Annotated in this window: 56 protein-coding genes (1 of these 56 cut by a window edge); 31 read left to right on the top strand and 25 right to left on the bottom strand. The window is 61.4% G+C overall.

From position 1 onward, the window contains the following. From ACYUCQ_RS10130 to ACYUCQ_RS10090, 9 genes are all read left to right on the top strand, one after another. Positions 1–798: the 3' portion of an LptA/OstA family protein gene (locus tag ACYUCQ_RS10130; protein WP_460254408.1), read on the top strand. 243 nt of this gene lie to the left of the window's left edge; the window shows 798 of its 1,041 coding nt (coding positions 244–1,041); the start codon falls outside the window, past its left edge; it ends in the stop codon at positions 796–798. After that, a complete protein-coding gene (lptB, locus tag ACYUCQ_RS10125; protein ID WP_460254407.1) occupies positions 795–1,568 on the top strand; it encodes an LPS export ABC transporter ATP-binding protein in 774 nt (257 codons plus the stop codon). The genes ACYUCQ_RS10130 and lptB overlap by 4 nt, the downstream gene beginning before the upstream one ends. Before the next feature lie 57 nt (positions 1,569–1,625). Further along, entirely contained in the window at positions 1,626–2,474 is an 849-nt protein-coding gene (locus tag ACYUCQ_RS10120) for a sulfite exporter TauE/SafE family protein (RefSeq protein WP_460254406.1), read from the top strand. Between the two features lie 67 nt (positions 2,475–2,541). Then, a complete protein-coding gene (locus ACYUCQ_RS10115) occupies positions 2,542–3,447 on the top strand; it encodes a LysR family transcriptional regulator (RefSeq protein ID WP_460254405.1) in 906 nt (301 codons plus the stop codon). A gap of 53 nt (positions 3,448–3,500) precedes the next feature. Continuing rightward, complete coding sequence (locus ACYUCQ_RS10110) at positions 3,501–4,421, top strand: hypothetical protein (protein WP_460254404.1); 921 nt, start codon at positions 3,501–3,503, stop codon at positions 4,419–4,421. A 34-nt stretch (positions 4,422–4,455) separates the two neighbouring features. Next, positions 4,456–5,283, top strand: a complete 828-nt coding sequence (locus ACYUCQ_RS10105) for an ABC transporter substrate-binding protein (RefSeq protein ID WP_460254403.1) — start codon at positions 4,456–4,458, stop codon at positions 5,281–5,283. Between the two features lie 23 nt (positions 5,284–5,306). Beyond that, on the top strand, positions 5,307–6,038 hold the full coding sequence (locus ACYUCQ_RS10100; RefSeq protein ID WP_460254402.1) for an amino acid ABC transporter permease: 732 nt from the start codon (positions 5,307–5,309) through the stop codon (positions 6,036–6,038). 2 nt (positions 6,039–6,040) lie between these two features. Continuing rightward, on the top strand, positions 6,041–6,790 hold the full coding sequence (locus ACYUCQ_RS10095) for an amino acid ABC transporter ATP-binding protein (RefSeq protein ID WP_460254401.1): 750 nt from the start codon (positions 6,041–6,043) through the stop codon (positions 6,788–6,790). A 17-nt stretch (positions 6,791–6,807) separates the two neighbouring features. Continuing rightward, positions 6,808–8,190, top strand: coding sequence for a class-II fumarase/aspartase family protein (locus tag ACYUCQ_RS10090; protein WP_460254400.1), 1,383 nt, complete (start codon positions 6,808–6,810; stop codon positions 8,188–8,190). On the opposite strand, the gene ACYUCQ_RS10085 is transcribed toward ACYUCQ_RS10090, so the two are convergent. The 3 genes from ACYUCQ_RS10085 to ACYUCQ_RS10075 all read right to left on the bottom strand — a co-directional run bounded on the left by ACYUCQ_RS10085 (position 8,187) and on the right by ACYUCQ_RS10075 (position 13,172). Further along, positions 8,187–9,374 (bottom strand): SEL1-like repeat protein, encoded by a 1,188-nt coding sequence (locus ACYUCQ_RS10085; RefSeq protein WP_460254399.1) that lies wholly within the window; start codon positions 9,372–9,374, stop codon positions 8,187–8,189. The genes ACYUCQ_RS10090 and ACYUCQ_RS10085 overlap by 4 nt on opposite strands. Before the next feature lie 246 nt (positions 9,375–9,620). Next, positions 9,621–11,702 (bottom strand): elongation factor G, encoded by a 2,082-nt coding sequence (gene fusA, locus ACYUCQ_RS10080; RefSeq protein WP_460254398.1) that lies wholly within the window; start codon positions 11,700–11,702, stop codon positions 9,621–9,623. Positions 11,703–11,894: 192 nt separating this feature from the next. Continuing rightward, positions 11,895–13,172 carry a D-alanyl-D-alanine carboxypeptidase family protein gene (locus tag ACYUCQ_RS10075; protein ID WP_460254397.1) on the bottom strand — a complete coding sequence of 426 codons (1,278 nt, stop codon included), beginning with the start codon at positions 13,170–13,172 and terminating at the stop codon, positions 11,895–11,897. A gap of 226 nt (positions 13,173–13,398) precedes the next feature. Here ACYUCQ_RS10075 and ACYUCQ_RS10070 point away from each other — a divergent pair, with 226 nt between their 5' ends. From ACYUCQ_RS10070 to era, 4 genes are all read left to right on the top strand, one after another. After that, positions 13,399–14,097 (top strand): PadR family transcriptional regulator, encoded by a 699-nt coding sequence (locus ACYUCQ_RS10070; RefSeq protein WP_460254396.1) that lies wholly within the window; start codon positions 13,399–13,401, stop codon positions 14,095–14,097. A 140-nt stretch (positions 14,098–14,237) separates the two neighbouring features. Beyond that, positions 14,238–15,071: a signal peptidase I gene (gene lepB, locus ACYUCQ_RS10065; protein ID WP_460254395.1), complete on the top strand. Its 834-nt coding sequence runs from the start codon at positions 14,238–14,240 to the stop codon at positions 15,069–15,071. A gap of 10 nt (positions 15,072–15,081) precedes the next feature. Further along, positions 15,082–15,783 carry a ribonuclease III gene (rnc, locus tag ACYUCQ_RS10060; protein WP_460254394.1) on the top strand — a complete coding sequence of 234 codons (702 nt, stop codon included), beginning with the start codon at positions 15,082–15,084 and terminating at the stop codon, positions 15,781–15,783. Continuing rightward, the gene (gene era / locus ACYUCQ_RS10055; RefSeq protein WP_460254393.1) at positions 15,780–16,679 is read left to right on the top strand and encodes a GTPase Era; all 900 of its coding nucleotides are present in this window, start codon (positions 15,780–15,782) and stop codon (positions 16,677–16,679) included. Before rnc ends, era begins: the two co-directional genes overlap by 4 nt. Before the next feature lie 21 nt (positions 16,680–16,700). Here era and ACYUCQ_RS10050 read toward each other — a convergent pair whose 3' ends face one another. Further along, positions 16,701–17,489, bottom strand: coding sequence for an ammonium transporter (locus tag ACYUCQ_RS10050; RefSeq protein WP_460254392.1), 789 nt, complete (start codon positions 17,487–17,489; stop codon positions 16,701–16,703). 196 nt (positions 17,490–17,685) lie between these two features. Here ACYUCQ_RS10050 and ACYUCQ_RS10045 point away from each other — a divergent pair, with 196 nt between their 5' ends. Beyond that, the gene (locus ACYUCQ_RS10045; RefSeq protein WP_460254391.1) at positions 17,686–18,012 is read left to right on the top strand and encodes an NIPSNAP family protein; all 327 of its coding nucleotides are present in this window, start codon (positions 17,686–17,688) and stop codon (positions 18,010–18,012) included. 32 nt (positions 18,013–18,044) lie between these two features. Here the strand turns inward: ACYUCQ_RS10045 and ACYUCQ_RS10040 are convergent, their stop codons facing one another. From ACYUCQ_RS10040 to ACYUCQ_RS10030, 3 genes are all read right to left on the bottom strand, one after another. After that, positions 18,045–19,259, bottom strand: a complete 1,215-nt coding sequence (locus ACYUCQ_RS10040; RefSeq protein ID WP_460254390.1) for a hypothetical protein — start codon at positions 19,257–19,259, stop codon at positions 18,045–18,047. A 47-nt stretch (positions 19,260–19,306) separates the two neighbouring features. Beyond that, positions 19,307–20,401, bottom strand: a complete 1,095-nt coding sequence (aroC, locus tag ACYUCQ_RS10035; RefSeq protein WP_460254389.1) for a chorismate synthase — start codon at positions 20,399–20,401, stop codon at positions 19,307–19,309. A gap of 64 nt (positions 20,402–20,465) precedes the next feature. Beyond that, positions 20,466–22,103, bottom strand: coding sequence for a fatty acid--CoA ligase (locus ACYUCQ_RS10030; RefSeq protein WP_460254388.1), 1,638 nt, complete (start codon positions 22,101–22,103; stop codon positions 20,466–20,468). Here ACYUCQ_RS10030 and ACYUCQ_RS10025 point away from each other — a divergent pair. Further along, positions 22,102–22,863 carry a nitroreductase gene (locus ACYUCQ_RS10025; RefSeq protein WP_460254387.1) on the top strand — a complete coding sequence of 254 codons (762 nt, stop codon included), beginning with the start codon at positions 22,102–22,104 and terminating at the stop codon, positions 22,861–22,863. The two genes, ACYUCQ_RS10030 and ACYUCQ_RS10025, sit on opposite strands and share 2 nt — an antisense overlap. A gap of 46 nt (positions 22,864–22,909) precedes the next feature. On the opposite strand, the gene ACYUCQ_RS10020 is transcribed toward ACYUCQ_RS10025, so the two are convergent. From ACYUCQ_RS10020 to ACYUCQ_RS10000, 5 genes are read right to left on the bottom strand one after another with little or no spacing between them, the layout of a single operon-like run. Further along, complete coding sequence (locus ACYUCQ_RS10020) at positions 22,910–23,938, bottom strand: CaiB/BaiF CoA transferase family protein (protein ID WP_460254386.1); 1,029 nt, start codon at positions 23,936–23,938, stop codon at positions 22,910–22,912. Then, positions 23,935–26,076 (bottom strand): 3-hydroxyacyl-CoA dehydrogenase NAD-binding domain-containing protein, encoded by a 2,142-nt coding sequence (locus ACYUCQ_RS10015; protein WP_460254385.1) that lies wholly within the window; start codon positions 26,074–26,076, stop codon positions 23,935–23,937. The genes ACYUCQ_RS10020 and ACYUCQ_RS10015 overlap by 4 nt, the downstream gene beginning before the upstream one ends. A 10-nt stretch (positions 26,077–26,086) precedes the next feature. Then, on the bottom strand, positions 26,087–27,292 hold the full coding sequence (locus tag ACYUCQ_RS10010; RefSeq protein WP_460254384.1) for an acetyl-CoA C-acetyltransferase: 1,206 nt from the start codon (positions 27,290–27,292) through the stop codon (positions 26,087–26,089). A 48-nt stretch (positions 27,293–27,340) separates the two neighbouring features. Continuing rightward, positions 27,341–27,826 (bottom strand): MerR family transcriptional regulator, encoded by a 486-nt coding sequence (locus tag ACYUCQ_RS10005; protein ID WP_460254383.1) that lies wholly within the window; start codon positions 27,824–27,826, stop codon positions 27,341–27,343. A 6-nt stretch (positions 27,827–27,832) separates the two neighbouring features. Beyond that, a complete protein-coding gene (locus tag ACYUCQ_RS10000; protein ID WP_460254382.1) occupies positions 27,833–28,129 on the bottom strand; it encodes an SCP2 sterol-binding domain-containing protein in 297 nt (98 codons plus the stop codon). A gap of 107 nt (positions 28,130–28,236) precedes the next feature. Here ACYUCQ_RS10000 and ACYUCQ_RS09995 point away from each other — a divergent pair, with 107 nt between their 5' ends. The 7 genes from ACYUCQ_RS09995 to ACYUCQ_RS09965 are packed head-to-tail and all read left to right on the top strand — an operon-like array spanning position 28,237 to position 37,300. Next, positions 28,237–29,127: an SDR family oxidoreductase gene (locus ACYUCQ_RS09995; protein WP_460254381.1), complete on the top strand. Its 891-nt coding sequence runs from the start codon at positions 28,237–28,239 to the stop codon at positions 29,125–29,127. Continuing rightward, entirely contained in the window at positions 29,127–30,734 is a 1,608-nt protein-coding gene (locus tag ACYUCQ_RS09990) for an acyl-CoA carboxylase subunit beta (protein WP_460254380.1), read from the top strand. Before ACYUCQ_RS09995 ends, ACYUCQ_RS09990 begins: the two co-directional genes overlap by 1 nt. An 8-nt stretch (positions 30,735–30,742) precedes the next feature. Next, complete coding sequence (locus tag ACYUCQ_RS09985; RefSeq protein WP_460254379.1) at positions 30,743–31,897, top strand: acyl-CoA dehydrogenase family protein; 1,155 nt, start codon at positions 30,743–30,745, stop codon at positions 31,895–31,897. Then, a complete protein-coding gene (locus ACYUCQ_RS09980; protein ID WP_460254378.1) occupies positions 31,897–32,691 on the top strand; it encodes an enoyl-CoA hydratase/isomerase family protein in 795 nt (264 codons plus the stop codon). The genes ACYUCQ_RS09985 and ACYUCQ_RS09980 overlap by 1 nt, the downstream gene beginning before the upstream one ends. Before the next feature lie 20 nt (positions 32,692–32,711). Next, positions 32,712–34,652: an acetyl/propionyl/methylcrotonyl-CoA carboxylase subunit alpha gene (locus ACYUCQ_RS09975; RefSeq protein ID WP_460254377.1), complete on the top strand. Its 1,941-nt coding sequence runs from the start codon at positions 32,712–32,714 to the stop codon at positions 34,650–34,652. Next, positions 34,645–35,529 (top strand): beta-keto acid cleavage family enzyme, encoded by an 885-nt coding sequence (locus ACYUCQ_RS09970; protein ID WP_460254376.1) that lies wholly within the window; start codon positions 34,645–34,647, stop codon positions 35,527–35,529. Before ACYUCQ_RS09975 ends, ACYUCQ_RS09970 begins: the two co-directional genes overlap by 8 nt. Then, positions 35,522–37,300 (top strand): AMP-dependent synthetase/ligase, encoded by a 1,779-nt coding sequence (locus ACYUCQ_RS09965; protein ID WP_460254375.1) that lies wholly within the window; start codon positions 35,522–35,524, stop codon positions 37,298–37,300. The genes ACYUCQ_RS09970 and ACYUCQ_RS09965 overlap by 8 nt, the downstream gene beginning before the upstream one ends. On the opposite strand, the gene ACYUCQ_RS09960 is transcribed toward ACYUCQ_RS09965, so the two are convergent. The 3 genes from ACYUCQ_RS09960 to purB are packed head-to-tail and all read right to left on the bottom strand — an operon-like array spanning position 37,297 to position 39,979. Next, on the bottom strand, positions 37,297–37,872 hold the full coding sequence (locus ACYUCQ_RS09960; protein WP_460254374.1) for a YceI family protein: 576 nt from the start codon (positions 37,870–37,872) through the stop codon (positions 37,297–37,299). The two genes, ACYUCQ_RS09965 and ACYUCQ_RS09960, sit on opposite strands and share 4 nt — an antisense overlap. A gap of 12 nt (positions 37,873–37,884) precedes the next feature. Further along, complete coding sequence (locus ACYUCQ_RS09955; protein ID WP_460254373.1) at positions 37,885–38,631, bottom strand: NRDE family protein; 747 nt, start codon at positions 38,629–38,631, stop codon at positions 37,885–37,887. 10 nt (positions 38,632–38,641) lie between these two features. After that, a complete protein-coding gene (gene purB / locus ACYUCQ_RS09950) occupies positions 38,642–39,979 on the bottom strand; it encodes an adenylosuccinate lyase (protein ID WP_460254372.1) in 1,338 nt (445 codons plus the stop codon). Between the two features lie 173 nt (positions 39,980–40,152). On the opposite strand from purB, the gene ACYUCQ_RS09945 reads away from it, so the two are divergent. The 5 genes from ACYUCQ_RS09945 to ACYUCQ_RS09925 are packed head-to-tail and all read left to right on the top strand — an operon-like array spanning position 40,153 to position 44,231. Beyond that, the gene (locus ACYUCQ_RS09945; RefSeq protein ID WP_460254371.1) at positions 40,153–40,764 is read left to right on the top strand and encodes a YjbE family putative metal transport protein; all 612 of its coding nucleotides are present in this window, start codon (positions 40,153–40,155) and stop codon (positions 40,762–40,764) included. Next, positions 40,761–41,846 (top strand): ABC transporter permease, encoded by a 1,086-nt coding sequence (locus ACYUCQ_RS09940; protein ID WP_460254370.1) that lies wholly within the window; start codon positions 40,761–40,763, stop codon positions 41,844–41,846. The genes ACYUCQ_RS09945 and ACYUCQ_RS09940 overlap by 4 nt, the downstream gene beginning before the upstream one ends. After that, positions 41,843–42,598: an ABC transporter ATP-binding protein gene (locus tag ACYUCQ_RS09935; RefSeq protein WP_460254369.1), complete on the top strand. Its 756-nt coding sequence runs from the start codon at positions 41,843–41,845 to the stop codon at positions 42,596–42,598. Before ACYUCQ_RS09940 ends, ACYUCQ_RS09935 begins: the two co-directional genes overlap by 4 nt. Further along, complete coding sequence (locus ACYUCQ_RS09930; RefSeq protein WP_460254368.1) at positions 42,598–43,590, top strand: MlaD family protein; 993 nt, start codon at positions 42,598–42,600, stop codon at positions 43,588–43,590. Before ACYUCQ_RS09935 ends, ACYUCQ_RS09930 begins: the two co-directional genes overlap by 1 nt. Positions 43,591–43,598: 8 nt before the next feature. Further along, complete coding sequence (locus ACYUCQ_RS09925; protein WP_460254367.1) at positions 43,599–44,231, top strand: ABC-type transport auxiliary lipoprotein family protein; 633 nt, start codon at positions 43,599–43,601, stop codon at positions 44,229–44,231. Here ACYUCQ_RS09925 and ACYUCQ_RS09920 read toward each other — a convergent pair. Genes ACYUCQ_RS09920 through ACYUCQ_RS09905 form a run of 4 tightly spaced genes read right to left on the bottom strand, consistent with a single transcriptional unit; the run spans position 44,203 to position 46,463 of the window. After that, positions 44,203–45,069 (bottom strand): LysR family transcriptional regulator, encoded by an 867-nt coding sequence (locus ACYUCQ_RS09920; protein WP_460254366.1) that lies wholly within the window; start codon positions 45,067–45,069, stop codon positions 44,203–44,205. The genes ACYUCQ_RS09925 and ACYUCQ_RS09920 overlap by 29 nt on opposite strands. A 3-nt stretch (positions 45,070–45,072) precedes the next feature. Continuing rightward, a complete protein-coding gene (locus ACYUCQ_RS09915) occupies positions 45,073–45,729 on the bottom strand; it encodes a peroxiredoxin-like family protein (protein ID WP_460254365.1) in 657 nt (218 codons plus the stop codon). 59 nt (positions 45,730–45,788) lie between these two features. Then, the gene (locus ACYUCQ_RS09910) at positions 45,789–46,109 is read right to left on the bottom strand and encodes a hypothetical protein (protein ID WP_460254364.1); all 321 of its coding nucleotides are present in this window, start codon (positions 46,107–46,109) and stop codon (positions 45,789–45,791) included. Between the two features lie 36 nt (positions 46,110–46,145). Next, complete coding sequence (locus tag ACYUCQ_RS09905; protein ID WP_460254363.1) at positions 46,146–46,463, bottom strand: hypothetical protein; 318 nt, start codon at positions 46,461–46,463, stop codon at positions 46,146–46,148. Positions 46,464–46,670: 207 nt separating this feature from the next. Here ACYUCQ_RS09905 and ACYUCQ_RS09900 point away from each other — a divergent pair, with 207 nt between their 5' ends. From ACYUCQ_RS09900 to ACYUCQ_RS09890, 3 genes are read left to right on the top strand one after another with little or no spacing between them, the layout of a single operon-like run. Beyond that, entirely contained in the window at positions 46,671–47,312 is a 642-nt protein-coding gene (locus ACYUCQ_RS09900) for a cytochrome b/b6 domain-containing protein (RefSeq protein ID WP_460254362.1), read from the top strand. A gap of 5 nt (positions 47,313–47,317) precedes the next feature. Continuing rightward, positions 47,318–48,040, top strand: coding sequence for a molybdopterin-dependent oxidoreductase (locus ACYUCQ_RS09895; protein ID WP_460254361.1), 723 nt, complete (start codon positions 47,318–47,320; stop codon positions 48,038–48,040). Continuing rightward, a complete protein-coding gene (locus tag ACYUCQ_RS09890) occupies positions 48,037–48,768 on the top strand; it encodes a DUF1223 domain-containing protein (RefSeq protein ID WP_460254360.1) in 732 nt (243 codons plus the stop codon). The genes ACYUCQ_RS09895 and ACYUCQ_RS09890 overlap by 4 nt, the downstream gene beginning before the upstream one ends. Before the next feature lie 15 nt (positions 48,769–48,783). Here the strand turns inward: ACYUCQ_RS09890 and ACYUCQ_RS09885 are convergent, their stop codons facing one another. From ACYUCQ_RS09885 to ACYUCQ_RS09860, 6 genes are read right to left on the bottom strand one after another with little or no spacing between them, the layout of a single operon-like run. Then, positions 48,784–49,230: a molybdenum cofactor biosynthesis protein MoaE gene (locus tag ACYUCQ_RS09885; protein ID WP_460254359.1), complete on the bottom strand. Its 447-nt coding sequence runs from the start codon at positions 49,228–49,230 to the stop codon at positions 48,784–48,786. Positions 49,231–49,234: 4 nt separating this feature from the next. After that, positions 49,235–49,492: a molybdopterin converting factor subunit 1 gene (moaD, locus tag ACYUCQ_RS09880; RefSeq protein WP_460254358.1), complete on the bottom strand. Its 258-nt coding sequence runs from the start codon at positions 49,490–49,492 to the stop codon at positions 49,235–49,237. Next, positions 49,489–50,058: a hypothetical protein gene (locus ACYUCQ_RS09875; protein ID WP_460254357.1), complete on the bottom strand. Its 570-nt coding sequence runs from the start codon at positions 50,056–50,058 to the stop codon at positions 49,489–49,491. Before ACYUCQ_RS09875 ends, moaD begins: the two co-directional genes overlap by 4 nt. A 53-nt stretch (positions 50,059–50,111) precedes the next feature. Further along, positions 50,112–50,684 carry a molybdopterin-guanine dinucleotide biosynthesis protein B gene (gene mobB / locus ACYUCQ_RS09870; RefSeq protein WP_460254356.1) on the bottom strand — a complete coding sequence of 191 codons (573 nt, stop codon included), beginning with the start codon at positions 50,682–50,684 and terminating at the stop codon, positions 50,112–50,114. Positions 50,685–50,713: 29 nt separating this feature from the next. After that, positions 50,714–51,298 (bottom strand): CDP-diacylglycerol--glycerol-3-phosphate 3-phosphatidyltransferase, encoded by a 585-nt coding sequence (pgsA, locus tag ACYUCQ_RS09865; RefSeq protein WP_460254355.1) that lies wholly within the window; start codon positions 51,296–51,298, stop codon positions 50,714–50,716. A 4-nt stretch (positions 51,299–51,302) separates the two neighbouring features. Beyond that, positions 51,303–52,145, bottom strand: coding sequence for an MOSC domain-containing protein (locus tag ACYUCQ_RS09860; protein ID WP_460254354.1), 843 nt, complete (start codon positions 52,143–52,145; stop codon positions 51,303–51,305). A 62-nt stretch (positions 52,146–52,207) separates the two neighbouring features. On the opposite strand from ACYUCQ_RS09860, the gene clpB reads away from it, so the two are divergent. Next, entirely contained in the window at positions 52,208–54,790 is a 2,583-nt protein-coding gene (clpB, locus tag ACYUCQ_RS09855; protein ID WP_460254353.1) for an ATP-dependent chaperone ClpB, read from the top strand. The last annotated feature ends 119 nt before the right edge of the window (positions 54,791–54,909 follow it).

Below are 54,909 nucleotides of genomic sequence, written 5' to 3'. Positions count from 1 at the left end.
CAACTGGTCGCCCACTACGCCGCGAACAGCCGCCCAACCCCTGCGTCGCCCGCTTCACCAACACCCACCCCACCATCACCCACCACCAGCAGCGACCCGCTGGCCGGCCTCGATCAAGGCCAGTCCAAACTCACCGCCCTCGAAGCGATCGGTCAGGTGCATATTTTCACCAACACCGACCAAGCCTTCGGCGATCACGCCATCTATCATATGGCCAGCGGCGAATTGGTCCTCACCGGCAAGGCCCTGCGCCTGATCACCCCATCGGATACCATCACCGCCTCCAAGGCGCTGCAATATTGGTCCAAAGACCATCGCGCCGTCGCCCTTGGCGACGCCCAAGTGGTCACCAAGGATCACCGCTCCATCCAGGCTGACCAGCTCACCGGCTATTTCACTGCCGGTTCTGGCGCGCCGGTCGCCTCCGCCACCGCACCAGGGGCTAATGAAGCTGCCGGAAAATTGCGCAAAGTTGTCGCCGAAGGCCATGTCATCGTGCGCACCGCCACCGATATCGCAACCGGCGATCATGGCATTTATCATCCGGCCACCGGCATCGCCGTGCTTACCGGCAACGTCCATATCACCCGGGGCCCGAACGAACTTGCCGGCGGCAAGGCGCGGGTCAACATGAAAACCGGCATCGCCACCTTGCTCGCCGCCCCCGGCCAGCGCGTGCAAGGGGTGGTGCTGCCCAACTCGGCGCCGCCCGCGGCCCTAGTAGTCGAACCTGGGGCCAAACCCGGGGCCGAACCTGCCGTCAAATCGCCGCAAACCCAAGCCAAACCCGCGCCATGAACGAAACGTTGCGCGTCACCGAGGATTATCGCGACAGGGCAGGGCAGGGGGCCGGCCTGATCGCCACCGGCCTGGGCAAAACCTTCCGCAAGCGAGCCGTGGTGCGCAATGTCTCGCTCTCGCTCCGGCGCGGCGAAGCCATCGGCCTGCTCGGCCCCAACGGTGCTGGCAAAACCACCACATTCTACATGCTAGTCGGGCTGATCCAGGCCGATAGCGGCACGATTACCCTCGATGGCGTGGATATCTCCACCCTACCCATGTATCGCCGGGCGCGGCTCGGTATTGGCTATCTACCCCAGGAAGCCAGCGTGTTTCGCGGCCTCACCGTCGAGCAAAACATCGCCGCCGCCATCGAAGTCGTGGAGCCTGACCGCGATCGTCGCGCCGCCCTGCTTGATGAATTGCTTGCCGAATTTGGCATTTCGCATCTGCGCCGCACCCCCGCTCTGGCCCTGTCCGGCGGCGAGCGCCGCCGCGTCGAAATCGCTCGCGCCCTCGCCACCAACCCGCGCTATATCCTGCTCGATGAACCGCTCGCCGGGATCGATCCCATTGCCGTCAGCGAAATTCGTGATCTCGTCGCCCATCTCAAAGATCGCGGTCTGGGCGTGATCATCACCGATCATAATGTCCGCGAAACCCTGGAAATTATCGATCGCGCCTATATTCTGCACGAAGGCCAGGTGCTGATGGAAGGCGAACCAGACGCCGTCGTCGCCAATCGCGATGTGCGGCGGGTTTATCTCGGCGAACGTTTTATCCTCTGATTTTCGCCTGCCCCATACCCCCATTATCAACCTGTCATGAGACCTGATCGGTAATCCATGCACTTACCGTTGGCATTATTCCTCGCGGATCTGTTGCTTTATGCTCTCGCCGGTGCCGCCGCCGGTTTTCTCGGCGGGCTGCTCGGTATTGGCGGCGGCTTGCTGATCGTCGCGGCGCTGACCGTCACACTCCCCGCATCCGGCGTCGTCGGCCCGGACATCATCCATGTCGCGGTAGGCACGTCGCTCGCGGGCATGGTGCTGACATTCGGTGCCTCCACCATCGCCCATTACCGCACCGGCAATATCATGGCCGCCACCTGGGTCCGGCTCGCCCCCGGCATGGTCATCGGCACCTTGATCGGCAGCCAACTCGAAGGCTTCATGAGTGGGTTGATGCTCCGCCTCGCCATCACCTTGTTTTGCGCCGTTACCGCCTGGCGCATGGGGTTCAGCGGTGAAAAAACCCAGCGCGAGCATAGCTACACCCCCAGTTCGCACTGGTTGTTTCCCTCCGGCATCGTCATCGCCACCGTCTCATCAATCGTTGGCATCGGCGGGGGTTCGCTCACCGTCCCGCTGCTCATCAGCCTGGGTGTCAAACCGGTTCGCGCCGTCGCCACCAGCGCCGCCTGCGGCCTCGTGATCGCCTGCGCCGCCGCCGCCTTGAACATGTTGCTCCGCCACCCCGTCGCCCATGACGTCGGCCAGTCCCAGCTTTTGGGCCACCCTTGGGGTCTGGTCGGCACCGTCTATCTCCCCGCCGCCATCACCGCAGCCCTAGCCTCAACCCTCACCGCGCGCAGCGGCGTGCGCGTCGCCAACCGCCTCTCCGGGCGGGCGCTTAAGCGCAGCTTCGCGGTTTTTCTGCTGATCATCGGCGGTATCATCGCCGCCGGCGGCTAGAAAATCCTCATCCTTGCTATCACAATATTGACGGCGCCGCCCCGCCGACCGCATCCTTGGAGCCGCCATGAGTGCCGAACTCCGCCACTGGCGCGCCTTTGCCGCCGCTGCCCAAGCCCGTGATTTCACCCAAGCCGCCGACCAGCTTGGCCTGTCCCAGCCTGCCCTCAGCCAATTGATCCAATCGCTCGAAGCCACCCTGCATACCGCCCTGTTCGACCGCACCAGCCGCCGCGCCCGCCTCACCGAGTCCGGCGCCAAACTTCTGATCGAAGCGCGCTTGCTCATCGACCAAGCAGACCGCCTGACCGGCCTCGCGGACGCCAACACCCGCAGCACCGCGCAACGCCTTGCCGCCGGCTATGTCGGCTCCGCCGCGTTCCACCCCGCCTTCACCGCCCTGATCGCCGCTATCAGTGCCGACCAACCCCCGATGACGCTCCAGATCGATCAATTCTCCGCGACCAGCCAGATCGAACAACTCACCCAGTACCGGCTTGATCTCGGCATCGCTCGCTCGCCGTTGCCCGATCTCGGCGCAAGCCTCACCAGCCTGACCTTGGCGCGCGAACGCATGATCGTGGCCCTCGCCGAAACCCACCCGCTCGCTCAAGCGCCGCGCTGCAGCCTCGCCAAATTGCGCGACGCGCCTTTCATCCAATATCTGCGGCAACCCAGCGGCGGCCTGCGCGAATGGGTCAATACCGCCTGCGCCAAGGCCGGGTTCGAGCCCAAAATCATCCATACGGTGCCACAAATCGCTACCATGCTCTGCCTGGTCGGTGCCGGCGTTGGCGTCGCCCTGGTGCCGGAAACCATGGCGCGCTTCGGCGTCCCCGGTGTCACCTATCGGCCCATCACCCAGGCCTTCACCACCGAATTAACCCTGCTCTATCGCCGGAGCGACACAGCACCCGCCTTGCGCCAAACCCTGCGCCTCGCGCGGCGGCTGATCCATAAGCCCAGCTTATGAATAATGCGTAAAGAAACGCTTGGCCCCGCGCGGCAACGCGCTATGTTCGCGCCATGGTCGAAACCCAACTCGCCACCGCTCACACCACCGAAATCGGCGAGAGCCGCCTGACGCTGCGCGCCGGCACGCTTGATGCCGCAATCGGCGAGATGCCGCTTGCCCGGCGCGGCGCCACCGCCAGCACCGCCCGCCGCGCCATCATCATCATCCATGGCCGCCGCCGCGACGCGCCGTTTTACGCGGACCTCGCCGCCACCGCCTTTTGCGATGACGCCGCCGATGTGATGGTCATCGCACCGCAATTTCTCACCGCTGCCGACATCGCGCATCACCAACTCCCGCCCAACAGCCTGCATTGGCACGAAACCGCCTGGATGCAGGGCGAGCACGCTCTAGGCGCGGTGCCAATCAGCGCCTTCGCCGCCCTCGATCACCTGATCGATACCCTGGCCGATCCCAGCCTCTATCCTGCCCTGGAGCAGATCATCATTGCCGGTCATTCCGGCGGCGGCCAATTGGTGCAACGCTTCGCCATTCTTTCGCACACACCGCACCCGGTTCGCTTTGTCGTCGCCAACCCATCCTCTTATGCTTGGTTCGGGCCGGACCGCCCGCACGCGGCCCCCGCCAGCGCGCACGCTACATACTGGAAATACGGCCTTGATGGCCGCCCCGCCTATGGTGCCCCACTCGATGATGCCGCTCTCGAACAGCGTTATATCAAGCGCGATGTGCATTATCTGCTCGGCATGCGCGATAACGATCCGCAACACGCGATGCTGGATCGCTCACCCGCCGCCATGAGCCAAGGCGCCAACCGGCTGGAGCGTGGCCGCAATTTCTGGGCCAGCCTGCGCCAACGCCACGGCACCACTCTGCGCCATCACTATCTCGAAATCCCCAACATCGCCCACGAACCCGCCAAACTTTTCGCCGATCCACAAGCCAAACCCGTTTTCTGGCCCAGCCCCTAATCCGCGTCAAAACCAAAATCCGGAGGAAACCACAATGAATATCAAATCGCTTATCCTGCCTATCACCGCGCTGGCTGCCCTGCTCGCAAACACACCGCTCATCGCCCATGCCAACCAACCGATCCCCACGGTGCATCCAGGCCGCCTCACTATCGCCTACCGCACCGATGACAAGCCGATCTCCTTCATCGCAAACGGCAAGCCCAGCGGCTTCCTGGTCGCCTTTGAACAAGCCATCGGCCAGCAACTTGGCCTGAAAGTGGAATTTGTTTCGACCGACTTCGCCAGCATGCTCCCCTCGGTGAAAAACCACGTCTATGACAGCGCCGCTTTCCCGGTTTTGGTCACGCCACCGCGTCGCAAAATCGTCGATTTCACCACCCCAATCGGCTATGCCGAGGCACGCTTGGTCAGTCGCACCGATGCGCCAATTCCCAAAATCGATGGGGCCGCAAAAAAAACCATCGCCGTCACCCAAGGCAGCGCCCTGATCCCGCTGCTTCAGCGCATCGCGCCCGGCGTCAAAGTGAAGCAATTCCCTAACATCGCCGCGAGCACCAACGCGCTTTTGGCCCATCAGGTCGATGGCTTGTTCACCGGCCTCGCCACCGCCGATCATTTGGTTGCCCAACATCACGGGCTCAGCGAATCGCAAATCGTCAATAGCGGTGAAGCGGCCTTCCCAGTGGCCAAATCCAACCCAAAATTACGCGCCGCCCTGAATACCGCCATCGCCACATTGATGAAAAACGGCACCTACACCACGCTGTTTGAGAAATGGAACCCGAGCAACGTCACCATCCCCAACCCGCTCTATGCCCGCTATCCCGGCATGCCGCATGAACATGGGCAACAAAAATAACCGAATGTGAACAAGGCAGTCCCATGCTCAAAGGTCTTCTCCGCATCCAGCAGACATTTTTCGATCTGCACCTGATCGCGCGGGTCATGCCCAGCCTGCTGCGTGTGGGCCTGCCCAACACTTTTATCCTCGCGTTGTTAGCGACCCTCATCGGCATCGTGATTGGCCTGATCATCGCTATCGGCCTGATCTCAAGCCGCCGCTCGATCAGCCTGCTCTGCCGCTTCTATGTCGATATTCTGCGTGGCCTGCCGCATATTCTCACCATCTATCTCATCGGCCAGGGCCTGCCGCTCGCCGGTCTCAGCCTGTTCGGTGATGATACCTACGCTTATGCCGCCCTCGCCATCGGGCTGATCGAGGGTGCCTATATGGCCGAGATTTTCCGCGCTGGCTTGCAATCGGTCGAGCGGGGCCAAATCGAAGCCGCCCGGACCCTGGGCATGAGCCGCGCCCAAACCATGCTGTTTATCATCATCCCCCAAGGCATCCGCCGCGTCCTGCCGCCGCTCACCGGCCAGTTCATCCTGGTCATCAAAGGCACTGCGCTGGTATTCTTGTTGGGTTTAACTGCATCCCAGCGCGATCTGTTCTCAATCGCGCAGGATTCCGCCATCAATAATGCCAATCTGTCCCCGCTCACCGCCGCCGGCCTGATCTACCTCGCCCTCACCGTGCCGATGACCTACGCGGTCAATGCCTGGGAGCGCCGCTTGCGCCTCGGCGCCAATCCCCGCGCGCGCACAGCGTTATAGGAATGCCCCCGATGGACCCTTCAACCGGCGGCGTGCGCTTTGAGCATATCGTCAAATCCTTCGGCACCGTGAAGGTTCTTGATGATATCACCCTCGATGTTCCGCGCGCCATGACCACCTGCATCATCGGCCCGTCCGGCTCCGGCAAATCCACGCTGATGCGCTGTGCCAATCTGCTCGAGCGCCCGGAAGCAGGCCGCATCATCGTCGATGGCATCACCATCACCGATCCCGGTGTGAATATCGATGCGATTCGCGCCCGCGTCGGCATGGTGTTTCAGCATTTTCACCTGTTCGGCCATCTCAGCGTGCTCGATAATGTCGCGTTAGCCTTGCGCAAAGTCCGCCGCCTGCCGCGTGCCGAAGCCGAAGAGCGCGCCATGGCGAAGCTGAGCGATGTTGGGCTGCGCGGTCTTGAACGTCGCCGCCCGACCGATCTTTCAGGCGGCCAGCAACAGCGCGTCGCCATCGCCCGCGCGTTAGCGATGGAACCGGCGATCATGCTGTTCGATGAAGCAACCTCGGCCCTTGATCCCGAATTGGTCAAAGGCGTGCTCGCCATCATGCGCGATCTCGCTTCCTCCGGCATGACCATGCTGGTCGTCACCCATGAAATGCGCTTTGCCCGCGAAGCCGCTGGCCAAGTGATCTTCATGGATCGTGGCAAAATCATCGAGACCGCCCCCCCCGCCACCTTGTTCGATCATCCACAAAGCCCGCGTCTGCAGCAATTTCTCGATCAGGTTCTCTAACATTGTCTGGATCCATCATGAGCCAACCCACTATGAGCCAACCCGGCGGCCCATCCCGCCCCAGCGTCGCGCAAATCCGCGACTTGTTCGCCCGCCGCTCTTTGTGGCAATCATGGCTGGATGTCGAAGCCGCTCTGGCGGAAAGCCAAGCCGACCTTGGCATCATTCCCGCTGAGGCCGCGCACGAAATCCGCGCCAAAGCCCGCGTTGACTGTCTCGATGAAGCCGCCCTGGCCGCCGATATCGCCCGCACCCGGGCCCCCATCGTCGCCCTCACCCGCAGCCTCGCCGCCGCCTGCTCCGGCGAGGCCGGCGGCTATGTGCATTGGGGGGCGACCACGCAAAATGTCGTGCAAACAGGCCGAACCTTGCTGATGCAGCGAGCCCATTACGCCCTGATGCAAGGCTTTGACGATATTTTGGCAAAACTGGCCGATCTCGCCGAACGTGAAGCCAAAACCGTCATCGTCGCGCGCACCAATCTGCGCCACGCTTTGCCCATCACCTTCGGCTTCAAAGTGTCGGGCTGGATCGAAGAATGGCTGCGCCATCGCGAGCGTTTCGCGCAGGCCGCCCCTCGGGTCTTTTCGGCGCAATGGGGTGGGGCGGTCGGTGCGATGCACGCGATCGGCCCGCTCGGCCCAGAGCTGAACCGCAATCTCGCCGCCCGCCTCGGCCTTGGCTATTTCACCGTGCCCTCGCGCGCCGGGCTTGATTATTTCGCCGAATATATCCTGCTGCTGGGCTTGTTCAGCGCTACCTGCTCAAAAATTGCCCGCGATCTGTACAGTATGATGGCTGATGAAATCGATGAAGTCACCGAAACCCTCGGCGATGACGTGGTCGGCTCCAGCACCATGCCCCACAAGGTCAATTCCAAAATCGCCGTGCATGTCCTCTCGTTAGCGGCCCGCCTGCGCACGCAAGTGCCCCTCGCGCTGGAGGCCATGCAACCCACCTTCGAGGGCGATGGCGCGCACAACCAGATGATCTCGGCGATGGTCGATCAAGCCTGCCCCCTCGCCTATGAGCTGATCACCATGATGGACGAGCTGATCGGCAGCATCGGCCTGCACCCCATGCAAATGCACGAAAACCTAACCCGCTCCGGTGAGTTCCTCGCCTCGGAAAACGCCATGATGGCGCTCGCTCCCTTGCTCGGGCGCAGCCGCGCGCATGATGTGGTGCATCACGCCGTACACGAAGCCCTGCATCGTCATATCTCGCTGACCGACGCCATCATGGCCGATCCATCACTCCCGCCCAGCGTCACCGCCGATTTGGTGCGCAACGCCCTCGATCCCGCGCGCTATACCGGCCTCAGCGAAACGCTCGCTCTAGAGATGGCCCGCGCCGCGCGCGCCGCCCTCGCCCAGCCTCCCACAAAAACCAGCGACTAAGGCATCGCTTGGCTCAGGCGCGGATATTGCGCCACCAGCCGATGGGCATAGGCCAACGCCTGATGACGCTGGGCCGCATCCAGTGGCGCGCTCACCAGGTTCTGCACTTGAGCGGCGCGTTCATGCTCAGCACTGCCCGCACGCGTCAGTACCGCGGCGATCAACGCATCCGCATAGGCGCGCACCGGCGCCGATGGCGGTGATGGCGGGGTGATCTCGCGCGCCCCATAGAGCTGCGCCAGCGCCACACCCGCGCGCGGGCTGCCATTATGCAGCGCCTTGGTATACCAGAGTGCTGCTTGATCTTTCGAAACCTGCAGATGCCAAAACCCGTTCGCCCAGGCATCACCCAAATAACGCTCAGCACTTTCCGAGGGGTAGGGCAGCGTCGCCGCCGTCACCATCCAGCGCGCCCCGCGTTGGTGCAACAGGCGCGCCGCCGCCGGATGGGTGTGGCGCAGCTTGAAATAATCGGAAATCAAATCCTCCGCATATTGATAACATCCCGTGTGATAGCCCCGCGCCGCCGACAGCCTGATCAGCGCTTCCCCGGTTGACATGCCAGGGCGCGCCCGCTCGCCCAGCGTCGCTTGCGCGTGCGCCAGAGCCGCCCGCAAGGCCGGCGCCGCCGGTCCATCATGGTCGAATTTCAACATCACCCCAACCTGATACGCGCTTTGCGCCGAACCCGCCGCAATACCCTTGGCAAAAGCAATTTGCGCAGCCGCTTCATCGCGTACGGTCGGATCATGCGCATCCTTCTGGCTGCGCAGAATACCAAGCCAATAACAGGCATAGGCCCGCGCAGATCGGTCTGGGTCGTTGTCGCACCGCTGCTCCAGCGTCGCTAATCCGAGTTCGGTGGCCAAATTGATCGCCTGCCGATGGCCGCTCACCTGTTCGATTGCGACGAAAATTTCCCCCAAATCGCGGGTATGCGCATCGGTCGATTCGGTGAGCCGCAAGGCCTGCGGCCCGCTGATCGGGGGCATGTATAAGCCACTGCGATGCCAAACCGGCACAGGATACGGCTTGGGGAGCGGCGCATGGAACATCAAGCTGCCGGCTAGGGGAAACACGCTTGTCAGAAAATGCCAATAGCTCGTCAGCGGATGGGTTAAAATATGCATGATTGTCGGCCCTGGCATCAGCCGGGCCCACAACGCGTCAAATTTCGTCGTCATCAAATTATATCTCCCGCCCCATTACTGGAGCGTGATTGGTTACGATCAATCACGCTCTAACCCTTGTTTGCCGATCAATGTTATTGATCTAGCCCGCCAATCACCGCGCGCCAATCCCATCACTTGGTAACGGCGGGTTGATCCGCCCATAAAAAAAGCGGGCCATTGACTGGCCCGCTTCTTGATCTCCAAGCCCCGCGATCAGCGAAGCCGCACGCGCCTCATCCCGCAAATCGCGGTGGGGTATCAGGCGCTTTTCGCCATAATTTCGTCAGCGATATTGCGCGGCACCGGCTCGTAATGATGGAACTGCATGGTGAACGACGCACGGCCCTTGGTCATGCTGCGCAGATGCGAAATATACCCAAACATCTCCTTCAGCGGCACCAAAGCGCGCACCGTCACGGTGCTGCCCGAGCTTTCCTGGTTCTGGATCATGCCACGGCGGCGGTTCAAATCGCCCACCACATCGCCCACGTGATCCTGCGGTGTGGTGATCTCCACATCCATGATCGGCTCCAGAATGATCGGGTTGGCCTTCTTCATCCCCTCGCGGAAACAGGCCTTGGCGGCAATTTCAAACGCGAGCGCGCTGGAATCGACGTCGTGATATTTGCCGTCAACCAGCGTATATTTGAAATCGACCGTCTGGAAGCCCGCGAGCACGCCCGTATCGGCCTGCACCCGAATGCCCTTTTCGACCGCCGGGATATATTCCTTCGGCACCGCACCGCCGACCACCTTATTTTCGAACACCACGCCCTGGTTACGCTCCAGCGGCTCGAAAATAATCTTGACCTCAGCATATTGGCCCGAACCACCCGACTGCTTCTTGTGGGTGTAGGTTTCGGTATGGCTGCGCGCGATGGTTTCACGATAAGCCACCTGCGGCGCCCCAATATTCGCCTCCACGCCATATTCGCGCTTCAGCCGGTCAATAATGATTTCCAGATGCAGCTCGCCCATGCCTGACAAAATCGTCTGGCCGGTTTCCTGGTCGGTTTTCAGCCGCAGCGAAGGATCTTCGCCGGCGAGCTTCTGCAACGCCAGCGTCATTTTCTCAACCGAGTCTTTGGTCTTCGGCTCCACCGAAATATCAATCACCGGTACCGGGAACGCCATCCGCTCCAACACCACCGGGTCTTCCGCCGCCGCCAGCGTATCGCCGGTTCCGGTGTCTTTCAGCCCCACGAACGCCGCAATATCGCCCGCGATCACTTCCTTGATTTCCGCGCGCTTATCGGCGTGCATCTGGAACATCCGGCCAATCCGCTCTTTTTCGCCCTTGGTGGTGTTCATCACCGTATCGCCGGATTTCAGCGTACCGGCATAAACGCGCACGAAGGTGAGGGTGCCATATTTGTCATTGATGATTTTGAACGCGAGGCCGGCAAACGGCGCGGACGGGTCAGCCTTGATCCGGCGCTGATGATCGCCCTCTTCCTCGCCCTCATCCACCGCAACCTTAATGCCAGGCACATCAACCGGGCTCGGCAAATAATCGAGCACCGCATCGAGCAAAGGCTGCACGCCCTTATTCTTGAACGCCGTGCCGCACAAAACAGGGCGGAACGCGCCCGAAATGGTGCCGGTCTTGATCGCGCGCTTCAGCGTCTCCACCGAAACATCGCCCTTGTCGAAATATTCTTCCATGCCCGCATCATCAACGGCGAGCGCGGTATCGAGCAGGGTCTGGCGATGCTCCTTCGCCTTCTCCAGCATATCCGCCGGAATCGGCTCATCATGGAATTTCGCGCCGAGTTCGCCACCTTCCCAGATAATGGCCTTCATCTCGACCAGATCGACCACACCGATGAATTTATCCTCAATCCCGATCGGCAGCTGCAAGGGCAGCGCGACAATATCGAGCTTCTCCTTCAACGTATCGAACGCCCGGTAGAAATCAGCGCCGGTGCGATCCAGCTTATTGATGAAAATAATCCGCGGCACATTATACCGGTCGGCCAAGCGCCAATTGGTTTCCGATTGTGGCTGCACGCCGGCCACGCCCTCGATAATGAAAATGGCACCATCGAGCACGCGCAGCGAGCGGTTCACCTCAATGTTGAAGTCAATATGGCCGGGCGTATCAATGATATTGATCCGATAATCTTTCCACTCGCAGGTCACCGCCGCCGAGGTGATGGTGATGCCGCGTTCGCGCTCCTGATCCATATAATCAGTGGTGGTGTTGCCATCATGCACCTCGCCAATCCGGTGCGACACGCCTGTATAATACAGGATCCGCTCGGTGGTGGTGGTTTTGCCCGCGTCGATATGCGCGGTGATGCCAATATTGCGAATCTTGTCGAGCGGCGTGCTGGACATGCGGGTAACTCCAGGCTCAGCGGTGGATCACCCTCGGCTATTTCACCTCGGGCATAACAGAACAGGCGCGCTCACCGGCGCAGATAACCGGTGTCGCACCCGAGTGGCTGGCACCATGCCAACCGTCGAACGGCTTATGCGACGGCCCAGCCCGATTGGCAAGCGCAAGAGCCGTGCATAGCCCGCAAATCCTTACAAATGATGTAGTCGCCGCACCAACATCGTGAAAAATCCCGCCGGCTTCGCCGCCGCCAGCGCCACCGCCGGAACCGTCGCAATCGTCTTGCCATTGGCGCTGACCGTAATCGTGCCAACAACCGCCCCTTGGGCAATCGCCCCCTTGAACGGCCCGTTCAGCGCCACGTTGGTTTTCAACACCGATTGCGCATTCACCGGCAACGTCATCACCAGCGATTTGGCCGCCCCCACCGGAAACGAGGCCGGTTCGAGCGTCGGCGCCTGCGCAGTCGCCAATATCTTGCCCGCGCTGACAATCGTTTGATCGGCATAAAATTGATAGCCGTAATCGAGCAGTGCCTCGATATCATTGGTGCTGGCTTTGAAGCTCGGCCCGCCCAGCACAATCGCAATCAACCGGCGGCCATTGCGCAGTGCTGTCGCATCAATGCAACGCCCCGCCGCCTTGGTCCGCCCGGTTTTCAAGCCATCCACGGTCTTGTCGCGAAACAGCACGGGGTTCCAGCTCCGCTGCCGGATTTTATCAAACGTATAATGCTTCTCCGCCGAAATTTTCAGAAATTGCGGATATTTGGCAATGATCGCGCGCGACAAAATGCCCAAATCGGTCGCCGTGGTGTGCAAATCAGGGTCCGGCAACCCATCGACATTGGTATAATGCGTGCCCGTCATCTGAAGCTGCGCCGCCGCATGGTTCATCAGCCCGACAAAAGCGGAGCGATTACCCGCCACCGCCTGCGCGAGCGCCACCGCCGCGTCATTGCCCGAATCGATGATGAGCCCATGCAAAAGCTGATCAACCGTTGGGTGCATGCTCGGCGAAATGAACATCCGCGAACCGCCCGTATGCCACGCCGTCACGCTCACCGGCACCGCCTGATCGAGCTTGATCGTGCCATGGGCAATCGCCTGATAGGTCAAATACGCCGTCATTAATTTGGTCAGGCTCGCTGGCGGCCAGGGCGTGTTGGGCGATTTTTCTGCAATCACTGCGCCGGTCTGATCATCGATCAAGATATAGCTCGGGCTGTTCGGCAGTTCCGGCGGTGCCGGCGTGTTGGCAAAAGCCAGCGGCGCCACCGGCGGCGGTCCCGCCGGCGCGGGCGGCGCTACCGGCGCGGCCTTGCCCGGCTTGTTACCCGATTTTTTTACAATTTTATGCGCAATCGGATGATGCGGCATCGCGCCCGCCTGGCCCAGGCCGGGCGTCGCGCCAACCAGCAACCCGGCGGCGATCAGCGAAAGGAGCGAAAGACGGGCAGAAACAATCATGGCACTAATCCTTATCGAGAATCCCGATCAACGCGGGCGATTCGCTCGCATTCTCTGCCCCAAAACGCGGATCGATGCCAGAACGCCGCATCCTCGAACCCAATGTCTCTCCAATTCTTGACCTAACCTTTACGCGCGGCGCTCAAAAAACGCATAGCAGCCAACCCTTGAAAAAGAGTGTATTTAGATATATCTAGATAATGTCGAAAACACAGGAGAACGACATATGACATTATTCAAACCAGGTCGCGCAATGCATTCAATGCGCCAGAACAACGCCTGCTGCGCGGAGCCGAAGCGCTTCGCGATGAACGAGCCGGGCGAACCGGGCTTTCGCGGTCGCGGCCATGGCGGCGGTCACGGTCGTGGCGCCGGTCACGGTCTGGGCCAAGGTCTGGGCCAAGGTCTGGGCCAAGGTCGCGGCCAAGGCGGTGGCCAAGGTCGCGGCGGCCCCGGTGGGCGCCTGCGTCGGCTGCTCGAACATGGTGATCTGCGCTTATTGGTGCTGCATCTCATCGCCGAACGCCCGCGCCATGGCTATGAAATCATCAAAGCCATCGAAGAGCTTGCCGGCGGCGCCTACACGCCCAGCCCCGGCGTGGTGTACCCCACGCTGACCCTGCTGGAAGAAATCGGTCACGTTTCCAGCATCGCCGAGGGCAACCGCAAAAGCTTCACCATCACTCCGGACGGCACCGCTGCCCTCGCGGCAGACCGCGCCAGCCTCGATGCAATCCTTGCGCGGATCGCCCAAGTCCAAGCGCAAATCCGAGCCGAGGAACCCGCCTTGCCCGTGGTCCGAGCCATGGAAAATCTGCGAACCGCCTTGCGCCTGAAGCTCGCCAGCGACACCACCCCGCCCGAGCTCGCCCGCAAAATCGCCGATGCAATCGATCACGCCGCCCGTATCGTCGAGGATCTGTAACCACCCCACGCTGCTCCTCAGCAATCAACCGCATCCATCGCGCAGCCAACCAACGCCGAGCCTGCCAATGCTCAACGGGCCATTTCTTGACAGCGCCATGGTTGCGGGCTTGATGCGACTTGATTGATGAGGTGTAGCACATGGCCGACCCGAAACCTTCCAGGGCAAAATCCGCGCAGGGCAAAGCGCCAACCGGAAATTCATCGGGCGCGCCCAGCCCGCGCACCGCCCCCGCCCAGCGCGGCGCGTTTGCGGATACGGTTCTCACTCTCATTTACGTGGTGGTGATCGCGGTTGGTCTGCGTTCCTTGGTCGCCGAGCCATTCTTCATCCCCTCAGGCAGCCTGACCCCCACGCTGCTTGCGGGTGATTTCGTGCTGGTGACCAAATATAATTATGGCTATTCGCGCTGGTCGTTCCCGTTCGGGGAACCCGCCTTCAAAGGCCGGATTTTTGGCTCCGTGCCAAAAATGGGTCAAATCGTCGTGTTCGCCCTGCCGCGTGATCCGAGCGTCGATTACATCAAACGCGTGATCGGCCTCCCCGGCGATACAGTGCAAGTGACCGACGGCCAGCTTTATATCAACGGCAAGGAAGTGCCCCGCACCCGCGATGGCTCTTATCTCGAAACCCCGATCGATTCCGGCGAAGCCGTGCCGATCAAAGTGCGCAAATATATCGAGCACCTGCCCGATGGCGTGAATCACATCATTTTGAAAGCCACCAATCAAGGTTTCGCCAACAACACCCCGCTCTACACCGTGCCGCCCGGCCATCTGTTCATGATGGGCGATAATCGCGATTTCAGCGAAGATTCCCGCTTCCTCAACGCGGTTGGCTATGTTCCGCTCGCCAACGTCGTCGGTCGAGGCCGGATGATCCTGCTATCGGTGCGGCTCGATCACCCGTTCTGGAAATTCTGGGATTGGCCGAGCGATATTCGCTGGGGCCGCATGTTTACCATCCTGCATTGAGCAGCCCCTGGTGAGCACTGAAACCGAGCGCAACGCTGAGCGCGCCAAGCGGGCCGCCGCCTTGCTCGGTTACCAATTCGCCGCCCCCGAGCGCTTGGCCCAGGCCCTCACCCACCGCTCCGCCGCCGGGGCAGGGGGCTTGGCCTCGAATGAGCGGCTGGAATTTATCGGTGACCGGGTGCTGGGCCTCGTGATCGCCGAATGGCTGATTGAGCGCTACCCCGAGGAGCGCGAAGGCAGGCTCGGCCCGCGCCTCGCGCATCTGGTCTCGCGCAGCTCGCTCTCTGCGATCGCCGAAGAGGTCGGCCTCGCCAACCTACTCGATGTATCACCCGGCGAAACAAGGCGCGGCGTGCGCCATAATGCCTCAGTGCTGGCCGATGCGCTGGAAGCCCTGCTCGGCGCGCTCTATCTCGATGGCGGTTTGGCCCCGGCGCAGCGTTTCATCCGCGCCCGCTTCGCCAGCCGGATCGAGGCGCAAGACCAGTTCGAACCCCCCAAAGACGCCAAAACCGCCCTGCAGGAAGTGGCGCTCAGCCGCGCACCGGTCTTGCCCGATTACCAGGTCATCGCGCAGTCCGGCCCCGCGCACGCGCCCAAATTCCGCGTGCGGGTCATGGTGGGCGATCTCTCGGCGGAAGCCGAAGCGGGCAGCAAACGTGCTGCCGAACAAGCCGCCGCACGGCGATTATTGGAGCGATTAGGCGAATGAACACACGATGCGGCTATGTCGCCCTGCTCGGCCGGCCCAATGCGGGCAAATCAACCCTGCTCAATCAGGCGGTCGGCGCCAAAGTCTCGATTGTCACGCCCAAAGCGCAAACCACCCGCTTTCGCGTCAGCGGCATTTTGCTGCGCGAACTCCCGCCCGATCAGTCGCAGATCATCCTGATCGACACACCCGGCCTATTCGCGCCTAAACGTCGGCTTGATCGTGCGATGGTGCAAACCGCCTGGGATTCCGTCGCCGGCGCCGATCTCGCTTGCATGCTGGTCGATGCGTTCCGCGCCCGCCCGGATGATCTCGCCGAACCGCTCGCGGCCCTGGCCAAAACCGGCCGCCGCCGCTGGTTGGTGCTCAACAAAATTGACCTCTTGCCCCGCGACAAACTGCTCCCGCTCGCCGATACGCTCGGCAAAATGGGCCAGTTCGATGAAGTCTTCATGATCAGCGCCCTCAAACGCGACGGGGTGGACACCATGCTCGATGCCATGGGCCGCGCCATGCCCGTCGGCCCATTCCTTTACCCGCCCGACGAGCTGACCGACCAGACCGACCGGATGCTGGCCGCCGAATTGGTGCGCGAGCAAATTTTCCTGCAAACCCGCGAAGAAATCCCCTATGGCGCCTCGGTCGAAACCGAGAGCTTCAAGGATTTGAACGATGGCTCGGCCCGCATCGATGTCACCATCTATGTCGCGCGCACCGGCCATAAAATGATCATCCTCGGCGAATCCGGCGCCCGGATCAAATCCATCGGCTCCAAAGCCCGCGCCGAACTCGAACGCCTGTTAGAGCGCCGGGTGCATCTTTTTCTCCACGTCAAAGACCGCCCCGGCTGGGACGAAGAAACCGCCCGCCTGCGCGCCCTGGGGCTTGATGGTTAAACCTCCGCGCCCCGCCGCGCATCACGCCATTGACTCGCCGTGCAGCACCTCGTCCAACCCCTGGCGCTCCTCGTCGCGGCTGACCCGCAGCCCCCCATCATCCGGCTCTAGAAAAAACAAAATCGCGCCGGTCACCGCCCCGCAATAGAGCGCGGTCGCGCCAACCCCGATGGCCTGGATCAGCAATTGATGCAGACCCCCGCGTACCGCCCCGTCTGAGAGCGGCGCAAAAGCCAGCAGCCCGGTCGCCAGCGTTCCCAGAATTCCGGCGACCCCGTGAACGCCAAAGGCATCCAGCGTGTCATCGAAACCGAGTTTCGGCTTGACCATGGTCACCACCCAGTATGAGAGCAGCCCCGCCGCCACGCCAATCACCATCGCGGCCCCGGGCAACACAAAGCCCGCCGCAGGCGTAATCGCCACCAGCCCGGCAACCGCACCGGAAATCGCCCCCAGCACGAACGCCGATTGCCAATTTTGCGCCAACCCGCGCAGCATCATGTCCGAAAGGTCGCCGACAAACCCATTACCGTTGGAAAATGCGAGACTATACCCCACCACCACCCAAAGCAGGCTCACCAGCGCACAAATTGTCACGCTCTGCATCATGATCGAGAGCACGTTCTTCTTGCGTACCATGCCGCCATAAAACAGCACGAGCCCCGGAATCGTCATTAATAAGACCAAAACCGAACTGACCAACATCCAAGCAGTATCGCCCGAATTTAAGCCAGTTTCTGCCGCTTTTGCAGGCAAAACGAAACTAATCAGCGGAAGCGCCATTGCGCCCGCTAGCCCAACCCGTCGCATTATCGCGACCACTCCTCATTATCTCGCCCGTTTACCGGTGCATTTTCCCGTGTGACCCGCACGATCAGCGATGCGCGTCCACCCAAAGCAGCAAAATCCATGCCGTCACCGCCCACTAGATCGTCGGCCACGATCACAGCGTTGACCCGGCAGTAATAACGGCGTTATCGCTCTCGCTCCCTTCAGGAGCCAATCCATGATCCATGAATTACGCATCTATCGCTGCCTGCCGGGCCGCCTGCCGGCCCTGCTCAAGCGCTTTGAAACCCTCACCCTGGCCATGTGGCAAAAGCACGGCATTCGCCAAGTCGGGTTCTGGACCACGCTCATTGGCGAGTCCAACCAAGATTTGCATTATCTGCTCGAATGGGAATCCCTTGCGGAGCGCGATGCGAAATGGACCGCCTTCCAATCGGACCCGGAATGGCTGCAAGGCCGCGCCGCCACCGAACAGAGCGGCCAAATCGTCGAATCGATCAGCAACCGCATTCTCACGCCGACCGGATTTTCCGCCCTCAAATAATAATCGGCGCTGCGCGCTCAGCAGCGATCGATCTAAACCGTGGACAGCACCGCCGGCGCGAGGGCAGGCCATTTCGCCGCCGGGTGCGAGGGGTTGCGAAACCGCATCGCCGCGCGCTCCGGCCCGGCGGCGGCCAATTCCACGCCCAACTCTAACCGCGACGCACAGGTCACCGCAACCACTGGCCGGGCCTCCGGGAAAGTCAAAAATTGCCGCGCCTCGCCCTCCAGCGTCAAATGATCGCGCAAAATCTGCCATTCAACCCGGTCGGTATCCTCGATAAACATCGCCAAAATGCCGGGCCGTGTGCCGCTGAGCCGTGCGGGTGCCAGAGCCGCCAGCCGGCGGCGCATCGCAATCGCCACCTCATTTTCACTCGCCGCCCGCGCCGCCAACACAAAAACCGCCGGGCCAGAGCCGGTCACCGCCAAATGCGCCTCCGGGCCAAATTCCCGGCGCAACTGCCCCATCAACCCATTCTCGCTCGCCTGCGCCGCCGCCAACATCAGCGGGTCGAGCCGCAGCACCGCCGCTTCATCATGATCCGCCCGCCGCGATTGGGTGAGCATGCTGCTAATCCGTTGATGCAGCGCCGCCAGCGCATCAGTTTCTCCGCCCACGACATCCGCGCTGCGCAGCCCCTGCGGCAGCGTCATTTTCAACAAATACCGCCCCGGATGGGTCGCCAGCCAGCTCTGCAAATCCGGGTCAATCCGATCCATCAGCCGCATCCACGCCGCCCGATGCACCGTGCGCCCCTCTTCGGCGGACAAGGTGTCACAGGCGATTTCCGCCTCGCAGCCCTCACGGGTGATCAGCATATCGAATGGCGTGCCATCCTCTAAGCCGCTCAAACGCACATCAAACCCCAACGCCGTATGCAAAGACGCCGTGCGCGCCAAATGCAGTAGCGGCACCAGCGTCTCGACGCCGCTCAGCGCCGCGTCCAGCCGCGCTTCAAAACGCGCCTGCCCGGCTTCGGAGAGTGATTTATACAGCGGGAACAACGTCCCAACGCGCTGCGCCCACATCGCCTCGCTCGGCGTCAGCGCCAACCCTTGGCGGCATTTCTCCGCCGCCAATTCCGCCGCATGGCGCTGCGCAATCAGCGCACCGGTCCGCGCGCCGAGCGCGATCATATCATTGAGCGCCGCCATCCGCGCGCGCCAACGTTTGATCCCCAGGATCGAACATGTCCGATGCGTATCGGTCAGCGTGCGTGACGCAGGGCGGGTCTTTGGCGGCATATATTCCATGATGCCGCGTCTATAACGGATTTCCGAACCGATTACTATCAGATAATCGCGGTCCCCATCGCCCCAATTTGCCCGCGATGACGCAGCCAATGATCGGCCAGCACACACGCCATCATCGCTTCACCCACCGGCACCGCGCGGATGCCCACACACGGATCATGCCGCCCCTTGGTCTCGATCATGATGTCATTCCCCGCCGCATCAACGCTCTGCACCGGCGTCAGGATCGAGCTGGTCGGCTTGACCGCAAACCGCACCACAATCGGCTGCCCGGTCGCAATGCCGCCCAAAATCCCGCCAGCATGGTTCGCCAAAAACCGAACGGTGCCGTCCGGGTTCATCCGCATCTCATCGGCATTTTGCTCGCCGCGCAACGCAGCCACCGCAAACCCGTCGCCAATCTCCACCGCCTTCACCGCATTGATGCTCATCATCGCCTGAGCCAAATCGGCATCGAGCTTGCCATAAACCGGCGCGCCCAATCCCGGCGGCACGCCCTCGGCCACCACCTCCACCACCGCGCCGAGCGATGAGCCGTCGCGCCGCACCGCATCCAACGCGTCGGCCCACTGCGCCGCCGCCTGCGCATCCGGGCAGAAAAACGGGTTGCGCTCCACCTCGTCCCAATCGAACCGCGAGCGATCAATACCATGCGGCCCCATTTGTACCAGCGCGCCGCGGATTATCACCCCATCACCGATAATTTTCCGCGCAATCGCCCCCGCCGCCACCCGCATCGCGGTTTCGCGCGCCGAAGACCGCCCGCCGCCGCGCGGATCACGAATCCCATATTTCCAATGATAGGCAATATCCGCATGGCCCGGCCGAAACCGCTCCGCGATATTGGCATAATCCTTCGATCGCTGATCAGTATTCTCAATCTGCAACGCAATCGGCGTGCCCGTCGTCTGTCCCTGATACACGCCCGAGAGAATCCGCACCGCATCCGCCTCGCGCCGCTGGGTGGTAAAGCGCGATTGCCCCGGACGGCGCCGATCCAGAAACGGCTGAATATCTGCCTCACTCAACGCCAAGCGCGGCGGCACACCATCCACCACACACCCAATCGCCGGCCCATGGCTCTCGCCCCAACTGGTAACCCGGAACAAATGACCAAAACTATTATGCGACATTTTTGCTCCCTTACCCGGTTTGCCGCCTCGGCCAAAGAGGCCAGTCCAAGCGGGGCAACAAAATTTAGCCCGGCGCGTATTTTTGCCGCAGCAATTTTTTATCGAGCTTGCCAACCGAGGTTTTTTCAATCACCTCGACCAGCACCACCCGATCGGGGATCGCGAATTTCGAAATCACGCCACGCTCGGCCTGTCGCGCGACAAAATCCCGCAACGACGCCGGATCAGCCTGGCGACCCGCTCGCGCCACCACCAGCGCCAAAGGCCGCTCGCCCCATTTCGGGTCCGTGACCCCAATGACCGCAACCTCGCCAACGTCGGGATGCTGCGACAAAATATCCTCAATCCCGATGGAGGACACCCATTCCCCGCCGGTTTTGATCACATCCTTCGCCCGATCGAGAATATGCACATAGCCCTGTGCATCAATGGTGCCGATATCGCCTGTATGCATCCAACCCCCGCGCCAGAGCGCCGCACTGGCCTCCTCATTGCCAACATAGCCAGCGGTCAAATACGGTGCGCGCGCCACCAGCTCACCCGCACTGCTGCCATCGCGCGGCAAATCATTCATGGCCGCGTCCACAACCCGTAGCTGCACCAGCGGCGCGGCAAGTCCGCCGGTGGTGCGAATATCAAGCTCGCGCGCCCGTCGGGCCACATTGTCATCCGCCACATCGGCCAACATTTCCGATTTAATGACCGCAAATGTCAGCAACGGGCAGGATTCCGACATGCCCCAACCGGTAAACACATCCACCCCCCGATCCATCGCAGCCCCACATAGCCCGCGTGACAGCGCCGAGCCGCCAATGCCAACCTTCCAGTGCGATAAATCCAAATCCGCCGCATCCGGCGCTGAGAGCAGCATGTGCAAAATTGTCGGCACGCAATGCGAATAGGTCGGCTGATAGGTGCGAAACAACCGAATAATGCGCGGCAAATCAAACCGTCCCGGATAAATCTGGGTCATGCCCAGCAACGTCGCCACATAGGGCCAGCCCCACGCATGGGCATGAAACATCGGCGTCAACGGCAAATACACGTCATCGCGATTAACCCCAGCATTGACCGAACTCATCGCCATCGTCGCTAAAATCGTCATGCTATGCAGCACAATATCACGATGGCTGAACGCCACGGCCTTCGGCATGCCCGTGGTGCCCGTCGTGTAAAACGTGGTCGCGCGGGTGTGCTCGTCGAACTCGGGAAAATCAAATTCAGCATCCTCCGCCGCCAGCAATTTCTCGTAATCCCCGGCATAAGGCAGCTCGCCGCGCGCCCCGTCATCCTCGTTCAGAAACACGAAATTGCGCAACGCCGGCAGGCGCGGGCGCAGCGCGGTCACCAGCGGGACAAAATCCGGATGGATCAGCAGCGTGCTCGCCCCAGCATGATCGAGCGTGTACGCAATCTGCTCGGGTGCCAGCCGCACATTAACCTTCATCAAGGTCGCGCCCAGCATCGGGATCGCAAAAAAACACTCTAAATACCGATGGCTGTCCCAATCCATCACCGCCACCACATCACCGTGGCGAACCCCCAATCGCCGCAACGCAGCGCCAAGCTGGCCAACCCGGGCGATAAATCCCGGATAATCGAGCGTCACCTCGCCCCGATAAATAATTTTACGCCCACTCGCTTGCTGGCGCGGCGTTTCCAGTATTTGTTTAATCAATAACGGATAGGCATAATAGGACATGAGCTTCCCCAATAATGATGAATTGCGCGATTCTGCGGCGCGTGCCGGTCAGGCTAGCGCAGAACCCCACCCGTTGCGATCAAATTCCGTCAGTCACGCGGTCGATACGCGCTTATCCGTCCGCGCCTTCCGCCCCGATCCGGTGCCCGGCGCCTTATTGCGCAGCATTCTGCAAAAAGCCGCCCGCGCCCCCTCCGGCGGCAATTTGCAACCCTGGCATTTGGTGCTGCTCACCGGCGCCCCCTTGCAATCACTGCTCGCCCAAGTCAGCGCCCGCGCCCAGGCCCAACCCAACGGCGAAGTCAGCGAATACCCAATCTACCCGAGCCCGATCCGCGAGCCTTATCGCGCCCGCCGCGCCGAAATCGGCGAGGATATGTACGCGTTGCTCCGCATCGCCCGTGACGACCGCGCCGGGCGGCGCGCCTGGTTCGCCCGCAATTTCCAATTATTCGGCGCTCCGGTCGGCCTGTTCTGCTTTATTGATCGCGGCATGGGTGCCGCCCAATTCTCCGATCTCGGCATGGTCCTGCAAACCATCATGCTCTTGCTGCGCGAAGCAGGGCTGGATTCCTGCGCGCAAGAAGCCTGGGCAATGTTTGCCACCACCGTGTACCAAGCGCTCGCCACACCACCTGACCTGATGCTGTTTTGCGGCATGGCCATTGGCTATCGCGACGCGCAAGCGCCGGTCAACGCGCTGCGCTCCAAACGCGCCCCCCTCGAAGACTTCGCTCGCTTCGAAGGCTTCGAGGATTAATCAGCAAAAACGCCGCGCTGCCTAATTGGTAAAGCGCGGCGCCGCCTTAATGGGTAAAGCGCGGCGCCGCCGCGGGCCTAACCCCCGTGGCGTCACGCACATGCACACCCCGCGCCTGGTTATGCGGATGCAGCACCGCCTCCTCCATCGTCAGCACCGGCGCCACGCACGCATCTAATGGCTCAAACAATGCCGCCCAATGATCGCGCGGTGCCGAGCGAAAAATCGTGCTCAACGCCGCACGCAGCGCCGGCCAGCTCCGCCGGTCATATTGCCGCCGTGCCAAATCCGGGTCGAGCGCCAACGTGCTCGCCAACACCGCAAAAAATTGCGGCTCTAACGCTGCCACCGCCACATAGCGCCCATCCGCGGTCTCATACGTGTCGTAAAATGGCGCGCCGCCATCGAGCAAATTAACCCCGCGCTGATCGGCCCAAACCTGATTAGCCAGCATCGCATAACAAGGCGTCATCAGCAGCGATGCGCCATCAATCATCGCCGCATCCACCACGCAGCCTTGCCCGCTCACCCCGCGCTGCACCAACGCCGCCAGCAACCCCACGGCCAACAGCATTGCCCCGCCGCCATAATCGGCAACCAAATTGAGCGGCGGCACCGGGCGCTCGCCGGCGCGCCCAATCGCATGCAACGCCCCGGTGAGGGCCAAATAGGTCAAATCATGCCCCGCCCGCGCCGCCAACGGCCCGCTCTGGCCAAACCCGGTCATCCGCCCATAAATCAATAGCGGATGCGCCGCCCGCAGCGTCTCCGGCCCCAGCCCCAATCGCTCCATCACTCCCGGTCGAAACCCCTCAATCACGATGTCCGCCGCAGCCAAATAAGGCTGCAACGCTAACCGCCCGGCCTCGGTTTTCAAATCCAGCGCCACCGCCACGCGCCCGCGCTGCACCGCGTCGCACTCACGCGGCACGGCAATCAACGCTGGCTTGCCGGGCCTCTGAATTTGCACAATCTCCGCGCCCAAATCCGCTAGCATCATCGCACAAAACGGCACCGGCCCCAGCGCCTCGATCTCAATCACCCGCACCCCCGCGAGCGGGCCTTGCGCCATCATGCGCCAATCCGCCAATCAGCGGGCAAATCCGGCGGCGCAAACCGCTCGCCATAACGCGCCGCCAACGCCGCACAACGCTGGGTGAACGCCGCTAACCCCTGCGCCTCAATGAAGCGCCACGCGCCCCCGGTCCAAGCCGGAAACCCAATCCCGAAAATCGATCCCAAATTCGCATCCCGCCCCGAAATTAGCACCTTCTCTTGCAAACAACGCAGCGTCTCCAAGGCCTGCCGATAGAGGAATCGCTCACCCAAATGTGCAACCTCAAACGCTATCCCGATCTTGCCAAAATGCGCGGCCAATCCAGGCCAAAGATGCTTTGGCCCGTTCGCCGGATAATCATAAAAGCCACCACCCCCCGCCCGTCCTGGTCGGTTGAAGTCGCGCACCATCCGCTCCACTAACAATTCACCTTGGCTCGGCGCATAATCATGCCCCCCCGTCTCTGCCGCACGGCGCGTCTCCTCAAGCACATGCACCGATAGCGAGAGCGATGTTTCATCCAGCACCGCAAGCGGCCCGATCGGCATCCCCACCATCAACGCCGCCCGTTCAATCGCAGGCGCGGGAATCCCCTCAGCCAGCATCGTCGCCCCTTCCATCACAAACGTGCCAAAGGTCCGGCTGGTGTAAAACCCGCGCCGATCATTCACCACAATCGGCAATTTGCCAATCAACCAGGCATAATCGAGCGCTTTCGCCACCGTCTCATCGCTGGTCTGCACCCCGCGAATAATCTCGAGCAGCTCCATCCGCTCGACGGGCGAGAAAAAATGCAACCCAATAAACCGCGTCGGGTCTGGGAATGAAGCGGCCAACTCGGTCATTGGCAAGGTCGAACTGTTCGAGGCAAAGACCCCATCCGCCGTCACATGCGGTGCATGGGCCGCAATCACCTGCGCCTTCAGGGCAGCATTTTCAAACACCGCCTCGATGATCAAATCACATCCGGCCAGCGCGTCCTCATCTGCCGTCGGGGTAATCCGCGCCAATAACGCCTCGCGCTCCGCCTCACTCATCCGCTTGCGCTTAATCCGCTTATCCGCGACGTTTTTTGAATAAGCCTTGCCGCGCTCCGCCGCCTCCAAACTCACATCTTTGAGCACGCATTCAACGCCGCGCACCGCATTGGCGTAGGCAATGCCCCCACCCATCATCCCCGCACCCAAAATACCCACTTTGCTAGGCTTGAACGCTGGTCGCCCGCCCGCTGGTCGCCCGCCCGCTGGTCGCGCGGAGGATTTCGCTGCCGTGCGCTCCAAAAACAGCCGGATCAAATTCTGCGCCACCGCCCCGGTCGCGAGCGTGGCAAAATATCGCGATTCCAGCCGCAGCGCCGTGTCAAACCCCACCTGCGCCCCCTCCACCGCACAGGCCAAAATCGCCTCCGGCGCCGGATAACAACCTTGCGTCTTTTGCCGCAACATCGCAGGTGCCACCAGCAGCGCCTGCGCCACACTCGGCGAATTCGGCGTCCCGCCTGGAATTTTATAGCCCTTAACCCGCCAGGGCTGCACCGGCTGCGGTTTGCTGGCAATCCAGGCGCGCGCAGCCGCCAGCAACGCCGCCTCATCCGCCACGAGCTGCACCAATCCCAACGCAGCCGCCTGCTCCGGCGTGAATATCTTGCCCTCAGTCAAAATCGGCAACGCCGCCACCAAGCCCAACAGCCGCACCATTTTCGTCAATCCGCCGCCACCGGGCAGCAGCCCGAGCGAAACCTCTGGCAACCCCAACTGCACGGTCGGCGTCGCGATGCAAAACCGTTGATGGCACGCGAGCGCAATTTCAAACCCGCCGCCCAACGCCGTGCCATTCAGCGCCGCCACCACCGGAATCGGCAAAGTCTCCAGCCGGTTCAGCATCGCCTTGATCGCTTCCACCTGCGCAAACACCGTCCCGGCGTCCGCAGGCGTCAAATTCAACAATGATTTAACATCCGCCCCAGCAAAAAAATGCCCGGGCTTGGCTGACGTCACAATCACCCCATCCAATTCGGACAACGCGCCGGATATTTGGTCTAACACCGAGGCAAATTCACTCTGCCAAGCCGCACTCATCGTATTTACCGGCGCACGCTGATCATCAAAGCGGATCACCCCGACTCGATCATCAATCGAAAAAGTCACAACACTCATCGTCAAATCCTCAAAATGCTTCGATGATCGTGGCAATGCCCATGCCACCGCCCACGCATAGCGTCACCAATCCAAAGCGCAGCCGCCGTCGCTGCAATTCGTCAAGGATGGTGCCAACCAGCATCGCCCCCGTCGCCCCGAGCGGATGACCCATCGCAATCGCGCCGCCATTCACATTGATTTTTTCATGCGGCACCGCCAATTCGCGCATGAACCGCAGCGGCACGGCGGCAAATGCTTCATTCACTTCAAACAGATCAATCTGCTCAATCGTCATTCCCGCTCGCGCCAGCGCCTTGCGCGTGGCCGGCACCGGCCCGGTCAGCATAATCGTCGGATCGGTGCCCACTAACGCCGTCGCCACCACCCGCCCGCGCGGCTCCAGCCCCAATTCCCGGCCCCGCGCAGCGGAGCCAATCAGCACCGCCGCCGCCCCATCCACAATGCCCGATGAATTGCCAGCCGTATGAACGTGATTGATCGCCTCCACCTGCGGATAAACCCGCAACGCCACCTGATCAAAACCAATCCGCCCCGCCTGCTCAAAGGCGGCGGGTAGCCCGGCCAATCCCTCTAACGTGCTCTGCGGCTTGATAAATTCATCGCGGGCCAAAATCGTCTGACCATTCACATCGCGCACCGGCAGCACCGACCGATCAAACAACCCCGCCGTCCGCGCCGCCGCCGCGCGTTGCTGTGAAGTCAGCGCAAACTGATCGACATCGTGGCGGCTATAGCCATCCAGTGTCGCAATCAAATCCGCGCCAATCCCCTGTGGCACAAAATTTGTGGCCAAGCTGGTCGCCGGATCAAGCGCCCACGGTCCGCCATCCGAGCCGATGGTAACGCGTGACATTGACTCAACACCACCCGCAACAATCAAATCCTCCCAGCCGGAGCGCACGCGCTGCGCCGCCTGATTGACCGCATCAAGCCCCGAGGCACAAAACCGATTAATCTGCACGCCCGAGGCATTCCAATCCCACCCCGCCGCCAGTGCTGCGGTCTTGGCGATGCACGAGCCCTGATCGCCAATCGGCGTCACACACCCCATGACCACATCATCAATCAAGCCCGTGTCGAAATCGAGCCGCTGTTGCAATCCATTGAGCAGATCAGCAAGCAATGTCACAGGCTTGACCTCGTGCAGGCTGCCATCCGCCTTGCCCTTGCCGCGCGGCGTGCGCACCGCTTCAAAAATCAACGCGTCATTCATCGCTTCCCCCTCTACGCACCGCCCGGTGCGTTATTTGTCCGGTTCACATCACGATTGCCGCGCCTGCAACGACGCTAAATTATCCACACTGGTTTGATGGATCTCACGCAAATCCGCCAGCAACCCGTCAATCTTGGCGCGCTTGCTTTCCAAATCTGCAATTGCATCTTGCGTCCGGTCAATCACATAGCGCAATTGCCGTGAGCGCCCCTCGCCATGCTGGCCATAAAGTTCCAGATAATGCGCAATCTCATCAAGAGAGGAACCAATCGCCCGCGCCCGCAAAATCAACGCCAGCCGGGCCCGGTCGCGCTTGGTCAAAGCGCGCGCTCGATTGATCCGTTGCAGCAAAATCAGGCCCTTTTGCTCATAAAACCGAATCGTGCGGGTGGTGATGCCCAGCTCTGCCGCAACCTCGGCAATCCCAAATAACCGCTCCTGCGCCTCGCGCCGCCCGCGCCCGCCCGCCTTGGCCGGGTCGGCCTGATGATCGCGCAAATAGCGGTCAGCCAGCTTGTCGGACTTGTCCAGCATCGCGCGCTAAATCACCCGCTGCAATTTCAGCGCCACGCCAATATCACCATCAACGGTAAAGCGCCCGGTCATAAAACCCGTCGTCGGCTCCAACGTGCCCTCCAACAGCGCGACCAAATCAGCGAGCGCAATCTTGATGGTGCAGTCCGCTGGCGCATCATCGTGGCTGACATGATTGGGCACCGCCGTCCCATCAATAAAAATCCGCCCCGCATCGCCGCAATCGAATTTCAACTTGGCGCCCAGCCCGCTATCGGCGCCAACCTTCTCGGTAATCCGCCGCGTGCATTCCGCAAAATCCATTTTTTGCTCCTCTTGATTTGATGCGCGCATGATAAATCCAATTGACGTGCGCGTCAATCGCCGTCATAGTAAGTCAACACGCCGGCCAACCGGCTTGGGAGGATCATGTGTCAAAGCCAAGCGATCACTTTTATCGCAGCATTTTTCGCAACGATTTGTTTGCCGGATCAATCATCCTGATCACCGGCGGCGGCAGTGGTATTGGCCGGTGTGCCGCCCACGAACTCGCGGCCTTGGGCGCGCATGTGGTGCTGCTCGGTCGCCGCCAAGACCGGCTTGATGCCGTGCTCAGCGAACTCGCTTCTGATGGCTTAAGCGGTGAAGCGATCAGTCTCGATATTCGCGATGAACCAGCGATTGAAGCCGCCATCGCCGCCCTCATCACCCGCCATGGTCGGATCGACGCGCTGGTGAATAATGCCGGCGGGCAATTCCCCGCGCCACTCGCCTCAATTTCGAAAAAAGGCTTCGAAGCTGTGGTCGCCACCAACCTAACCGGTGGCTTTCTGCTCGCCAAAGCCTGTTTCAATGCCAGCATGAAACAGCATGGCGGCGCCATCGTGAACATTGTCGCCGATATGTGGAATGGCATGCCCGGCATGGGTCATTCGGGTGCTGCGCGCGCCGGCATGGTCAATCTCACCAAAACCGCCGCCTTCGAATGGGCGTCATTCGGCGTGCGGGTCAACGCCGTCGCCCCCGGCTGGATCGCCTCTTCCGGCCTCGATCAATATGGCGAGGCGATGAAACCGATGATCAAAGCCCTGCATCGCAGCGTGCCCCTACACCGGCTTGGCACCGAAGCCGAAGTGAGTGCAGGCATTTGTTTCTTGCTGTCACCCGCAGCAGCGTTCATCACCGGCGCTGTTTTGCAAATCGATGGCGGCGCGCCGCTGGGTCATCGTGCATTTCCGCTGCCACCAGAAGGCGGCACCATCGCCTTTGAGGGTTTTCACCGCGCCCAACCCGTCGCCATGCTGGCCGGAGACGCCTCGTAATGCCACCGCTCGCGCCCGGCATAAATCCCAGCGCCGCGTCCTTCAAGACCAACGAAGCCGCGATGCTCGAAAAAATCGCAACGTTCCGAGCGTTAGAAGCCGCGATTATCGAGCAGGATGTTGCCGCCCGGCCCAAATTCGCCAAGCGCGGCCAGCTCACGCCCCGGCAACGGCTCAGCCATTTGCTGGATCGCGGGGCGTCCTTCCTCGAACTTTCCAGCCTCGCCGGCCTTGGCATGCATGATGATGACGCCAAACGCAGCATCATGGGTGGCGGCGGCATCGCTGGCATCGGCTTTGTCAAAGGCGTGCGGGTGATGGTCGTCGCGAATGACAGCGCGATCAAAGGCGGCACCGTCGCCCCGATGGGTTTGCGCAAAACCTTGCGCGCCCAGGACATCGCGCGCATCAACAAACTGCCCCTGATTTATCTGGTCGAAAGCGGCGGCGCCAACCTGCTCTACCAAAGTGAAATCTTTGTGGAGGGTGGCCGTAGTTTCGCCAATCAGGCCCGCCTGTCCGCCATGGGCATCCCGCAAATCGCCGTGGTCCATGGCTCCGCAACCGCCGGCGGTGCCTATCTGCCGGGCCTCTCGGATTACATCGTGCTGGTCCGCGACCGTTCAAAAATCTTTCTCGCCGGCCCGCCTTTGGTCGAAGCCGCCATCGGCGAACAGGTCAGTGAAGAACAGCTCGGCGGGGCAATATTGCACGCGCAAATCACCGGCCTTGGTGAATACCTGGCCGATGATGACAGCGCCGCCCTCGCTTTGGTGCGTGATCTCGTGCAGCATCTCGGCCTGCCCGCATCGCCCGCCCGCGAACCCATCGCCCCGCCCCTTGATCCTGCGCATCTGCTCGGCATCGTCCCCGGCGATGACCGTACGCCGTTCGATATGCGCGCCACCATCGCCCATATTATCGATCACGCCGATTTTCTCGAATATAAAGCCGAATTCGGCGCAGATACCATTTGCGGTCACGCCGCCATCGAGGGTCATCGTCTCGGCATCATCGCCAATAACGCACCCATCCAGCCGCAAGGCTCGATGAAAGCCGCCCAATTCATCCAAGCTTGCGACCAGGTCGGCCTACCCTTGCTGTTTTTGCAAAACACCACCGGCTACATGGTCGGTAGCGCCGCCGAACGTGAAGGTGCGATCAAGCACGGCTCGAAAATGATCCAAGCGGTCGCGAATGCCAGCGTTCCCAAACTCACCATCGTGGTGGGCGGTTCATTCGGCGCGGGCAATTACGGCATGTGCGGACGTGGCTTTGATCCGCATTTCATTTTCTCCTGGCCCACCGCCCGCACCGCCGTTATGGGCGGCGCCCAGGCCGCCACGGTGATGAACATCATCAGCCGCGCCAAATTCGAGCGTGCAGGCACCCAAATCAACGAACAAGCCTTGGCCCAAATGTCAGACGGCATCAAACAACGGCTTGATGCCGAAGCCAGTGTCCTGTTCGGCACCGCGCGCCTCTGGGATGACGGCATCATTGACCCGCGTGACACCCGCGCCGTTCTCGGTTTTTGCCTCGCCACCATTGCTGAAGCTGCCCAGCGCACATTGCGCCCCAACAGCTTCGGCGTTCAACGGTTTTAGGAGCCATCATGCAACTTACTCAAGAGCATCTGCAACTGCGCGACACGGTGGCGAAATTCGTTGCCCAGGAAATCAACCCCTATATCAATGAATGGGAGGCAGCGGGCGCTTTTCCTGCCCACGCGCTATTCAAAAAATTGGGTAATCTTGGCCTGCTTGGCGTGAAATATCCCGAAGCCTATGGCGGCCTTGGGCTCGATTTCAGCTATTCCGCCGTGGTCGCCGAAGCCCTCGGCGCGTGCGATTGCGGCGGCGTGCCCATGGCCATCGGCGTGCATACCGACATGTGCACACCCGCCCTCGCGCGCTTTGGGTCAGATGCGCTGCGGCGCGAATTTCTCGCCCCCGCCATCGCTGGCGACATGGTCGGCTGCGTCGCGGTGAGCGAACCCGGCGGCGGCTCAGATGTCGCGGCGGTGAAAACCACGGCCCGCAAAGATGGCGATGATTACATCATCAACGGTTCTAAAATGTGGATCACCAACGGCCTGCAAGCCGATTGGATCTGCCTGCTCGCCAACACCTCGGACGGCAAGCCCCACAAAAACAAATCCCTGATCATCGTCCCCACCACAACCAAAGGCATTGAGCGCCAAAAAATCCATAAAATTGGTATGAACTCGTCCGATACCGCCCAAATTTTCTTCGATGATGTGCGCGTGCCCCAACGCTACCTGATCGGTCAAGAAGGCCTCGGCTTCACCTTCCAAATGTTGCAATTCCAGGAAGAACGGCTCTGGGCCGCCGCGAATTCCCTGGTGATGCTGGATCGCCTGATCGATCAAACCATCGCCTATACCCGCGAACGCAAAACCTTCGGCAAACCCATCCTCGATAACCAGGTGGTGCATTTCCGCCTCGCCGAACTGCGCACCGAAGTCGAAGCCCTGCGCGCCCTGACCTATCGTGCGGTCGAAGGCTATGTCTCCGGCCAGGATGTCACCCGCCTCGCCTCGATGGCCAAACTGAAATGTGGTCGGCTTAGCCGTGAAGTTGCCGATTCTTGTCTGCAATATTGGGGCGGCATGGGCTATACCTGGGACAATCCGATCTCGCGCGCCTATCGCGATGGCCGACTGGTCTCCATCGGCGGTGGTGCCGACGAAATCATGTTAGGGATCATCGCCAAACTCGAAGGAACCTTGCCAGGCAGGGCCGGGTAATGCAGCCCCCTGTTCTGATCGAGCGCAGCGCGGGCGTGCTCACCATCACGCTGAACCGCCCACAAGCGCGCAACGCCCTCACCGCCGCCATGATCGGCGCGCTCGAAGCCGAACTCGCCATTGCCGCTGACCAGACCAATGACCGGATCATCCTCCTGCGCGGCGCTGGGGATCATTTCTGCGCTGGTGCCGACCTCGCTGAGTCCGCCGCCGCCCGTGCCGATACCACGCAGGCATCCTTGCGCAGCTCCAATCAGCGTTTCGGCCAGCTCTGCGCCCAAATCGCAACCCACCCCAAGCCCATTATCGCCTGTGTGCAAGGCAGCCTGATCGGTGGTGGCATTGGCCTCGCCTGCGCCGCCGATATCGTGTTAGCAACCGCCGAAACCCGCCTGCGCATGAGCGAAGTCACGCTGGGGTTGGTTCCCGCACAAATCCTTCCCGTGGTCGTGGCGAGGGCCGGCCTGATGCACGCCAAACGCCTCGCCATCACCGCCCAACCACTCACCGCCGCAGCCGCGCAAACAATCGGCTTGATCGACATCGTTTGCGAAAACGCAGCCGCGCTGCAAATCTCCCTCGCCCAAATCATCACCCAATTGCGCGCCGCCGCCCCCGCGGCGATCACCGCGACCAAATCCCTCGCGCAAGATTGCCTAACACTATCCCCTGATCGTTATATCGAACGCGCCGCCGATCTGTTCATCACTGCCGCGCGCAGCGCCGAAGCCGAAGAAGGCATCGCCGCCTTCCTCGCCCGCCGGCCACCAAGCTGGTCAGGCAGCGCCGCCTAATGCGCCCAATACGCTCCATCATGATCGCAAATCGCGGTGAAATCGCCGCACGCATCATCCGCAGCGCCCGCAGCGCCGGCTACCGCACCATCGCCGTCTATAGCGAGGCCGATCGCGACGCCCCCTTTGTTGCCATGGCCGATCGCCGTGTCGCCCTAGGCGCGGGCGATGCGACCGCAACCTATCTCGATCAACCCAAACTGATCGCCGCCGCCATCGCCGCTGGCGCGGATGCCATCCATCCCGGCTATGGCTTCCTCGCCGAACGCGCGAGCTTTGCCGAGGCCTGTGTGCAGGCCAACCTCATTTTCATCGGCCCCCGCCCGGAAACCATCACCCTGATGGGCGATAAAGCCCAAGCCAAAGCCCATATGCGTCGGCACAACGTCCCCGTGGTCCCGGGCTATGACGGCGCGGATCAATCAGATGCCACGCTGATTGCCGAAGCCACGGCGCTCGGCCCGCCGCTGTTAATCAAAGCCGTCGCCGGCGGTGGTGGGCGCGGCATGCGCGAGGTCAATCACCTCGACGACCTGAACGATGCGCTCGCCGCCGCACGCCGTGAAGCCCTTGCCAGCTTCGGCGATGATCGGCTGATACTTGAAAAACGCATCGATGAGGGCCGCCACATCGAAGTTCAAATCTGTGGTGATCATTTCGGTACCATCCTGCATTTGAGTGATCGCGATTGCACCGCCCAACGCCGCCGCCAAAAAATCATCGAAGAAGCCCCTGCCGCATCCCTCCCGGCGTCCGTGCGAACCGCCCTGCAGCAAGCCGCCGTAACGGCCGCGCAAAGCGTGAATTATCTCGGCGTCGGCACCATTGAATTCATCCTCGATCCCGCCGATCAATTCTATTTTCTCGAAATGAATACCCGCATCCAAGTCGAACACACCATCACCGAAGCCATCACCGGCATCGATCTGGTCGATTGGCAATTGCGCATCGCCGCAGGCGAACGCTTACCCTGTTGCCAAGACGAGATCATCACCACCGGCCACGCCATCGAAGCGCGCATCTGCGCTGAAGACCCGGATCACCATTTCGCGCCGCAAACCGGCACCATTCGCTATTGGCGTCCGCCCCTCAATGCGCCGGGCATTCGCATTGATGCGGGCATCACCGAAGGCGCAATCATTACCCCCTATTATGATTCAATGTTAGCCAAAATCATCGCCCATGGGCACGATCGTCCGCAAGCCATCCGCCGCCTACAAGCCGCCCTCATCCAATCACCGATCATCGGCCTGACCACCAACATCAATTTCCTGATCGATCTGCTATCAAGCACAGAATTTCAAACCCACGCGGTGCGGGTCAATACGCTCGATCATTGGCGTCCCCCCCACCGCAACGATACCGACAGCCAAACCACACTGGCCTGGGCACTCGCCGCCGCCCTATACGCGGGGATTGATCGGCACGGCCTATTTAACCGCCCACCCGCCCCCGTTGAACTCACCTTATCCTCGGCGGATCAACAACGCACCTGCCACATTGCCAAAATCAACCAAGATTGGCGCATCACGCTCGATGATCATGATTTTATCCTCACCGAACTAACACGCGACAACACCACTCTCCGCTACATCGCCAATGGCGTCGGCGGAGCGGCCATTGCCCTGGATCATGACGAGTCCCTTACACTCTGCATCGATGGTCATACGCATAAGTTCCGTGCCTGCAGCATCGCACAAGAGCGTAGCAAAGCAGCGCGCAATCCAGAAATCCGCGCACCGCTCTCCGGTCGCCTGATCATGTGCGCGAGCGAGGGCGATGATCTACAAGCGGGCGATAAACTCGCCATCATCGAGGCGATGAAAATGGAAACCGCCATCACCGCCCCAGCGCCGTGCCGGATCATCCATTGCGCGCATGCATTGAACGCCCAAATCACCGGCGGTACGGTGCTCGTCACCGTGGCCTATCGCAACGAGTCTGAGGCACAACATGGATAAAATCATTTTGACGTGCGCGTTGAACGGCGTCCTGACCGATCCACGCACCCATCCGGTCCCGGTAACACCAGCCGAAATGGCCAGCTCTGCGCGCGAGGCGTTCGAGCAAGGGGCCACGATCATGCACATCCATTTTCGCGATCAACGCCCCAATTGCGGCCATTTACCAAGCTGGGAGCCCGATAACGCCGCCGCAATCACCGCAGCAATCCGTGCAGCCTGCCCCGGCGTAATCATTAATCAGACAACCGGCGTGGTCGGCAGCGATGTAAGTGGTCCCATTGCCTGCATGGAGCGTAGCCGCCCCGAAATCGCCGCCTGCAATGCGGGGAGCCTCAATTATCTGAAATTGCGGGAGGATGGAACATGGGCCTGGCCGCCAATGTTGTTTGATAATCCGGTCGCCAAAATCAGTAAAATGTTGGAGGCAGGCGCCAAGTTCGGCATCCTGCCGGAGTTCGAATGCTTCGATCTCGGCATCGTCCGATCCGTCGAATTATACCGCCGCGCCGGCATGATGCGCGCCGGATTATATAATCTGGTGTTGGGTGTCGCATCCGGGATGCCCGTGGATAAGGACGTGGTGGATCTCTGCCGCCGTTTCATGCCCGCTTCATGCCATTGGCAAGCAACCCTAATCGGGCGCGCCGAAATCTGGCCCGTACACCAGCATGTGGCTGAGCAAGGCGGCATGTTGCGCACCGGCCTTGAAGATAGTTTTTTCCTGCCCGATGGTCGCCGGGCGCGCGGCAATGGTGACTTGATCGCAGCCCTCGCCCGCTGTGCCCAGCACGCAGCGCGCGCCATCGCCTCGCCCAGTGAAGCCCGCGCGCTGTTAGGGCTACCGATGGTCGATGAGGCGGTGTCTCATGGCTAATCACCCCTTCATCCCCACACCACAACGCCTCATCGCAACCGCGCGCGGCCACGAATTGGAGCCAGCTTGCTATCACCGCAGCGCTCAAATGTGGGTGCCGACAAGTTGGGGTGATCTTGCCAACGACGTCAATGCGTTAGCGCGCAGCTTGCTCGCCGCCGGTGTGAAACCTCAAAACCGTGTAGCGATCCTCGCCTATAATCGTCGCGAATGGGTCATCGCTGATCTAGCGATCATGATGATCGGTGCTGTCAGCGTTGGGATTTACTTCACCGCAGCACCCAGCGAAGTCGCGTTTATTCTCAATGATAGCGGATCGGTCATCCTCTTTGTCGAAAATGCCGAACAGCTCGAGAAACTCAGTCCCATTCTACAAACCACCCCAACACTCACCCGCATCATCACCTTCGAGCAAGCGCCAACAACCGCCACAAGCTGGGCCCAAATGCTCGATCAAGGGCGAAATTTGCCCGATGACGAACGCCAATCGTGCTTAGCGAGCATCAGAGCGGAAAATCTCGGCACCCTCATCTATACCTCGGGCACCACTGGCCAGCCCAAAGCCGTCGGCCTCTCGCACGGCGCACTCTCCGAATGTCTCGGCGTGTTAGATGAAATATTTCACCAAACCCGCGGCGACCGTTCAATCTCTTATCTGCCGCTCGCGCATATTGCCGAGCGGATGCTGTCGGTCCATAGCTTTGCCGCCAACGGGTTTACGCTGTATTTTGCTCAATCGGTGCAGGATTTGGCATCCCATCTGCCCGAAGTGCGCCCCACGGTATTTTTCGGCGTCCCACGCGTTTGGGAAAAGCTCGCCGCCGGCCTGCAACAAAAGCTGAGCCAATCAACCGGGTTCACCCGCAGCATCGCCTCTTGGGCGCAAAAAATCGGTCGTGACTGGCATCGCCGGGAGCGCCAATCCATCCCGCCCACCGCATTGTTGCGGTTGCAATATCAGTTGGCGGCGCGCCTCGTATATCACAAAGTCAAAGCCGCAATCGGCTTTGATGCCGCCCGCATGCTTATCTCCGGTGCCGCCCCGATCGCCGCGGAAACTTTGGAATTTCTCACCGGCCTCGATCTGGTGGTCTATGAGCTCTATGGCCAATCAGAGACATGCGGCCCCACCACGAGCAATTTGCCCGGCGCCAACCGCCTTGGCTCGGTCGGCCGGGCGATTCCCGGCACCGAGATCAAAATCGCCGATGATGGCGAAGTGCTGGTCCGCGATCGCAAATTATTCACCGGCTATATCGGTCGGCCCGATGCCACAGCGGAGGCGCTGGTCGATGGCTGGCTTCTGTCGGGTGATCTCGGCCGGATCGATCAAGACGGTTACCTGTTCATCACCGGCCGCAAAAAAGACCTGATCATCACCGCCGGCGGCAAAAACATCGCCCCCTCCGGCATCGAAGCCGAACTTGAAGCCTTACCCTTGGTCGAACATGGGATTGTCGTTGGTGACCGGCGGCCCTTTCTCGTTGCCGTGGTTACGCTCTCGCGCGAAGCGCTAACCAATTTTGCTACGACCCATAATCTCGCGCCCGAGGATGCGGCGCATAGCCCACTCGTGCGCACGGAAATTCAACGCGGCATTGATCGGATCAACGAAAACCAAGCCCGCGTCGCGCAAATCCGGCGCTTCGCGATTCTGAACCAAAATTTCTCCGTCGAAACCGGCGAACTAACACCCACACTCAAACTCCGCCGCAGCGTGGCCACCGAACGCTGCGCCAACGCGATCAATCAGCTCTATGCCGAGCGTTAGCGCGGCATTTTCGGCGTCTGACCATTCAGCGAAATATCATTGAGCACCGTTATGGTTTTGCCAACGGTCATTTGCTGCCCGTCCAACCCCCAATGATAGCGGTCAAGCTTGCCCTTGGTGTAAAACCCCACCAGCGTCGTGCCCTGCATTTGGTCGGTTATGGCCATGGTAAAGGGATGGGTTTGCCCATGCATGGTCAACTGCCCCACCAGCTTGGTGCCGTTATCCGCACAAGCGCCCTTAAACCGCGTCGTCGGATATTTGTCTGGGTCCAAAAAGCCTTTGGACATCACCCGCGCCCGCACAATCGCATTTGGCAGCGCTAGGCTGCGGGTCTGAAACGTCACGTCGATGTCGCACGTCTTCGCCGTCGGGTCGAAATTCAGCGTTCCGCTTAATTGCCGATAGGTGCCGGTGACATCAAATAAAATCGCCGAAGACCGTGTCTGCGCCAGCATGTTGCCGGCTGTTAGCTGCAACGTCTCGGGGGCGGCGAGGGCGGTCGCACAGCCGCCAACCAGCGCCGCGCCAAGTGCAGCAGCCATGAGTGAGCGATGGGTCCAACGTTGCATGGTTAGCCTCCCTTATGACGATTTGAGCGAAACCTTGCCATATACGTCATAGTAGATCAAGGGCGTCCCCGCGCCGAACAAAAATTGCCGCTCCCCCGGCGCCAGGGCGATCAGGCTCGAACAAACCGTCCCGAACCCGCCGCGTGGCGCGATATTTATCGCCGACTCCATCGGTGGTGCCGCATCCGCGAGCAACCCGGCCCACGCCGCCCAATCATCCGCCCGTGCCAACCGCCCCGGCAGGGGCCGTGCAGCACGCTCAAATTGGGGCCGATACCGCGCAATACGTGGGCAGCGTGTATCGTTTGGCTCATAGGCGGTCAGCATCGTCACCCCAGCCGCCAGCGCCGTCACATCCGGCGCACCCGCTTCTAACCCGCGCAGCACAAAACCACCGGCGGCATCCGCAATCACCATATTGAAACTTCGATAATCCGCAGCATTAAGCGCCGATATGCGCGTGCAAGCCGCCTCCGCGCTGCGCGCCCCCAGCGCTAACAACGGTAAGTCGCCCCGGCTGCGCCGCCCGGCAAGCGGCCCCAAACTCCCCGCCCGGTTCAGCAACGCCGCCATCACGCCATGATCATTCAACCCCAGCCACGTGCCCCCAGCCAGCCGGTCGCGCCCCGCCATCACGGCCTGATTTGGCCAATACCGCCCCGGCGCATCCCAAGGCCGATCCAGCATCTCATCGCGATTAGCCGCCACCAGCAACGGCCAGCGCGCGCCCGGTATCCAGGAGAGAATAATCGAACACATCGCGCCGCAATCAGCCGGGGCCAAACACCCGCGCAAAAATCGTCTCCACCCGTGCCAAATGCAGCCGTGCATCCATCGCCGCATCAAGCTGCGCTTCACCAATCCGCCCCGCAACCTCGGGATCAGCGAGTAAATGCGCGCGGAAACTTTTCGCCTCCTTCTGTCCCAACGTGCTCCATGTCGCCATCGCATTACGCTGGATAATTTTATACGCATCCTCGCGGCTGATGCCCGCGCGTGCTAACAATAACAAAACCTCGCCCGAATGCACAACCCCGCCCAGGCTTTCCAAATTCTCCGCCATCCGTTCAGGATAAATCGTCAATTGTTCAATCATCCCGGCCAGCCGGTGCAGCGCGAAATCGAGCGTAATCGTCGCATCCGGCCCGATAAACCGCTCGACCGACGAATGGCTGATATCGCGCTCATGCCACAGCGCCACATTCTCCAGCGCCGGCACCGCATAGCCGCGCACCACCCGCGCCAAGCCGGTTAAATTTTCTGACAAAACCGGATTGCGCTTATGTGGCATCGCCGATGAGCCTTTCTGCCCCTTATGGAAAAACTCCTCCGCCTCGCGCACCTCGCTGCGTTGCAAATGCCTAATCTCGGTCGCCAGCCGCTCAATCGCGGTCGCTATCACCGCCAGCGTGGTGAAATACGCCGCATGCCGGTCGCGGGGGATCACTTGGGTGGAAACCGGCTCAACCGCCAAGCCCAACTGCGCCGCCACATGCGCCTCAATCGCCGGATCAAGATGCGCAAACGTCCCCACCGCCCCAGAAATCGCACAAACCGCAATCTCGCGCCGCGCCGCCTCCAACCGCGCCCGGTTGCGGGCAAATTCCGCATAATGCCCGGCCAGCTTCAAGCCAAAACTGGTCGGTTCGGCATGAATCCCGTGGCTGCGGCCAATCGTCGGCGTGTGCTTATGCTCAATCGCCCGGCGCTTGAGCGCCGCCATCACCGCATCAATCCCGGCGAGCAACAAATCGCTCGCCTGCGTCAGTTGCACCGCCAAACACGTATCCAGCACATCCGAAGAGGTCATGCCCAAATGCACATAGCGCGAGTCGGGGCCAATCCCCTCAGCCAGCCAGGTCAGAAACGCAATCACATCATGGCGCGTCTCGCGCTCAATCGCCGCAATCCGCTCAACATCCGCCTCCGTCATCGCCGCCACTTTGGCCCCACCCTGGGTGCGAATCACCCGCGCCGCCTCAGCCGGAATCTCGCCGAGTTCCGCCATCGCCTCCGCCGCATGGGCCTCAATGTCAAACCAAATCCGATACCGGTTCAAATCCTGCCAGATCGCCACCATCGCCGGACGCGCATAACGCGGCACCATGTTTTTGCTCCTCGATATTTCGCTCCTTTTATTCTCCCCCCCGAACTTGGCAAGCCGTCCGCCCCCAACCCTCTTGCCCTCCCGCCCGCGCACGCACCTTAATAATTCCGTAAAAACAACAAAAACCACACCGCCGGTTGACAAACGCAGCCAGAGCAGCGAACCGGAGCACAATGCATGTCATCATCGCCGACCTGCTGATCCTCGCCCAGGTGCTGATGATCGATCTGGTCCTCGCCGGGGACAATGCCGTCGTCATCGGCCTCGCGGTCGGCAGGCTCGCCCCCGCCCAGCGGCGGCACGCCATCCTGATCGGCATCGGTGCCGCAACCTTATTGCGCATCGCCCTGGCCCTGGTCGCGCTGCGCCTGATCGCGATCATCGGCCTCACCCTCGCCGGCGGCATTTTGCTTCTGTATGTCGCCTGGAAATCCTGGCGCGAATTTTCTCACGCTCCGGCCCATCCTGCCGGTGCCGCGCCGCAACGGCTCGGCGCCGCCGTGCTGCGCATCTTGCTCGCCGATCTCTCCATGAGCCTCGATAACGTGCTCGCCATCGCCGGCGCCGCGCGCCATCACCCCTGGCTGCTCGCCGGCGGGCTGATCATCTCCATCGCCATGATGGGCATCGCCGCCCAGTTCGTCGCCCGCCTGCTCGCCCGCTATCGCGGATTGGTCTGGGCGGGCTTAGCCATTGTGCTATATGTAGCGCTGAACATGATTTGGGATGGTTGGGTGCAAGTCGGTCCCGTGATTTTCAAATCTCTCTCCGGCCTTGCCGGATGAACGCCGCCCAGTTGGAAATTCGCACCGAGGGCGGCGGCACCATCCTGTGTTTCACCGGCCCGCTAACCGCTCGCGCCATCGCGCCCCTTTGGTCGCGCGCGATGACAGCCGCCAACACCCCCGATACGCTAACGCTCGATGTCGCCCAGGCCGAGATGATCGATACGTCCGGCGCAGCCTTACTGCTGGCCATCGAGCGCGCGCATCAGCAAGCGATCACTTGGCACGGCCTGACTGAAGCGCAAACCAAGCTGCTCACCCAACTGCGCGCAGCCCTGCCCCAAGGGGCGCCGATCATGCCCGCCCCCGCCACCATCGCGCGGCGTAGCCTCTGGCGCACCTTGCTGATCCGGGTCGGTTTTTTCGGCGAAACCATCCTCGCCACCCTCGCTTTGCCGCGCAAGCTGCGCTTTCTGCGCGGTGCCGAATTTTTCCGCCTCGCGGATCGCGCCGGCACCCAAGCCGTGCCGCTGGTCGCGATGATGGGTTTTCTGATCGGCATGATCCTCGCCTTTCAATCCGCCATCCCGATGCGCCAATTCGGCGCCGAAATCTATGTCGCCGCTTTGGTCGCCATCTCGCTGTTTCGCGAACTCGGCCCGCTGCTCGCCGCCGTCATCCTCGCCGGACGCACCGGCTCGGCCTTCGCCGCCGAACTCGGCACCATGCGGGTCAATGAAGAGGTCGATGCGCTGGTCACCATGGGGGTCGATCCGGAAACCATGCTGGTCATCCCGCGCATGGCCGCCGCCATGCTGGTGATGCCGGCACTCACCCTCGGCATCGATATTGCCGGTCTGCTCGGCATGGGCTTCGTGATGATGATCCTCGGCTTCCCACCTGATGCTGTCATTGGTCAGGTGCAAATGGCGACCAGCCCGCATGATTTGCTGCTGGGCCTGTTCAAATCTCTGGTATTCGGCGCCGCCATCGGGCTGATCGGCTGCCGCGCCGGCCTCACCGCCGGCGGCGGCCCGCGCGCCGTGGGCGAGGCGGCAACCTCAGCGGTGGTCGGCGGCATTGTCGCAATCATCCTGCTTGATGGCCTGTTCGCCGTCATTTTCTACCGGTTGGGCTTATGAGCGCGCCCGCTGTCATCGTGGAGGGCGTCGGCCAGACCTTCGGCAAGCGGGTGATTTTCCAAAATGTCAGCTTTGACATCGCGGTGGGCGAAATCTTCGTCGTGCTCGGCGGCTCGGGCTGCGGGAAATCAACCCTGCTCAAACAAATGATCGGCCTGCTCAGCCCCACCGCCGGGCAAATCACCGTGCTGGGTCACGATGTCGCACGCGAAACCGATGCGGTGCGCCGCGCCATCGGCGTGATGTTTCAATCCGGCGCGCTGTTCGGCTCGATGACGCTGATCGACAACATCATGCTCCCGCTCGCTTTATTCACCGATTTGCCGCTCGCGGCCCGCCAAGACATTGCCCGGCTGAAACTCGCTCTGGTCGGCCTCGCTGAAGCCGAAAACCTGCTGCCGAGCGAAATTTCCGGCGGCATGGCCAAACGCGCCGCCATCGCCCGCGCCTTGGCGCTCGACCCGCCCCTCCTCTTTCTCGATGAACCCTCCGCCGGGCTCGACCCGATCACCGGCGCCGGGCTGGATCGCCTGATCCTTGATCTGCGCGCCGCCCTTGATTGCACCTTCGTCGTCATCACCCATGAATTGCAATCGATCTTCGCCATCGCCGATCGCTGCGTGATGCTCGATCGCGAGGCCAAAGGCATGATCGCGCTGGGCGTCCCCGCCGAATTGCGCCGCTCAAGCGATAATGCGACCGTGCAAGCGTTCTTTAATCGTCAATCGACCGTTCAACCAAGAGGTGCCTGATGGAACCGCGCAGTGCAGCGCTGCGAACCGGTCTGTTCGCGTTAGGGGCGGTGCTCGCCCTGATCGGGCTGATTTTTCTCCTGTCCGGCAACGCGTTCCGCCCCGGCATCCCCTATGAAACCTATTTCACCGAATCCGTCCAAGGGCTCGATGTCGGCTCGCCGGTGAAATTTCGCGGCGTGACCATCGGCAAAGTCACCGATATCGGCCTGGTCGCTGCCGAATATCCCCCGGCGCAAGGTGTCGAAACCCTCTCGCCGGTCTATCAGCAAGTGATCGTCCGGTTCCGGGTGGACCCGCATAAATTGGGCGAACACGCCAATATCCAGCAAGCCATCGCGCATGGGCTGCGCGTGCAAGTCGCCCCGCAAGGCATCACCGGCCTCGCTTATCTGGAATTAAGCTTCGTCAAACCGGCGGACCACCCGATCGCGACTGTGCCCTGGACGCCGCGCAGCACCGTGATCCCCTCAGTCCCCAGCACACTCACCCAAGTGCAGGACGCGGTGCAGGGCTTCCTCGCCAATGCCCGCAAAATCAATTTCGATAAAACCATCAAGGCGTTCAATCGGCTGATCCAGTCGCTGGGGAGCGAAATGACCACCGGCACCGCCCATGAAGCGTTGGTGCGCGTCAATCACCTGCTCGGCACCCTGCAAACCCAAGTGGACCAGGCCGATCTTCCGGCCACCACCCGCGCCGTGCGCGATGCGGCCAATGGCCCCAACACCCGCGCCTTGCTGGCCTCACTCGCGCAAAGCTCGGCTGCATTGGCCAAAGCCAGTGCTGCGATGCCCAAATTACTCGCCGAAACCAACGCAACGGTGCAGAACGCCAACGCCACCACTGCCAATCTTGATCGCCAAATGCAGCCGATTTTACAAAATCTGAGCATCGCCTCGCGCAATTTGGCCGAATTGTCAGAACAGTTAAAACAAAACCCCGCGACCATCCTGCGGGGCGCGCCGCCGCCGCGCATGACCCCACGATAGGAGCGACCATGCCGCATCCATCCCGCCGATTTCTGCTGCTCGCCACGCCCTTGCTGCTCACCGGCTGCGGCACCGTGCTGGATCGTGAAAAATATCAACCGCGCAGCGATTGGCCACTGGCCCCACCCAAGCCGCGCAGCACCGAAGCCGGCGCGCGCCTCGGCCCACGCGCTGGCGTAGTGCTGGTACGCTCAGTGTTGGCCGGGCCGGGCCTCGCTGATCGCGGGCTGCTCACCTTGGAGCCAGATGGCAGCTTGCATCGCGGCTATTATAATCGCTGGGCAGTGCCGCCGGCCCAAGCCGTCACCGCCGCGCTGATCACCTGGCTGCAAGCCTCCGGCCGTTTCGCCGCCGTGATCGGCGAAGGCTCTTCGCTCAGCCCCACTATTTTGGTCGAGGCGACATTGGAAACCTTGCTCGCCGATCCATCATCCCATCAGGCGCGCGCGGCGATGACGCTGGTGGTGGCCAAGCCGCACGGACTGGGCGAAATTCCACTGGTCCAAAAGCGCCTGCGCGCCACCGCACCGCTGAGCGGCGTCACCGCGCCCGATTTGGTGCGCGCCCAGCGCGAGGCTCTCGCCCAGCTTCTCAGCCAGGCGGTTGTTTTGATTACAAGCGTTGCGCCCGGCAAAGCTTGATAAAACCGGAAACCGCTGGCCCCTGCGGTCGCCCGGCCACCGAGGCCAGATGAATAGGGCGCTCCAAGACCGGCTTGCTCAGCGTGCATTTGGCCAAAGCATCGGGCAGATTGATCCGCTCGGAGAGAATCGCGATCCCCAGCCCCGCGCCAACCAGCTCGACCACATGCGCCGCCGCCCCGCCGCAGCGGAACTGCCGAAAATCCTGGCCGGTCTCTTCAATCAGCCGGACCCCGAACCCGCCGCAGCGGTCACCGATCAAAATCGTCTCGGCGGCTAACTGGCTGGCCTCCAGACTATGTTCCTTGCTGAGCATATGGGTAACCGCCAACACCACGGCGGCGCGATCCTGATAAAGCGGCCACCGGTTGAGCCGTTCCGGCAACGCGCAATCCCCCGGCAGTAGCGCGCAATCCAAATCATCCGCCAGCATCAACTCGGTAATCCGCCCGGCATCGGTTTCCTCGAAACGGACCGTCAGTTTGGGCAGGGCCGCCGCAACATCGCGGATCAACGGCGCGATCACGCTAGCGCTGATCCCCGGTCCCAGCCCGATTTTCAGGCTGCAACTCGGTTGCGAGCGCCGGGCCGCAGCCAAATTAATCGCGTTATCGGCGGCATCCAGCATCGCTTGCAAATGCGGCAGCATCGAGCGGCCCAGTTCGGTCAAGCGCGTCAAAGACCGCTCGCGAAATAGCAAAACGCCGCCCAGCTCTTCTTCCAGCCGCTGCACCGCGCGGGTCAGTGCTGGCTGGCTGACATGGTGCAATTCCGCCGCACGGGTAAAATTCAGCGTCCGGCTGAGCGTTACAAAGTAACGAACCTGAGTCAGTTCCATCAGTTACCCGAGCGAACCGGTTTTCAGAGCGCGCACCACCTCGATTACCTCGGATGGCTCAGCCCGTTTCGTGAAATCAGGATCAGCAAATCGCCAACGCACGATACCCTCCCTATCGAGAACGAACGTTGCCGGAACCGGCAGGAACCACGCGGCATTACCATGGCGCTCAGCAAGGTCAATACCGGCGAGGTTCAAACGGTTTCGATACAAAGGGGGCAGGCGAAAAATCACCCCCGCCGCTAGACCAACACCGTAATCGACATCGGACAACACAATGAAGTCGGCATTGTGCGCGATCTTGGCGTCCAGCGCTAGCCCATGCGTATCGGGCGTCAGCGCAACGAGCGTACCGCCGGCCTCGATCAGCGCGGGCAGGGATTCCGAGAGGCAATCGAGCATCATCCGGCAATAGGGGCACCAATCGCCGCGAAAAAATTGAATAATCACCGGCGCCCGGGCGAGCAGGCTGGTCAGATCGACCAGCCCGCCGCTGGCGTCGGGCAGCATGAAATCGGGAAACCGATCTCCAACCGCGATAATGTTCGGCAAGAAACCATTGTCGCGCAGGGTCGTAATCACCTGATCATAGGCGGCCTTATAGGCGTCATTCTGCAGCGCGGCTTCAATGCGCTGGCTGAGTTGGTCCCGAAGGCTCATACTGATCCTGCTCTTTCGCTCCTGCCGATCATTTTCGGTTTCTCCCCGCGCAGCAAGACCTACTGGGTTTTCTTGCTGATCGTTGGGGCGGTCTTTTGATGAGCCATGACCGCCTTTTTCATCGTATAATGACTCATCGTGTTATGGCTCATCGTTTTGTGGCTCATTGCGCTATGACCCGTCGTGCCGTGGCTCATCGCACCCTTCTTCATCGCACCCTTCGTCATCGCACCATGGGTCATGGCACCATGAGCCATCGCACTTTTCTTCTTGGTGCTATGGCTCATCGTATGATGGCTCATTGTGTTGGTGGTTTGTGCCGACGCGACACCCACGAGAGCGAGTGACAGGACGGCAGCGACGGTGGCAAAGCGCAACATAGAACATTCCTTCTTTCGATTGTGACGATACTGTGATTACTGGCCCTTGGGGGCCGGGAACAGCATAGCCGAAGGATTGGCCGTCCAGAAGGCCTGCATTTCCATCAACGCCTTCGACATTTCCATATTGGCCATCGCCATATGGTGCATCGCCATCATTTCATTTTTCGGCCCGATAGCGAATTGAGTGCCGTAGGATTGATTGATCTCAGCGACCAGCTTTTCCGCGTTGGACAGCTTGGCCTTCATCGCGGTCATTTGCTGGGGTGTCATGGTGGTGTGGGGCGCCGCATGGGCGAGCATCGGTGCCAGGCTTCCCAGGATGATCGTGCAAGCGAGAAGAGTGCGTTTCATTTTACTGCTCCTTGTGGATCCGCCAGCGCGGATCGGTTTTCTGAGCCGGATGGTCCGGCACCGGTCGCTCCGGCCTCTGTGATATGCGCGCCAACAGCCGGGATAATCCAATACCGTTTGGTTATGGTTTCGATGCCTCGACGAGGCGGCGCCGATCTGACAAGAGTGCGGCACCCTAACCAGTGGCGCGACCTCAAGGAGTGAGCGATGAACCCACAAAACCCACCCCGCGTGATCCATCCCTGGCCGTTGCGCGTGATGCATTGGCTGAATGCCTTCGCCATTATCGTGCTGATCGGCAGTGGCTGGGAAATCTATGACGCCGCCCCGTTTCTGCCCTTCAGCTTCCCGCAATGGATGACCATCGGCCAATGGCTCGGCGCCGCCATCGCCTGGCATCTCGCCGCCATCTGGTTGCTGGTGATCAATGGGCTAAGCTATCTGACATGGGGGGTAGTCTCCGGCCATTTCCGCCGGAAATTTCTGCCGCTAACCCCACGCATGGTCATCCAAGACATCACCCAGGCCCTGCGCCTGCATCTGCCGCATGAAACCGGCGTCTATAACGCGGTGCAGCGCCTGCTTTATTGCGGCGTGATTTTTCTGGGGATTGTCGTGGTGCTGTCCGGGCTCGCGGTCTGGAAGCCGGTGCAGCTTTGGTTTCTCTCCGACCTGTTTGGCGGGTTTTTCATCTCAAAAGTGGTGCATTTCATCGCCATGACCGGCATTGCCTTGTTCCTCGCCGTGCATCTCATCCTGGTCGCGCTGGTGCCCAAAGTATTGCCGCCGATGATCACCGGTGGCCGCTTGCCGGAGAGCGCAACCCCCACAACCCCCCTGGCGGAGTGACGCCGATGAAATCCCTCCCGCTCAATCGTCGTCAATTATTCACCCGTGCTATAGGCTTCGGGGCCGTGGGCCTGCTGCCCGGCTGCGATTTCGATCACCCCAACCATCCCGACCTGACAGACCGGGTGCTCTCGGCCATGTCGCGCTGGAATGACGAAGCCCAAGCGGCCTTGTTTGATCGTCACACGCTCGCACCGACCTATCCAGCCTCGGCCATCACCCGGCCCGCACGCTTCAATGCGTTTTACGATATTTCGCAGGCACCGCAGGTCAATCCAGCAACCTGGCAACTCGCCCTGACCGGGCGGATCGCCAATAAAACCCCCATTACACTGGCCGATTTGCGTGCCATGAAGCAGGAGAGCCAAATCACCCGCTTCATCTGCGTAGAAGGCTGGCGCGTGGTGGGCCAGTGGAGCGGCGTGCCGCTCGCCCATGTGCTCAAAGCGATCAACGCGGATACGCAAGCGCGCTATATTTTGTTTCATTGTGCGGATGGCTACTTCACCAGTATCGATATGCCCTCGGCGTTGCAGCCGCAGACAATTTTCGCGCTTGATTTCAATGGCGGCCCGCTCACCGCCCCGTTCGGCGCGCCGATGCGGCTCCGGATTCCCACCAAACTGGGCTACAAAAACCCGAAATCGATTGTGGCGATGGAAGTCACCAATCGCTTCCCCGGCGGGTATTGGGAAAATCAGGGCTATAATTGGTTTGGTGGATCATGATCCGGCGTTGGGGCGTGTATTTCAGTGTGCGTGGCGGGCTGGGCTTCGCCGCTTTGGTGAGTATCGGCACGGGCTATGCGCGGGCGCAACCGGCACCCGTGCCCGTGCCCGTCGTGGTGGAATTATTCACCTCGCAAGCCTGTTCGGATTGCCCACCGGCAGATCGGTTGCTGCGCCGTGAGCAGGCCTCGCAGCCCGGCCTGATCGCGCTCGATTTGCACGTGACCTATTGGAACAGCCCCGCCTGGCGGGATCGTTTCTCATCCCGTGCGGCCACCGCGCGTCAGCAATTTTATGTCGATCGCGGGTTAACGCATGAGCTATACACGCCCGAAGCCGTCGTTGATGGCCGCGTCGGCATGGTCGGCTCCGATAAAGCCCGGCTGAACGCCGCCATCGCAGCGTCCCGCGCCAACCCGGGGCCACGCGTGCCCATCACCATCACCCAGCAGGCCAGCGCGGCGATGGTGCAGGTCGCGGCGGGGCAAGCGCCAGCGGACGCGCACGTGATTGCCTTCGCAATCGACCCGATCGAGCATACCAAGGTCGGTGGCGGCGAGAATGACGGCGCCGATCTCACCGAGATCAATGTGGTGCGCAGCATTGAGATGCTGGGCGTTTGGACTGGTTCGGCGTTGTCGAAAACCGTGAAGCTCGCGCCGGGCCAGCATGTCGCGGTGATCGTGCAGACCCGCGATGGCGCGATCATCGGCGCCGCGATGCGTTAACGCGCGCCAAACTGGCTAGCCCCAGCGTGATCGGGCCTGATCATCCTCGGCGCGCGGCGCAACCCATTGCGCATCGCCATCGGTGAATGTTTCGTGCTTCCAAAACGGCGCGTCGGTCTTCAGCCAATCGATCAAAAATTCCGTCGCCTCCAAAGCCGCCGCGCGATGGGCGCTGGCGGCCGCCGCCAGCACGATGCGCGCCCCCGGCTCCAGACGGCCAATGCGGTGAATGATCGTGCAATCACTGAGCGGCCAACGCGCCATGGCTTGTGCGGCAATCGCCCCGGCGGCCTGCTCGGTCATGCCGGGATAATGTTCAAGCGTCAGCGCGGTCAGGCGCTTGCCATGCGCATCGGCGCGCACAATGCCCACGAAGCTGGCCACCGCCCCGGCACCGGATTCCAAGCGGGCCAGCTCGGCGCCAACATCAAAATCCTCAGCCTGCACCCGAATGATCGGCATGGCGTCAGCCGCCGGTAAAAGGCGGGAAAAACGCAATTTCATGGGCGCCAGCAATCGGTGCATCGGCGCTGACGAATTGTTGGTCCATCGCCGTCTTAATCACGGTGCGCTGGGCGAAGGCGTTGGCGTGGGCGGGGCTGCGCGCCGCCAGCCAATCGGTCAAGGCACCAATGGTGGTCACCTCGGCGGGCGGATCGACCCGCTCTTCGGCATGGCCGATGCGTTCGCGCAGCCAAGCGAAATAGCGGATCGTGACGGTCATTGCGCCGGGACTTGAACGGTGATCGATTGGCCGTTCGGCTCAACCAAGGTCGCGGTGCCGGTGCCGCTAGGGATCAGAATGCCGCCCCCCTGGCCATTGATCGGCGAGACTTGCTGATAGCGGCCATTGCTGGGGGTGCTGACAATGCCCACCGGACCCGCCGGGCCGACCAAGGTTTTGCCAACGGGCACACCCGCCGGCGCGGCAGCGGCGTTGCCGGTCGGGCGCACCGAGAAAGCCGCATTGGCATGACCGGGCGCCGGGCCATATTCGTTATCGTAGGCCTGGCCGAGCGGCACATTCATATCTTGTTGGATTTGCGCCAAGGTTGGGATTGGTTTTACTTTTCCGGGCCAAATATCGCCGGGCTGCGAGAGCACCGGCTGCACCGCCACTTGCTGGCCACGGGCGCGCTGCATATTGAGCGTCTCCGAGGGCGGGGCGTTCGGGTCGCCGAACGGGTCGATGCTGCTGTGCAAATAATTACCAACCCCGGCGCAGCCCGAGAGCAGCGTGAGCAGCAGGCAGGGCATGATTGCGGCAGTTGGGAATCCGCGTCTCGGCATGGCAGCTTTCTCCATCAAGCGAAATATCTTATCGACCAGTTTACCGGTTGATCTCAAGAGGGGGGTGCGACAGGCGCCGCGCCGCGTTCCACCGGCCAATGGATAAAATTGGCGATGAACCGCGCGATTGCCATAGGATCGCCCAGATCAAGCTGGGTTATCGTGCAGTTGGGCAAAGGTTGATCGCTGGCGACCGCGATGATGCCGGGCAGATCGGGCCAAAGCGGCTTTTTGCCGAGGGACGGGCGATGGATTTCGATTTTGGCCACCGGCGCTGATTTGAACCCCTCGGCCAAATACAGGTCAGCAGGTGCCATCCGGGTCAGCAAAGCCGCCAAATCCGGCTCGCCCTCGCCGCGATGTTCAGCGAACAGCACGAACCGGGCGGTGGTCGCGAGCATGGTTTCCTGCGCACCGGCTTGGCGGTGCCGGTGGCTATCCTTGCCCGGTTGATCCGGGTCCACCGCGTGATGGGCGTGTTTCAGGGTAGAGACAATCATGCCCCAGCCGGTAAGAATGGGCAGCAGTGTGGTCAGCAACGTGGTCTTGCCGCTGCCGGACCAGCCGATAAGGGCGAGCACCGGCGCAGGATTCTGGGCTGAATAGGGCTCAGGCGAGGGGGTCAATCCGAAAATCCTTCTGGCGGCGGCGGGGGTCAGCCGGCGGAATTGGGCTGGGTCACGTGGCGCAGGCCGGCGGTGAGATAATCCCAGCCGGTCAGCAACGTCAGGCCCGCGGCAATCCAGAGCAATCCGCCGCCCAAACCCGATGCGGGCAACCAGCCAATGCCAAGCGCGCGCGCACCCGGATCGCCGAGCAGCAACACGCCGAGGGCGAGCATTTGCGAGGCCGTCTTCCATTTGGCAAGCTTGGTAACCGGCAGGCCAATGCGAATACCGGCCAGATATTCGCGCAGCCCCGAGACCAGGATTTCACGCAGCATGATGACAATCGCCGGATAAATGCCAAAAGCGGGCAGCCGCCGAAACCCAACCAGCAGCATCAGCGTGGCACCCACCAGCAGCTTATCGGCAATCGGGTCCAGCATCCGGCCCAGATTGGATAATTGTTTCCGCGAGCGGGCAAGCTGGCCATCCAGCCAGTCGGTAACACCAGCCAAAGCGAACAAGCACGCCGCCAGCAGGTCCGCGACCGGGGCGTTGATCGCGACCAGCAGCACCAATACCGGGATGGCGGCGATGCGCGAGAGGGTCAACAGATTGGGCAGGTCGGTCAACATGGGATCAGATTAAGCCGTTTTGCGGCGGCGCGTAAGCCGGTTGATCGATCAGAGTGACGCGATCGCCCGGTGCAACCACGCCGCCGGTCAGCACCCGGGCGAACACGCCGCAATCGGCATGGCCGAAATGCTGCATTAATTCCTGCACCGGGTTGGCATCGCGCTGGCGCGTGACTGGGTTCAGCCCTGTCGCCGCGCAGCGATCAATGCGCTCGACCACTTCGATGACCGCCGCGCCAAGGCGCAGCCTCCGGCCAACCCAGTCAAATTCCGCCCAAGGTTCAAGGCCCTCAAGATAGATATTGGCGCGAAACCGCAGCGGATCGCGCGCAGCCCCCACTTTCTGCTCCAGCGCGCGCAGGCTGGGCAGGCCGATCAGGCTGATGAATTTGCGCGACTGATCGGTGAAATTGATGGCGGGCGCTTGGATCAACCGTGGGGTGCCGCGCAGCGCGCCGGGGATGGCCTGGGTGATAAAGCTTTCCAGCATCGCCCGACCATCGGGCGATGCGGGCGACGCCTCAATCACCCCGCCATCGGCGGCGCGCAGCGTGAGCGTATCGGCAACCTCGTCATAGCGCGCATCGAGAGATATGGCGTCAGGGTTGCGCGCTAGGCATACAAGCTCGCGCTTGGAGCGCCAGGACGGCGTGGCCTCGTCAAAACCGCAATCGGCTTGGGCAATTGCAAAAATGCGGTCGCCAGCAATGGCGCCATCAGGGCGCAACAGGGTGTTGGCCAGGCCTTCGCCGGTTAGGGTTTTGACCGGGTAGCGATAGATCGTCTCAACCTGCATCACATCCCCCTCTTGAGCCAGATCAATGCTACAACCATCTATGATCGGCAAGGTTGCGCCATCGCCTATTGAGGGGTGGCGCAGTCCGGTCGCCTCATGAAAGGGATCAAACAATGAATTTTGACAAATTTACCGAACGGTCACGCGGGTTTGTACAAGCGGCGCAGACAATCGCGGTGCGCGAATTCCACCAGCTCGTCACGCCCGAGCATTTGCTTAAAGCGTTTCTCGATGATGATGAAGGTGCTGCATCCGGCCTGATCCGGGCTGCCGGCGGTGATCCGGCTGCGGTGAAATTCGCGGTCGATGCCGCGGTGGCCAAGCTGCCGAAAGTGCAGGGCTCGGGCGCGGGGCAGCCGCAAATCACCCCAGATTTGGTGCGCGTGCTCGATGCGGCGCAGACCATGGCGCAGAAGGCGGGCGATGAATATACCGCGCAGGATCGCATTTTGGTGGCTCTCGCGGCCAGCGACACGCCGGCGGGCAAGGCCCTGAAGGCCGCAGGCGCTTCGGCGCAGGCGTTGGAGAAAGCGGTCGCCGATATTCGCAAAGGTCGCACCGTGGATAGCGCGAGCGCCGAGCAAAATTTCGATGCGCTGAAAAAATATGCGCGCGATGTCACCGAGGCCGCGCGGGCGCAAAAGCTCGATCCGGTGATCGGGCGTGATGAAGAAATTCGCCGGGCAATCCAGGTGCTGGCGCGGCGCACTAAGAATAACCCGGTGCTGATCGGCGAGCCAGGCGTGGGCAAGACCGCGATTGTCGAGGGGCTAGCGCTGCGCATCGTCAATGGCGATGTGCCAGAGGCGCTGAAGAATAAGCGGCTGATGTCGCTCGATTTAGGCGCGTTGGTGGCCGGCGCGAAATTTCGCGGCGAGTTCGAAGAGCGGCTAAAAGCGGTGCTCAAAGACATCGAAACCGCCAATGGCGAGATCATTTTATTTATCGATGAAATGCACACGCTGGTCGGGGCGGGCAGGGCGGATGGCGCGATGGATGCCTCCAACCTCATCAAGCCGGAGCTGGCGCGCGGCGCGCTGCATTGCATCGGCGCAACCACGCTCGATGAATATCGGAAATATATCGAGAAAGATGCCGCACTGGCGCGGCGGTTTCAGCCGGTCTTTGTGGATGAGCCAAGCGTTGAGGACACGATTTCGATTTTGCGCGGGATCAAGGAAAAATACGAATTGCATCATGGCGTGCGCATTCTCGATTCGGCCCTGGTGGCCGCAGCAACCTTGTCCAATCGCTACATCACCGATCGGTTTTTGCCCGATAAGTCGATCGACCTGATCGATGAGGCGGCGTCGCGTTTGCGGATGCAGGTCGATAGTAAGCCCGAAGCGCTGGACGAGCTGGACCGCCGCCTGATGCAGCTCAAAATCGAGCGCGAGGCGTTGCGGCGCGAGGATGATGCGGCCTCCAAAGAGCGGCTGACCCGGCTCGAGGGCGAGATTGCGGCCCTTGAGGAAAAATCCGATTCGCTCTCCGCGTCCTGGAAAGCCGAAAAGGATCGGATGAACGAAACCCAGCGGCTGAAGGAGAAACTGGATCAGGCGCGCAGCGACATGGAAATGGCGCAGCGCGCAGGCAATCTCGCACGGGCCTCGGAGCTGATGTATGGCGTGATCCCGGATTTGGAGCGCAAGCTGGCCGAGGGCGCGGGCGATGATCAACTGGTCAATGAGGCGGTCACCGAACAACAGATCGCCCATGTGGTGGCACGCTGGACCGGGATTCCGGTCGATAAAATGCTAGAGGGCGAGCGCGCCAAGCTGACCAAAATGGAAGATTTGCTGCGCAAGCGCGTGGTTGGCCAAGAGGCGGCGCTGCGGGCGGTCTCGGATGCGGTGCGCCGGGCGCGGGCCGGCTTGCAAGACCCGAATCGGCCCATCGGCTCGTTCCTGTTCCTCGGCCCGACCGGGGTGGGCAAAACCGAAACCTGTAAAGCCCTGGCCGAATTTTTGTTTGATGACGAGCGGGCGATGGTGCGTATCGACATGAGCGAGTTCATGGAGAAGCACGCGGTCTCTCGGCTGGTCGGCGCGCCACCGGGCTATGTTGGCTATGAGGAAGGCGGCGTGCTGACCGAGGCGGTGCGTCGGCGGCCTTATCAGGTGATTTTGTTCGATGAGGTCGAAAAGGCCCATGAGGATGTGTTCAATATCCTGCTGCAAGTGCTGGATGATGGTCGCCTGACCGATGGCCAGGGCCGCACCGTCGATTTCAAAAACACCATCATCGTGCTCACCTCGAATCTCGGCAGCGAAATCCTAGCGGCGCAGCCAGATGGTGAGGATGTGATGCTGGCCGAAGCGCAAGTGATGCGGGTGGTGCGGAGTCATTTCCGGCCCGAATTTCTCAACCGGCTGGACGAGGTGATTTTGTTCCGGCGCCTGCAACGGGCGGATATGGCAACGATTGTCGATATCCAATTGCGGCATCTGGAAGCCTTGCTGGCGGATCGAAACATCAAATTGTCGCTCGATCAATCGGCGCGCGATTGGCTGGCCAATGAAGGCTATGATCCGGTTTATGGGGCGCGGCCACTCAAACGCGTGATCCAGCGCAGCCTGCAAAACGCGTTGGCGACCAAAATCCTCGATGGCAGCATCCATGACGACCAAACTGTTCGCGTGAGCGTCGGTCTTGATGGGCTGGATATCGTGGCCGAGCTAGATAAAGCGGCCTAACCGCGCAACGAGCACTGATGTCTAGCCCTGGTCGCATGCGCTTGTCTCATGGCCGGACTGCGTCGCCGATCAGAGTGGGAACCGCGTGAACATCCCGCTCTGATCGGCGAAAACTGAGG

It is taken from the genome of Acidiphilium sp. MT5, assembly GCF_054767495.1.
Note: the sequence above shows the minus strand (reverse complement) of the source record. Positions and strands in the feature narration are given on the sequence as shown.

What these genes read in the sequence shown, in the direction of transcription:
- lptB (WP_460254407.1), top strand. Translation starts at nt 795, where the DNA reads ATGAACGAAACGTTGCGCGTCACCGAGGATTATCGCGACAGGGCAGGG.
- ACYUCQ_RS10120 (WP_460254406.1), top strand. Translation starts at nt 1,626, where the DNA reads ATGCACTTACCGTTGGCATTATTCCTCGCGGATCTGTTGCTTTATGCT.
- ACYUCQ_RS10115 (WP_460254405.1), top strand. Translation starts at nt 2,542, where the DNA reads ATGAGTGCCGAACTCCGCCACTGGCGCGCCTTTGCCGCCGCTGCCCAA.
- ACYUCQ_RS10110 (WP_460254404.1), top strand. Translation starts at nt 3,501, where the DNA reads ATGGTCGAAACCCAACTCGCCACCGCTCACACCACCGAAATCGGCGAG.
- ACYUCQ_RS10105 (WP_460254403.1), top strand. Translation starts at nt 4,456, where the DNA reads ATGAATATCAAATCGCTTATCCTGCCTATCACCGCGCTGGCTGCCCTG.
- ACYUCQ_RS10100 (WP_460254402.1), top strand. Translation starts at nt 5,307, where the DNA reads ATGCTCAAAGGTCTTCTCCGCATCCAGCAGACATTTTTCGATCTGCAC.
- ACYUCQ_RS10095 (WP_460254401.1), top strand. Translation starts at nt 6,041, where the DNA reads ATGCCCCCGATGGACCCTTCAACCGGCGGCGTGCGCTTTGAGCATATC.
- ACYUCQ_RS10090 (WP_460254400.1), top strand. Translation starts at nt 6,808, where the DNA reads ATGAGCCAACCCACTATGAGCCAACCCGGCGGCCCATCCCGCCCCAGC.
- ACYUCQ_RS10085 (WP_460254399.1), bottom strand. Translation starts at nt 9,374, where the DNA reads ATGACGACGAAATTTGACGCGTTGTGGGCCCGGCTGATGCCAGGGCCG.
- fusA (WP_460254398.1), bottom strand. Translation starts at nt 11,702, where the DNA reads ATGTCCAGCACGCCGCTCGACAAGATTCGCAATATTGGCATCACCGCG.
- ACYUCQ_RS10075 (WP_460254397.1), bottom strand. Translation starts at nt 13,172, where the DNA reads ATGATTGTTTCTGCCCGTCTTTCGCTCCTTTCGCTGATCGCCGCCGGG.
- ACYUCQ_RS10070 (WP_460254396.1), top strand. Translation starts at nt 13,399, where the DNA reads ATGACATTATTCAAACCAGGTCGCGCAATGCATTCAATGCGCCAGAAC.
- lepB (WP_460254395.1), top strand. Translation starts at nt 14,238, where the DNA reads ATGGCCGACCCGAAACCTTCCAGGGCAAAATCCGCGCAGGGCAAAGCG.
- era (WP_460254393.1), top strand. Translation starts at nt 15,780, where the DNA reads ATGAACACACGATGCGGCTATGTCGCCCTGCTCGGCCGGCCCAATGCG.
- ACYUCQ_RS10050 (WP_460254392.1), bottom strand. Translation starts at nt 17,489, where the DNA reads ATGCGACGGGTTGGGCTAGCGGGCGCAATGGCGCTTCCGCTGATTAGT.
- ACYUCQ_RS10045 (WP_460254391.1), top strand. Translation starts at nt 17,686, where the DNA reads ATGATCCATGAATTACGCATCTATCGCTGCCTGCCGGGCCGCCTGCCG.
- ACYUCQ_RS10040 (WP_460254390.1), bottom strand. Translation starts at nt 19,259, where the DNA reads ATGCCGCCAAAGACCCGCCCTGCGTCACGCACGCTGACCGATACGCAT.
- aroC (WP_460254389.1), bottom strand. Translation starts at nt 20,401, where the DNA reads ATGTCGCATAATAGTTTTGGTCATTTGTTCCGGGTTACCAGTTGGGGC.
- ACYUCQ_RS10025 (WP_460254387.1), top strand. Translation starts at nt 22,102, where the DNA reads ATGAGCTTCCCCAATAATGATGAATTGCGCGATTCTGCGGCGCGTGCC.
- ACYUCQ_RS10030 (WP_460254388.1), bottom strand. Translation starts at nt 22,103, where the DNA reads ATGTCCTATTATGCCTATCCGTTATTGATTAAACAAATACTGGAAACG.
- ACYUCQ_RS10020 (WP_460254386.1), bottom strand. Translation starts at nt 23,938, where the DNA reads ATGATGGCGCAAGGCCCGCTCGCGGGGGTGCGGGTGATTGAGATCGAG.
- ACYUCQ_RS10015 (WP_460254385.1), bottom strand. Translation starts at nt 26,076, where the DNA reads ATGAGTGTTGTGACTTTTTCGATTGATGATCGAGTCGGGGTGATCCGC.
- ACYUCQ_RS10010 (WP_460254384.1), bottom strand. Translation starts at nt 27,292, where the DNA reads ATGAATGACGCGTTGATTTTTGAAGCGGTGCGCACGCCGCGCGGCAAG.
- ACYUCQ_RS10005 (WP_460254383.1), bottom strand. Translation starts at nt 27,826, where the DNA reads ATGCTGGACAAGTCCGACAAGCTGGCTGACCGCTATTTGCGCGATCAT.
- ACYUCQ_RS10000 (WP_460254382.1), bottom strand. Translation starts at nt 28,129, where the DNA reads ATGGATTTTGCGGAATGCACGCGGCGGATTACCGAGAAGGTTGGCGCC.
- ACYUCQ_RS09990 (WP_460254380.1), top strand. Translation starts at nt 29,127, where the DNA reads ATGCCACCGCTCGCGCCCGGCATAAATCCCAGCGCCGCGTCCTTCAAG.
- ACYUCQ_RS09985 (WP_460254379.1), top strand. Translation starts at nt 30,743, where the DNA reads ATGCAACTTACTCAAGAGCATCTGCAACTGCGCGACACGGTGGCGAAA.
- ACYUCQ_RS09980 (WP_460254378.1), top strand. Translation starts at nt 31,897, where the DNA reads ATGCAGCCCCCTGTTCTGATCGAGCGCAGCGCGGGCGTGCTCACCATC.
- ACYUCQ_RS09975 (WP_460254377.1), top strand. Translation starts at nt 32,712, where the DNA reads ATGATCGCAAATCGCGGTGAAATCGCCGCACGCATCATCCGCAGCGCC.
- ACYUCQ_RS09970 (WP_460254376.1), top strand. Translation starts at nt 34,645, where the DNA reads ATGGATAAAATCATTTTGACGTGCGCGTTGAACGGCGTCCTGACCGAT.
- ACYUCQ_RS09965 (WP_460254375.1), top strand. Translation starts at nt 35,522, where the DNA reads ATGGCTAATCACCCCTTCATCCCCACACCACAACGCCTCATCGCAACC.
- ACYUCQ_RS09960 (WP_460254374.1), bottom strand. Translation starts at nt 37,872, where the DNA reads ATGCAACGTTGGACCCATCGCTCACTCATGGCTGCTGCACTTGGCGCG.
- ACYUCQ_RS09955 (WP_460254373.1), bottom strand. Translation starts at nt 38,631, where the DNA reads ATGTGTTCGATTATTCTCTCCTGGATACCGGGCGCGCGCTGGCCGTTG.
- purB (WP_460254372.1), bottom strand. Translation starts at nt 39,979, where the DNA reads ATGGTGCCGCGTTATGCGCGTCCGGCGATGGTGGCGATCTGGCAGGAT.
- ACYUCQ_RS09945 (WP_460254371.1), top strand. Translation starts at nt 40,153, where the DNA reads ATGCATGTCATCATCGCCGACCTGCTGATCCTCGCCCAGGTGCTGATG.
- ACYUCQ_RS09940 (WP_460254370.1), top strand. Translation starts at nt 40,761, where the DNA reads ATGAACGCCGCCCAGTTGGAAATTCGCACCGAGGGCGGCGGCACCATC.
- ACYUCQ_RS09935 (WP_460254369.1), top strand. Translation starts at nt 41,843, where the DNA reads ATGAGCGCGCCCGCTGTCATCGTGGAGGGCGTCGGCCAGACCTTCGGC.
- ACYUCQ_RS09930 (WP_460254368.1), top strand. Translation starts at nt 42,598, where the DNA reads ATGGAACCGCGCAGTGCAGCGCTGCGAACCGGTCTGTTCGCGTTAGGG.
- ACYUCQ_RS09925 (WP_460254367.1), top strand. Translation starts at nt 43,599, where the DNA reads ATGCCGCATCCATCCCGCCGATTTCTGCTGCTCGCCACGCCCTTGCTG.
- ACYUCQ_RS09920 (WP_460254366.1), bottom strand. Translation starts at nt 45,069, where the DNA reads ATGGAACTGACTCAGGTTCGTTACTTTGTAACGCTCAGCCGGACGCTG.
- ACYUCQ_RS09915 (WP_460254365.1), bottom strand. Translation starts at nt 45,729, where the DNA reads ATGAGCCTTCGGGACCAACTCAGCCAGCGCATTGAAGCCGCGCTGCAG.
- ACYUCQ_RS09910 (WP_460254364.1), bottom strand. Translation starts at nt 46,109, where the DNA reads ATGTTGCGCTTTGCCACCGTCGCTGCCGTCCTGTCACTCGCTCTCGTG.
- ACYUCQ_RS09905 (WP_460254363.1), bottom strand. Translation starts at nt 46,463, where the DNA reads ATGAAACGCACTCTTCTCGCTTGCACGATCATCCTGGGAAGCCTGGCA.
- ACYUCQ_RS09900 (WP_460254362.1), top strand. Translation starts at nt 46,671, where the DNA reads ATGAACCCACAAAACCCACCCCGCGTGATCCATCCCTGGCCGTTGCGC.
- ACYUCQ_RS09895 (WP_460254361.1), top strand. Translation starts at nt 47,318, where the DNA reads ATGAAATCCCTCCCGCTCAATCGTCGTCAATTATTCACCCGTGCTATA.
- ACYUCQ_RS09890 (WP_460254360.1), top strand. Translation starts at nt 48,037, where the DNA reads ATGATCCGGCGTTGGGGCGTGTATTTCAGTGTGCGTGGCGGGCTGGGC.
- ACYUCQ_RS09885 (WP_460254359.1), bottom strand. Translation starts at nt 49,230, where the DNA reads ATGCCGATCATTCGGGTGCAGGCTGAGGATTTTGATGTTGGCGCCGAG.
- moaD (WP_460254358.1), bottom strand. Translation starts at nt 49,492, where the DNA reads ATGACCGTCACGATCCGCTATTTCGCTTGGCTGCGCGAACGCATCGGC.
- ACYUCQ_RS09875 (WP_460254357.1), bottom strand. Translation starts at nt 50,058, where the DNA reads ATGCCGAGACGCGGATTCCCAACTGCCGCAATCATGCCCTGCCTGCTG.
- pgsA (WP_460254355.1), bottom strand. Translation starts at nt 51,298, where the DNA reads ATGTTGACCGACCTGCCCAATCTGTTGACCCTCTCGCGCATCGCCGCC.
- clpB (WP_460254353.1), top strand. Translation starts at nt 52,208, where the DNA reads ATGAATTTTGACAAATTTACCGAACGGTCACGCGGGTTTGTACAAGCG.